General features: G+C 64.4%; 50 protein-coding genes and 1 tRNA gene (2 of these 51 cut by a window edge). 26 read left to right on the top strand and 25 right to left on the bottom strand.

All coding sequences use genetic code 11. The annotated features are described in order from the left end of the window. The 3 genes in view from L0B83_RS10635 to L0B83_RS10625 are tightly spaced (at most 18 nt apart) and all read left to right on the top strand, a layout consistent with a single transcriptional unit that may run on beyond the window. Positions 1–257: the final stretch of an NCS1 family nucleobase:cation symporter-1 gene (locus L0B83_RS10635; protein ID WP_234758378.1), read on the top strand. The gene continues 1312 nt to the left of window position 1, outside the view; the window shows 257 of its 1569 coding nt (coding positions 1313–1569); the start codon falls outside the window, past its left edge; its stop codon occupies positions 255–257. A gap of 15 nt (positions 258–272) precedes the next feature. Then, positions 273–1025 (top strand): aspartate/glutamate racemase family protein, encoded by a 753-nt coding sequence (locus L0B83_RS10630; RefSeq protein ID WP_234758377.1) that lies wholly within the window; start codon positions 273–275, stop codon positions 1023–1025. Positions 1026–1043: 18 nt separating this feature from the next. Further along, the gene (locus L0B83_RS10625) at positions 1044–1808 is read left to right on the top strand and encodes an SDR family oxidoreductase (protein ID WP_234758376.1); all 765 of its coding nucleotides are present in this window, start codon (positions 1044–1046) and stop codon (positions 1806–1808) included. 21 nt (positions 1809–1829) lie between these two features. Here the strand turns inward: L0B83_RS10625 and L0B83_RS10620 are convergent, their stop codons facing one another. Beyond that, positions 1830–2741: a glutaminase gene (locus L0B83_RS10620; protein WP_234758375.1), complete on the bottom strand. Its 912-nt coding sequence runs from the start codon at positions 2739–2741 to the stop codon at positions 1830–1832. Between the two features lie 216 nt (positions 2742–2957). On the opposite strand from L0B83_RS10620, the gene L0B83_RS10615 reads away from it, so the two are divergent. Continuing rightward, complete coding sequence (locus tag L0B83_RS10615; protein WP_234758374.1) at positions 2958–4448, top strand: cation:dicarboxylate symporter family transporter; 1491 nt, start codon at positions 2958–2960, stop codon at positions 4446–4448. 162 nt (positions 4449–4610) lie between these two features. On the opposite strand, the gene L0B83_RS10610 is transcribed toward L0B83_RS10615, so the two are convergent. The 5 genes from L0B83_RS10610 to L0B83_RS10590 all read right to left on the bottom strand — a co-directional run bounded on the left by L0B83_RS10610 (position 4611) and on the right by L0B83_RS10590 (position 9935). Then, on the bottom strand, positions 4611–5246 hold the full coding sequence (locus tag L0B83_RS10610; RefSeq protein ID WP_234758373.1) for a GntR family transcriptional regulator: 636 nt from the start codon (positions 5244–5246) through the stop codon (positions 4611–4613). A 37-nt stretch (positions 5247–5283) separates the two neighbouring features. Then, positions 5284–6750, bottom strand: coding sequence for an FAD-dependent tricarballylate dehydrogenase TcuA (gene tcuA, locus L0B83_RS10605; protein ID WP_234758372.1), 1467 nt, complete (start codon positions 6748–6750; stop codon positions 5284–5286). Between the two features lie 101 nt (positions 6751–6851). Further along, positions 6852–7271, bottom strand: a complete 420-nt coding sequence (locus L0B83_RS10600) for a sterol carrier family protein (RefSeq protein WP_234758371.1) — start codon at positions 7269–7271, stop codon at positions 6852–6854. Between the two features lie 33 nt (positions 7272–7304). Continuing rightward, on the bottom strand, positions 7305–8321 hold the full coding sequence (locus L0B83_RS10595) for an asparaginase (RefSeq protein WP_234758370.1): 1017 nt from the start codon (positions 8319–8321) through the stop codon (positions 7305–7307). A 36-nt stretch (positions 8322–8357) separates the two neighbouring features. Beyond that, entirely contained in the window at positions 8358–9935 is a 1578-nt protein-coding gene (locus tag L0B83_RS10590) for a molybdopterin-dependent oxidoreductase (RefSeq protein ID WP_234758384.1), read from the bottom strand. Positions 9936–11317: 1382 nt separating this feature from the next. Here L0B83_RS10590 and purD point away from each other — a divergent pair. After that, positions 11318–12628 (top strand): phosphoribosylamine--glycine ligase, encoded by a 1311-nt coding sequence (gene purD / locus L0B83_RS10585; protein ID WP_234758383.1) that lies wholly within the window; start codon positions 11318–11320, stop codon positions 12626–12628. Positions 12629–12631: 3 nt separating this feature from the next. Next, positions 12632–13570, top strand: a complete 939-nt coding sequence (locus L0B83_RS10580) for a phosphoribosylaminoimidazolesuccinocarboxamide synthase (protein ID WP_234758369.1) — start codon at positions 12632–12634, stop codon at positions 13568–13570. A gap of 6 nt (positions 13571–13576) precedes the next feature. Here L0B83_RS10580 and L0B83_RS10575 read toward each other — a convergent pair whose 3' ends face one another. Beyond that, positions 13577–14863, bottom strand: a complete 1287-nt coding sequence (locus tag L0B83_RS10575; protein WP_234758368.1) for a helix-turn-helix domain-containing protein — start codon at positions 14861–14863, stop codon at positions 13577–13579. 137 nt (positions 14864–15000) lie between these two features. Between L0B83_RS10575 and L0B83_RS10570 the strand changes: the two genes are divergently transcribed. Then, on the top strand, positions 15001–15261 hold the full coding sequence (locus tag L0B83_RS10570) for a hypothetical protein (RefSeq protein ID WP_234758367.1): 261 nt from the start codon (positions 15001–15003) through the stop codon (positions 15259–15261). Between the two features lie 287 nt (positions 15262–15548). On the opposite strand, the gene L0B83_RS10565 is transcribed toward L0B83_RS10570, so the two are convergent. From L0B83_RS10565 to L0B83_RS10545, 5 genes are all read right to left on the bottom strand, one after another. Further along, a tRNA-Pro gene (locus L0B83_RS10565) sits at positions 15549–15625 on the bottom strand. An 85-nt stretch (positions 15626–15710) separates the two neighbouring features. After that, positions 15711–17528, bottom strand: coding sequence for an ABC transporter ATP-binding protein (locus L0B83_RS10560; protein WP_234758366.1), 1818 nt, complete (start codon positions 17526–17528; stop codon positions 15711–15713). After that, positions 17525–19354: an ABC transporter ATP-binding protein gene (locus L0B83_RS10555; RefSeq protein ID WP_234758365.1), complete on the bottom strand. Its 1830-nt coding sequence runs from the start codon at positions 19352–19354 to the stop codon at positions 17525–17527. Before L0B83_RS10555 ends, L0B83_RS10560 begins: the two co-directional genes overlap by 4 nt. Positions 19355–19429: 75 nt before the next feature. Beyond that, positions 19430–20401, bottom strand: a complete 972-nt coding sequence (locus L0B83_RS10550) for a metallophosphoesterase (protein ID WP_234758364.1) — start codon at positions 20399–20401, stop codon at positions 19430–19432. After that, positions 20394–22733, bottom strand: a complete 2340-nt coding sequence (locus L0B83_RS10545) for a transglycosylase domain-containing protein (protein WP_234758363.1) — start codon at positions 22731–22733, stop codon at positions 20394–20396. Before L0B83_RS10545 ends, L0B83_RS10550 begins: the two co-directional genes overlap by 8 nt. Here L0B83_RS10545 and sp36 point away from each other — a divergent pair. Genes sp36 through L0B83_RS10530 form a run of 3 tightly spaced genes read left to right on the top strand, consistent with a single transcriptional unit; the run spans position 22732 to position 24355 of the window. Then, entirely contained in the window at positions 22732–22887 is a 156-nt protein-coding gene (gene sp36, locus L0B83_RS10540; RefSeq protein WP_009359196.1) for a Sp36 family protein, read from the top strand. The genes L0B83_RS10545 and sp36 overlap by 2 nt on opposite strands. 2 nt (positions 22888–22889) lie before the next feature. Continuing rightward, positions 22890–23426 (top strand): RidA family protein, encoded by a 537-nt coding sequence (locus L0B83_RS10535; protein ID WP_234758362.1) that lies wholly within the window; start codon positions 22890–22892, stop codon positions 23424–23426. 17 nt (positions 23427–23443) lie between these two features. After that, positions 23444–24355: an NUDIX hydrolase gene (locus tag L0B83_RS10530; protein ID WP_234758361.1), complete on the top strand. Its 912-nt coding sequence runs from the start codon at positions 23444–23446 to the stop codon at positions 24353–24355. Positions 24356–24527: 172 nt separating this feature from the next. Here L0B83_RS10530 and L0B83_RS10525 read toward each other — a convergent pair whose 3' ends face one another. After that, positions 24528–25205, bottom strand: coding sequence for a Crp/Fnr family transcriptional regulator (locus tag L0B83_RS10525; RefSeq protein ID WP_011775987.1), 678 nt, complete (start codon positions 25203–25205; stop codon positions 24528–24530). Positions 25206–25452: 247 nt separating this feature from the next. Here L0B83_RS10525 and L0B83_RS10520 point away from each other — a divergent pair, with 247 nt between their 5' ends. Both L0B83_RS10520 and aroQ read left to right on the top strand, forming a co-directional pair. Further along, positions 25453–26637, top strand: a complete 1185-nt coding sequence (locus tag L0B83_RS10520) for a MarP family serine protease (protein ID WP_234758360.1) — start codon at positions 25453–25455, stop codon at positions 26635–26637. A 64-nt stretch (positions 26638–26701) separates the two neighbouring features. Continuing rightward, positions 26702–27166: a type II 3-dehydroquinate dehydratase gene (gene aroQ / locus L0B83_RS10515; protein WP_234758359.1), complete on the top strand. Its 465-nt coding sequence runs from the start codon at positions 26702–26704 to the stop codon at positions 27164–27166. A gap of 30 nt (positions 27167–27196) precedes the next feature. Here the strand turns inward: aroQ and L0B83_RS10510 are convergent, their stop codons facing one another. From L0B83_RS10510 to acs, 7 genes are all read right to left on the bottom strand, one after another. Next, on the bottom strand, positions 27197–29374 hold the full coding sequence (locus L0B83_RS10510; RefSeq protein ID WP_234758358.1) for an alpha-galactosidase: 2178 nt from the start codon (positions 29372–29374) through the stop codon (positions 27197–27199). A gap of 8 nt (positions 29375–29382) precedes the next feature. Then, on the bottom strand, positions 29383–30171 hold the full coding sequence (locus tag L0B83_RS10505) for a DeoR/GlpR family DNA-binding transcription regulator (RefSeq protein ID WP_234758357.1): 789 nt from the start codon (positions 30169–30171) through the stop codon (positions 29383–29385). A gap of 31 nt (positions 30172–30202) precedes the next feature. Then, a complete protein-coding gene (locus L0B83_RS10500; protein ID WP_234758356.1) occupies positions 30203–32263 on the bottom strand; it encodes a beta-galactosidase in 2061 nt (686 codons plus the stop codon). Positions 32264–32268: 5 nt separating this feature from the next. Beyond that, complete coding sequence (locus L0B83_RS10495) at positions 32269–33177, bottom strand: carbohydrate ABC transporter permease (RefSeq protein WP_234758355.1); 909 nt, start codon at positions 33175–33177, stop codon at positions 32269–32271. Continuing rightward, on the bottom strand, positions 33174–34178 hold the full coding sequence (locus L0B83_RS10490) for a carbohydrate ABC transporter permease (RefSeq protein ID WP_234758354.1): 1005 nt from the start codon (positions 34176–34178) through the stop codon (positions 33174–33176). Before L0B83_RS10490 ends, L0B83_RS10495 begins: the two co-directional genes overlap by 4 nt. Before the next feature lie 14 nt (positions 34179–34192). Continuing rightward, complete coding sequence (locus L0B83_RS10485; protein ID WP_234758353.1) at positions 34193–35509, bottom strand: ABC transporter substrate-binding protein; 1317 nt, start codon at positions 35507–35509, stop codon at positions 34193–34195. Positions 35510–35706: 197 nt separating this feature from the next. After that, positions 35707–37713, bottom strand: a complete 2007-nt coding sequence (gene acs, locus L0B83_RS10480; protein WP_234758382.1) for an acetate--CoA ligase — start codon at positions 37711–37713, stop codon at positions 35707–35709. 299 nt (positions 37714–38012) lie between these two features. Here acs and L0B83_RS10475 point away from each other — a divergent pair, with 299 nt between their 5' ends. Genes L0B83_RS10475 through L0B83_RS10465 form a run of 3 tightly spaced genes read left to right on the top strand, consistent with a single transcriptional unit; the run spans position 38013 to position 40585 of the window. Next, positions 38013–39107 carry an MFS transporter gene (locus tag L0B83_RS10475; protein ID WP_234758352.1) on the top strand — a complete coding sequence of 365 codons (1095 nt, stop codon included), beginning with the start codon at positions 38013–38015 and terminating at the stop codon, positions 39105–39107. 9 nt (positions 39108–39116) lie between these two features. Further along, on the top strand, positions 39117–39908 hold the full coding sequence (nth, locus tag L0B83_RS10470) for an endonuclease III (protein ID WP_234758351.1): 792 nt from the start codon (positions 39117–39119) through the stop codon (positions 39906–39908). Further along, the gene (locus tag L0B83_RS10465; protein ID WP_234758350.1) at positions 39905–40585 is read left to right on the top strand and encodes an NUDIX hydrolase; all 681 of its coding nucleotides are present in this window, start codon (positions 39905–39907) and stop codon (positions 40583–40585) included. The genes nth and L0B83_RS10465 overlap by 4 nt, the downstream gene beginning before the upstream one ends. 55 nt (positions 40586–40640) lie before the next feature. Here the strand turns inward: L0B83_RS10465 and L0B83_RS10460 are convergent, their stop codons facing one another. Beyond that, on the bottom strand, positions 40641–40841 hold the full coding sequence (locus L0B83_RS10460; RefSeq protein ID WP_234758349.1) for a YegP family protein: 201 nt from the start codon (positions 40839–40841) through the stop codon (positions 40641–40643). 272 nt (positions 40842–41113) lie between these two features. Continuing rightward, entirely contained in the window at positions 41114–42808 is a 1695-nt protein-coding gene (locus L0B83_RS10455) for a bifunctional 3'-5' exonuclease/DNA polymerase (RefSeq protein ID WP_234758348.1), read from the bottom strand. 128 nt (positions 42809–42936) lie between these two features. On the opposite strand from L0B83_RS10455, the gene ssd reads away from it, so the two are divergent. The 7 genes from ssd (at position 42937) to L0B83_RS10420 (ending at position 48283) form a co-directional block, all read left to right on the top strand. Beyond that, entirely contained in the window at positions 42937–44082 is a 1146-nt protein-coding gene (gene ssd / locus L0B83_RS10450; protein WP_234758347.1) for a septum site-determining protein Ssd, read from the top strand. After that, positions 44079–45332: a TadA family conjugal transfer-associated ATPase gene (locus L0B83_RS10445; RefSeq protein ID WP_234758346.1), complete on the top strand. Its 1254-nt coding sequence runs from the start codon at positions 44079–44081 to the stop codon at positions 45330–45332. Before ssd ends, L0B83_RS10445 begins: the two co-directional genes overlap by 4 nt. Then, entirely contained in the window at positions 45329–46120 is a 792-nt protein-coding gene (locus L0B83_RS10440; protein WP_234758345.1) for a type II secretion system F family protein, read from the top strand. Before L0B83_RS10445 ends, L0B83_RS10440 begins: the two co-directional genes overlap by 4 nt. Beyond that, a complete protein-coding gene (locus L0B83_RS10435) occupies positions 46120–46824 on the top strand; it encodes a type II secretion system F family protein (RefSeq protein ID WP_234758344.1) in 705 nt (234 codons plus the stop codon). Before L0B83_RS10440 ends, L0B83_RS10435 begins: the two co-directional genes overlap by 1 nt. Positions 46825–47019: 195 nt before the next feature. Further along, positions 47020–47367: a DUF4244 domain-containing protein gene (locus L0B83_RS10430; RefSeq protein WP_234758343.1), complete on the top strand. Its 348-nt coding sequence runs from the start codon at positions 47020–47022 to the stop codon at positions 47365–47367. Beyond that, positions 47364–47852 (top strand): TadE family type IV pilus minor pilin, encoded by a 489-nt coding sequence (locus tag L0B83_RS10425; RefSeq protein WP_234758342.1) that lies wholly within the window; start codon positions 47364–47366, stop codon positions 47850–47852. The genes L0B83_RS10430 and L0B83_RS10425 overlap by 4 nt, the downstream gene beginning before the upstream one ends. After that, positions 47849–48283, top strand: a complete 435-nt coding sequence (locus L0B83_RS10420; protein WP_234758341.1) for an Rv3654c family TadE-like protein — start codon at positions 47849–47851, stop codon at positions 48281–48283. The genes L0B83_RS10425 and L0B83_RS10420 overlap by 4 nt, the downstream gene beginning before the upstream one ends. A gap of 21 nt (positions 48284–48304) precedes the next feature. Here the strand turns inward: L0B83_RS10420 and sftH are convergent, their stop codons facing one another. Then, positions 48305–50629, bottom strand: a complete 2325-nt coding sequence (sftH, locus tag L0B83_RS10415; protein ID WP_268820784.1) for a DEAD/DEAH box helicase — start codon at positions 50627–50629, stop codon at positions 48305–48307. A 94-nt stretch (positions 50630–50723) separates the two neighbouring features. Next, complete coding sequence (locus tag L0B83_RS10410) at positions 50724–51419, bottom strand: GNAT family N-acetyltransferase (protein ID WP_234758339.1); 696 nt, start codon at positions 51417–51419, stop codon at positions 50724–50726. A 125-nt stretch (positions 51420–51544) separates the two neighbouring features. Here L0B83_RS10410 and trhO point away from each other — a divergent pair, with 125 nt between their 5' ends. Then, on the top strand, positions 51545–52438 hold the full coding sequence (gene trhO / locus L0B83_RS10405) for an oxygen-dependent tRNA uridine(34) hydroxylase TrhO (RefSeq protein WP_234758338.1): 894 nt from the start codon (positions 51545–51547) through the stop codon (positions 52436–52438). 9 nt (positions 52439–52447) lie between these two features. On the opposite strand, the gene L0B83_RS10400 is transcribed toward trhO, so the two are convergent. Beyond that, positions 52448–52984 carry a DUF6023 family protein gene (locus L0B83_RS10400; RefSeq protein WP_234758337.1) on the bottom strand — a complete coding sequence of 179 codons (537 nt, stop codon included), beginning with the start codon at positions 52982–52984 and terminating at the stop codon, positions 52448–52450. A gap of 108 nt (positions 52985–53092) precedes the next feature. Between L0B83_RS10400 and L0B83_RS10395 the strand changes: the two genes are divergently transcribed. The 3 genes from L0B83_RS10395 to topA all read left to right on the top strand — a co-directional run. Then, on the top strand, positions 53093–54766 hold the full coding sequence (locus L0B83_RS10395; RefSeq protein ID WP_234758336.1) for a DUF7059 domain-containing protein: 1674 nt from the start codon (positions 53093–53095) through the stop codon (positions 54764–54766). A gap of 49 nt (positions 54767–54815) precedes the next feature. Further along, on the top strand, positions 54816–55457 hold the full coding sequence (locus tag L0B83_RS10390) for a winged helix-turn-helix domain-containing protein (RefSeq protein WP_234758335.1): 642 nt from the start codon (positions 54816–54818) through the stop codon (positions 55455–55457). Between the two features lie 141 nt (positions 55458–55598). Next, positions 55599–57462: the 5' portion of a type I DNA topoisomerase gene (gene topA / locus L0B83_RS10385; RefSeq protein WP_234758334.1), read on the top strand. 863 nt of this gene lie beyond the right edge of the window; only the first 1864 of its 2727 coding nucleotides appear in the window; its start codon is at positions 55599–55601; its stop codon lies beyond the right edge, outside the window.

Genomic DNA, 57462 nt, shown 5'->3' with positions numbered 1-57462 from the left:
TCGACCTCTACACGGACACCCCTTCCGGCGCGTACTTCTACAAGCGCGGAGTCAACCCGAGGGCGGTCGCCGCCATGGTTCCGGCCGCCGTCGTCGCCATCCTTATCGCCTTCATCCCGGCCCTGGAAGAAGTGGCCCCTTTCGCCTGGTTCTTCGGCGCCGGCATCGGGGCACTGTGCTACTACTTGCTTGCGGACAAGAAACAGCAGCACCAGGACATCTCCGGCGAGCCGATCGCCGTCGTCAGCAACCACTAGACCCGGGAAGAAGCCATGCGAATCCTCGTCGCAAACGTCAACACCACCCAATCCATGACCGATTCCATCGCGGCCCAGGCGCGCAGCATCGCGGCCCCCGGCACCGAGATCATCGGCATCACCCCGCGGTTCGGGGCCGATTCCTGCGAAGGGAATTTCGAAAGCTACCTCGCCGCCATCGCAGTGATGGACCGCGTGGTCAACTACCCGGAACCGTTCGACGCCGTGATCCAGGCCGGTTATGGCGAGCATGGCCGCGAGGGACTCCAGGAGCTCCTTGACGTGCCTGTGGTGGACATCACCGAGGCAGCTGCCAGCACCGCGATGTTCCTCGGCCACAAATACTCGGTGGTCACTACGCTCGACCGCGCTGTTCCGCTCATCGAAGACCGCCTTAAGCTTGCCGGTCTCGACGACCGTTGCGCCTCGGTCCGCGCCAGCGGCATGGCCGTGCTCGAACTGGAGGAACACCCGGACCGGGCCGTGGAAGCCATCGTGGAACAGGCTGAACGCGCCGTGCGTGACGACAAGGCCGAGGTCATCGTCCTGGGCTGCGGCGGCATGGCCGGGCTCGACGAGCAGATCCGCCAACGTTGCGGAGTGCCGGTAGTCGACGGCGTCGCCGCCGCCGTGACCATCGCCGAGTCGCTCGTCCGCCTGGGACTGTCCACGTCCAAGGTACGGACCTACGCCACTCCGCGACCGAAGACCGTCATAGGCTGGCCCCTGACTGTAACCGATACCGCCACGGCGCCCGCCGCGGGCTAGACAAAGCAGGAGAAGCAAGTGAGCGAAACCATCCCCGCCCGGCCCCGCGTCGCCGTCGTGACGGGGGCGGGGTCCGGGATCGGCCGGGCGGTCGCTCGGCTTTTCCTCGCGGAAGGCTACCGCGTTGCCCTCGCCGGGCGGCGGGAAGCGCAGCTTCTCGAGACGGCTGACGGCCACCCGGAAGCGCTGGCGGTGCCGTGCGATGTGACGGTGCCCGACGACGTCGCGCGGCTTTTCGACGCCGCCCGCCAACGCTGGGGGAGGGTGGACGTCCTCTTCAACAACGCCGGAATCTTCGGTCCGGCCGGCGGTGTGGACGAGATCAGCATGGCCGACTGGAACGCTACGCTCTCTGTGAATGTCACCGGCTCCATGCTGTGCGCGGCCGAGGCTGTGCGGACCATGAAGGCGCAGGAGCCGCAAGGCGGCCGCATCATCAACAATGGCTCCATCTCCGCCCATTCGCCCCGGCCCTTGTCGGTCGCTTACACCGTGAGCAAGCACGCGTTGAGCGGCTTGACCAAGAGCATCGAACTGGACGGACGCGCATTCGGCATCACATGCGGCCAGATCGACATCGGCAACACCCGCACCGAGATCATGGACACCATCGGGGTTGGTTCGGGGGCGCTACAGGCCGATGGAAGCAGGCGCGTGGAGCCGATGTTCCCGGTGGAGGATGCTGCCCGCGCGGTGCTCATGATGGCGGACATGCCGGCGTCGGCCAGTGTTGGCTCGGTGGTGGTCACTGCGGCCGGGATGCCGTTCGTGGGCCGCGGCTAGCGCCCGGGGCGTGGGCCGCGGCTAGAAAATCGACCAGCCTGTGCGTGTGGTGAACTCATCCAGGGCGGCAACGCCCGCCAACGAGTTTCCGGAGCGTCCCAGGCCCGGGCTCCAGACGCAGATGGTGCATTTATTGGGTACCACGGCCACAATCCCGCCACCCACCCCGCTCTTTCCAGGGAGTCCCACGCGATAGGCGAATTCACCGGCAGCGTCGTAGGTGCCGCACGTGAGCATGACGGCGTTGATTCTCTTGGTCTGCGAGGGGGACAGAAGGGCGCTTCCGTCCCCGCGGCGTCCGTTGTTGGCCAGGAACCTGCTCGCAAGGGCTAAATCAGTGCAGCTCATTTCCAGCGCGCACTGGTCAATGTAGGCATCGAGGACCGAGTCCACGGGGTTTTCGAGGTTTCCGTAGCTGGCGAGGAAGTGTGCCAGCGAGGCGTTGCGGTGACTGTTTGCGGCCTCTGAAGCGGCCACCACCGGGTCCGTGTCGATAGAGTTGTTGCCGCTTTCCCGCCGGAGCAACTCCCTGACGGGAGAGTCCAAGTTGCCCGCAATGCTGAGGAGCCTGTCGGTGACAACAAGTGCTCCGGCATTGATGAACGGATTCCGCGGAATGCCGTCCTCGTGTTCCAGCTGTACCAGGGAGTTGAACGGGTTGCCGGAGGGTTCGCGGAACACGCGCTTCCAGATGCCGTCGCCGTCTCCGGCCAGCACCAAGGCAAGGGCGTAGACCTTCGAAATGCTTTGGATCGAGAAAGGCACGTCAGAGTCTCCAGAGGAAAATACCTCGCCGTCCGAGGTCGCCACGGAAATGCCGAACTGCTTGGTATCCACCGCGGCGAGGCTCGGGATGTAATCTGCAGGCGTTCCTTGGCCGAGCAAAGGCTGAACCGTGCCGACGATGTCGTCGAGGAGATTCTGGAGGTCCATGTTTCTTAGTGCCGTCCTTCGGAGTGGCTGGTTGATTTCGATGCCGCTCCACTTTCGCACGCCGCGCTCAATGCCATGAACATTACGCTCACTCTGCGGAATCATTCCACAATACGAAATTTGAATTCCCCCTTGTGGAATGAAGTGATCGGGATTACATTGGAAAGACCCCGAAATCGGGGGCTGTTTGTTCCTCAAACTGATTGGTTCAGATCAATGAAGATCCCAGACTCTGCGGCGCTGAAGGCGAGTTCGGCGCCGCGGAAGAAGAAGCCATTGTACAGGTCGCTCTTCTTCCAAATTCTGATCGCCGTCGTCGCAGGTGTACTCATCGGCCATTTCTGGCCGAACATCGGGTCCGCCCTCCGGCCACTGGGCGATGGTTTCATTCAACTCATCAAGATGATCATCGCGCCGCTGATCTTCCTCGTGATCGTCACGGGCATCTCGGCAGTGGGCGACGTCAAGGCGGTCGGAAGGGTCGGGGTCAAGGCCCTCCTGTACTTCACCGGCGCCACGCTTTTCGCACTCGTTTTCGGGCTGATCGTGGGAAACCTCGTGCAGCCCGGTGCCGGACTGCACATCGATCCGAGCACGCTTTCCCAGGACGCACTTAACGCAAAGACGGGAACCGCGCCGCCCAAGGACGCGGCTTCTTTCCTCCTGGAGATCATCCCCACCTCCGTGATCGGCGCGTTTGCCAGCAACAGCCTCCTGCAGGTCCTGTTCTTCTCGGTCTTCTTCGGAGCGGCGATTGTCGTCATCGGCCGCGAGCGCTGCCTCCCGGTCATCAGCCTCATGGAAACCGTCCTGGAACTGATCTTCAAAATCATGTCCTGGATCATGAAAGTGGCGCCCATCGGTGCCTTCGGTGCCATGGCGTTCATCATCGGCCAGTACGGACTCGACACCCTGGGGACCTATGCGCTCCTGATCGCATCCTGCTACGGTGCGGCCATCGTGTTCATCGGCCTGCTGTTCCTCGTCGCCTGGAGCTTCGCCCGGGTACCCCTATGGCACTTCCTGAAGTACACGCGTGAGGAGTTCCTCCTCGCGCTGGGCACGGCATCCACCGAGGCCGTCATGCCGCGCATCATGACCAAGCTGACCAATGCTGGTTGCTCGCGGGCCACCACCGGCCTGGTGGTCCCGACGGGCTACTCTTTCAACCTCGACGGCGCCGCGATCTACCTTTCGATCTCGCTGTTGTTCCTGGCCCAGGCTTTCGGCCACCACCTTGACCTCGGGCAGCAATTGGCAGCCCTCGGCGTCCTGCTCCTGACCTCGAAGGGCATGGCCGGCGTACCGGGTTCCTCGTTCCTGGCACTCTCGGCCACCGCGGCCGCGCTCGGCATCTTTCCGGTTGCCGGCGTCGCGCTGCTCCTCGGCGCCGACCGCCTTATGGACTCCATGCGCGTCGTGGTGAACCTCCTCGGCAACTGCGTGGCCACATTCGTCGTCGCGAAGTGGGAGGGACAGTTCGACCGTTCCGTCATGGTCCGCGCTTTCAACGGTGAAATCACCAACGAGGATTCCGCCATCATGCTCGGGGCCGAAGACGTCTTCGAGGAACAGGAAATCGAACGCATCAGTGAAGGACGCGAGCCATCGCCGAAATTCCGCCGGGGCGGTCCGAACCCGGACGCCCCGCAGTTCGAGATGATCAAGCCGGGCCAACACCGGGGCCCCTCGGTCAGCCCCGACTGATATGAAATGCGAGGTGGGCCGGGTTCCTTGTGAGCCCGGCCCACCTCTTGCGCCGACCGATGTCCTGCGCCCGACTTTCGGGTTACCTGTTGCGATGGAGTAATGCAGGAACATCGGCCGGCGGGCCTGGTGTGGGGAACGTCCCCGGGTCGTGGGTGCGGGCTACAACGTCGTAGGGTCCGCGGCGTACATCTTCAACCTGATGGCCAAGGCCTCTGACATGTGGCGGGCGGCGACCTGGCCCGCCAACTCGGGGTTGTTCTCCCCAATGGCAGCGAGCAATTCGGCATAGTCAGCCAGAACCACGGGCCATCTGCCGGGGTAGGTCAAAGTGGTGAGGGTGTACCGGCGGACCTGCTGGTCCAGGCGCTCAAGCAGGCTGATAAGCGATGGGCTGTGGGTGGCGTGCCAGAGCTGCGTGTGGAAAGCACGGTTCGTTGCCGCAAGCGTTGGTCCATCATTGATGTCCAGTCCGCGCATCTTCAGCAGCAGCGCGTCGAGCGAGCTCTTGTCCAGGGCCGTTGCCTTGAGGGCAGCTTTGGAGGCGGCAGCCTGTTCAAGGATGATTCTCGACTCGTAGATATCGATGATTTCCTCGGCCGAATGCGTGCGGATCACCACCGCCTTGCCGCGCCTTTCAACGAGCCCGTCCTGTTCCAGCCGCTGCAAGGCTTCCCTTACGGGGGTTCTCGAAGCACCATAGCGCGCGGTGAGCTTGGCCTCCGTGAGCGGCTCGTCAGGGGCGAATACGCTCGCCAAAACGTCGTCGCGCAGCTGCTGATGGATGGGCGTGGTCAACTTCTTCCTCTTTCCGTGTGGTTTCGTCAGCTCGGGCTCAGGCGACGCTGCCGGCCCGTCGTCCGAAGACAGCTCCTGCGGCAAGCCCGGAGCCGCCGGGGTAGTTTCCGCTGAACAATCCGCCCAATGCTTCCCCGCACGCGAAGAGCCCCCCAATCGGCTCGGCGCTTTCGGTCAGCACACGGCCCCAGGTATCAGTCTTCAGGCCTCCGAAGGTGAAGGTGATGCCACAGGTAACGGGGAAGGCGTAGAACGGGCCGGTGGAGATGCTGCGGGCCCAGTTGCTTTTCGGCGGTTGGGTATCCGCCCGGCGGCCGTCCTTGACGTTTGGGTTGAAGGCGGCACCCTCGCTGATGGACCCATTAAAGTTCCTGACAGTCGCTTCGAGGCCCTCGGCACTTATGCCGGCTTTCTCGGCCAGTTCGGCCAAGGTTGGCGCAGTGACCACGGAGACCCCCGGCATGTCGTATTCCTCGCTCCGAAGCATGGGGCGGGACGCAGCATCGTAAATCTGGAAAGCAACCGATCCCGGCTGGGCAAGGATGTCCCGGCCATACCGCGCGTAGGTGTAGTTGCGGTAGTCGGCGCCTTCGTCGACAAACCGCTTGCCCTCGTTGTTCACCACGATCCCGAGCGGGTATCCGCCGCGGGTTAGCTGGTTGGTGAGCTCAAGGTTGCTCTCGTTCTCCGGATGCCACGCGTCCCAGGCCACGCTGTGGCAGCTGGACCAATCGCCGCCCTTGGCCGCGCCTGCGTCCAAGGCGGCAAGGATCATCTCACCGGTGTTGCCGGGGGTGCCGCGCACCTTCGCGTTTTGCCAGCCCTCGCCCAAGTATCGACGTCGGAGCCCAGGTGCGGCTTCAAAGCCGCCGGACGCCAAAATTACCGATTCGGCCCGGAACTCGCCTTCTTCGGAGGAGGTGCGGTAGCGGACTCCGCATACCCGGTTTCTTTCCACGATCAGTCCGGTTGCCGCGCAGCCATAGATAACTTCCACGCCCAGGCGCTTCGCGGCCGCCCGGTGGTCCGCCATGAGCCCTTTGCCGCCGCCGACGTTGCCGACGTGGAGTCCTCCCCAAAAAAGGTAGCCTCCGTCCTCGGTCCGGTATGCCTGCCGCTCGTACATCAAGCGGTATTTGAGGCCCATGCCCTGAAGCCAGCGCAAGGTCGGGTTGCTCTCGTTGACCAGGACCTCTGACAGTTCGGGGTCATTCCGCCCGCCAGAGACCTTCCGCAGATCGGCCAGATATTCGTGAGGGGAGTAGGCGGGAACTTCGCTGACGGCGTGGCGCTCATCAGGTTCTACGAAATCGGTGAGCTCCTCAAGCCCGTTGTGGGAGATGCGGGTGGCGCCGGCGGTGTAGAAGCTGTTGCCGCCCGAAGAGGCCTCCTCGGCCTTTTCAAGCAGCACAACTTTGCGCCCGCGTTCAGCGGCGGCCAGTGCCGCCGCGAATCCCGCGTTGCCGCCCCCAACTACCAAGACGTCGCTTTTGATCATCATCATTCTCCTCAGCTCCATCGCTGCATACGATTGTATACATAGATATGCAAGTGAAGGCAATGCAATATCGGACGTGCTTTATCGACTGCTCGGAGCCGGCTTTCCTAGAACAGCGGCAGTAGCTCCGACAAGTCCGCCCGCAGCCCCGAAGCGGCAACCCGGCCGGCGTCGACGGCGTCAGCCCACGGTAAACTGCCGGTCACCATTTCAAGCCAGGTGGCGGCGTCGCACTCTATGACGTTGGGCGGCGTGCCGCGCGTGTGCCGGGGACCCTCCACGCACTGGGTGACGCCGAAGGGCGGCACCCTGACTTCAACGGAGTTGCCGGGGGCGCGGGCGGTGAGTTCCTCCAGGGAGTAGCGGACGGCGGTAGCCAGCACAGTGCGTGACGGCGGTGGTCCAGTCACCGTCCCTTGTTCTGCACTGCCCCGCCGTTCTGCACTGCCCTGGCCGACGGCGGCCTGCCACGCGACGAGTGCCGCGCGGCCCTCCTCGAGGTCGATCCGGCGTCGTGCAATAGCCATGGTTCGCAATTCCAATCAGTCCAGCAACTACAATCAGTCCAGCAGAGCCGAAACAGCGTGGCCCAAGCGGATCCTTCCGACCGACTGGCCACCACCAAGGACCGGTTCCACCACTTTTTCCAGGACGCTTGCGACACCGGGAATGTCGACGGCGCCGGCAACCGCGAGGAGCGTGAGCCCAACCAGGGTGGCTGCCCGGGGGTTCCCGTCCAGGATCTTGACTGCTGCTGCCGCTCCCGTGGGGGTTGCCAGGACCAGGACGCCTTCAGCTCCGCCCTTGGCAAGCACTTCGAGTTCGTCCATGACGATGGTGTTCGCCTGGCCGCGGCCCTGCACCGCCCACGGGTAGTCCAACATGGACGTGGTGATGGTGGCCGCGCGGGCGTTGGAGTTCTGGTCCCACGGGGCCTGCGCCAGGCGCGAGTAGGCCCGGGCCAGCCCGGTCAGGGAAAGCGCGGCCACGGGTGCCCCGCAACCATCAATGCCAAGGTGGGCGATCTTCTCGGCGCTGTATTCCTCGATCACGGTCCGCACGCGATGTTGCAACGGATGGTTGGGCTCCAGGTAGCTGTGGGTGTCCCAGCCGTTCTCGGTGCAGGCCCAGAGGAACGCGGCGTGCTTGCCTGAACAGATGGACGCCAGCTTGGATTTGCCGTGCTCGGAGCGGACCAACCAATTGCGTGCAACTTCGTCCTGTGGCCATGCCGAGGGGCACTGCAGCTGTTCTTCGCGGACGCCGGCGGATTTCAGCATGCCCTCCACCACGTCCATGTGATCCAGCGAGCCCACATGGCTGGCACACGCCAAAGCTACCTGGGCGCCGCGCAGTGGCACGCCCGACTGCATTGCCGCGAGGGCTTGGAAAGGCTTGAGTGCGGAGCGGGCATAGATGGGCGAAGTGATGTCGCCGAGCTCGGTCACCACGGACCCGTCACCGGAAAGCACCACCGCAGAGCCGATGTGGCGCGATTCGATGAAGCCGCTGCGTTCGATCACTGCCAGTTCGACGGCGGACTCAACGCTAAAGGTTTCGTGCGAACTCAGGGGCATGATGCCAGTCTAGGGTGAAGGAACCGTCTTCCCGGGCTACTCCACGGTCACCATGACGGATTGCCAACCCGAGGCGCCGTCAGGCACCGGATCCGCCCGCTTTTCGGTCTGCAATTCGCCGGTTCCGTCCGTGGCACGGACCTTGATGTAGTGGGGTCCCGGAGTGGCGTCCCAGTCGAATGACCACTGCCGCCACGTGACAACAGATGCTTCCGCCGCAAGGGTGGCTTCGGACCAGGGGCCGTTGTCTATCTGGACCTCCACCTTCTTGATCCCGCGCGTCTGGGCCCACGCCGTGCCGCCCAAGGCAACCTTGCCGGCGGGCACCCTGGCGAACGACTTGGGAACTTCCAGCCGGGCCATGGTCTTGATGGGACCCCGCTCGGACCAGCCGCGGGTGGTCCAGTAGGCCTTCTTGTCGGCGAACCGCGTGACTTCGAGGTCCACCACCCATTTGGTCGCGGATACGAAGCCGTAAAGACCGGGAACCACCATGCGTACGGGGTAGCCGTGTTCCAGGGGGAGGGGCTCGTCGTTCATTCCGATGGCCAGGATGGCGTCCCTGCCGTCCTGGAGGACCTCCAACGGAGTGGAGGCGCTGAAGCCGTCGACCGATGTGGAGAGGACCATGTCCGCCCCGGGTTTGGGTCGGGCTTGTTTGAGAGCGTCACGGATGGGCATGCCCAACCATTTGGCGTTGCCGGCCAGGTTTCCGCCCACCGGGTTGGATACACAGGTGAGCGACACGTGCGTTTCGATCAGTTGGGCATCGAGCAGATCCTGGAAGGTCAGCCGGACCTCTTGTTCCACCAGCCCGTGGATCCGCAGTTCCCAGTCTTGGGCGTTGATTTCCGGCACGCTCAAGGCGGTGTCGATCCGGTAGAAATCCTTGGACGGGGTGAGCCAAGGTGTGACACCCGGCGTCGGGGACTGGACGCCTGCGGGAACGGGAGCCGCCGCCCGGGCGGGAGCGGGGAGTTTCAACGAATCCCGCGCCTTGGCCACACTGCTGCGCGCCGCGCTCAGGAAGCGACCGCCGCCGGCTGCGATGGCGGCCGCGGCCACAGCGATACCGGTGGCGGCGAAGAAAGTTCGGCGCGTTGTCGCCGGACGCTCGATGCCTTTGGCGGCGGTATCGGCAGGGGCGTCGGGGAAGGACTTCAGCTGCCAGAGCCTGGCCACCAGGAGGCGGAGGACCACGAGTCCGGCAAGAGTGCCAATCAGGCTTGGCACGGAATCCACGGGCTTCACGCTGGCGCGGGTCACTACGGATGCCACGATCACCGCACCCATGCCGAGGACACCCACCACGCCGAGCGCCCAATTGCGGAAGGCCACAACGCCCAGCACGCAAGCGAGAACGAAAATGGTCAGGCCCATGCCCACAAACAGCGCCGCTTTGTCATTCGTGCCGAACGTGGTCACGGCAAAGTCCTTCATCCACGGCGGCGTGAAATCGATAAACGTCGATCCCAGCGCAATGACAGGAGTCGCCCGGGCCGTAAAGAAAGCGCCGATCAGTTCCGCGACGGAAAGTACGACGGCGGCAGCGGCCACCCCGGCCAGTGCGGCCAATGCGGTGGGTCCCCCGAGCCAGTTCCTGAGCTTCTTCATGCAGGTTGTTCGTTGCCGGAGGCCCGGGAGATGGGTGGACATGCCCACTCCTGGAGCGCAGGGGTGGACATGCTCGCTGGTTGCGCCCCCGGTGTGGGGATTGGACATGCCCCGCGTTGGTGCTCAGGAGTGGGCATATCAGGGTTATGTCCAGTGCTCAGGCTCAGGGGTGGGCATTTCAGTGTTGTCCAGTGCTCATGCTCAGGGGTGGGCATGCTCAATGCTGGTGCGCGGAGTGGGGTTTGGACATGTCCTGCGTTGGTGCTCAGGAGTGGGCATATCAGTGTTATGTCCAGTGCTCAGGCTCAGGGGTGGGCATTTCCGTGTTGTCCAGTGCTCATGCTCAGGGGTGGGCATGCTCATTGCTGGTGCGCGGAGTGGGGTTTGGACATGCCCTGCGTTGGTGCTCAGGAGTGGCCATATCAGTGTTATGTCCAGTGCTCAGGCTCAGGGGTGGGCATGCTCAATGCTGGTGCGCGGAGTGGGGTTTGGACATGTCCTGCGGAGGTGCTCAGGAGTGGGCATATCAGTGTTATGTCCAGTGCTCAGGCTCAGGGGTGGGCATGCTCAATGCTGGTGCGCGGAGTGGGGTTTGGACATGTCCTGCGGAGGTGCTCAGGAGTGGGCATATCAGTGTTATGTCCAGTGCTCAGGCTCAGGTGTGGGCATGCTCACTGCTGGTGCGCGGTGTGGGGTTTGGACATGCCCCGCGTTGGTGCTCAGGAGTGGGCATATCAGTGTTATGTCCGTTGCTTGCGGCCAGGGCTGGGTATGCTCAATGCTGGCGCGCGGGCTCAGGGGTGGGCATGCTCAATGCTGGTGCTCGGAGTGGGGATCGGGCATGCTCTGTGTGGGTGCTCAGGAGTGGGCATATCAGAGTTATGTCCGTTGCTCTGGCTGAAAGCTGGGCATGCTCAATGCTGGTGCGCGGAGTGGGGTTTGGACCTGTCCTGCGTTGGTGCTCAGGAGTGGGCATATCAGGGTTATGTCCGTTGCTTGCGGCCAGGGCTGGGTATGCTCAAGGCTGGCGCGCGGGCTCAGGGGTGGGCATGCTCAATGCTGGTGCTCGGAGTGGGGATCGGGCATGCTCTGTGTGGGTGCTCAGGAGTGGGCATATCAGTGTTATGTCCGTTGCTCTGGCTGATAGCTGGGCATGCTCAATGCTGGTGCTCGGAGTGGGGATCGGGCATGCTCTGAGTGGGTGCTCAGGAGTGGGCATATCAGTGTTATGTCCGTTGCTCTGGCTGAAAGCTGGGCATGCTCAATGCTGGTGCGCGGGAAGAGTGGGCATGCTCGCTGCCGGCGCCTCGGGAAGGGCGGGCATGTCCAGTGGTGGAGACTTCTTAGGAGTCCTGCCCGCGCACAAAGTACCCTTGAAGACTGTGAAGGTACTCGTCATTGGCCCCGGCGGCCGCGAACACGCAATTGTCCGCTCCTTGCTCAAAGATCCCAACGTCTCCGAGGTCCACGCGGCTCCGGGGAATGCAGGCATCGCCAAGCTTGTCCCCACGTATGCAATCGACGGTAACAACCCGGGTGCGGTCGCCGCGCTTGCGACCAAGTTGGCAGTTGACCTGGTTGTGGTCGGCCCTGAAGCGCCACTGGCGGCCGGCGTTTCCGACGCCGTGCGGGAAACCGGTATTCCGGTCTTCGGGCCCAGCAAAGCCGCGGCGCAGCTCGAAGCCTCCAAAGCGTTCGCCAAGGAGGTCATGGCGGAGGCGGGCGTCCCCACCGCCATGGCCCGGGTGGCAACGAACGCCGCAGAGGCCGCTGACGCGCTGGACACTTTCGGCGCTCCCCATGTTGTCAAGGATGACGGACTGGCCGCCGGCAAGGGCGTCGTGGTCACCAATGACCGCGAGGAAGCGCTCGCCCATGCCCAGTCTTGTTTCGATGCCGGCGGAACCGTGGTGATCGAGGAGTTCTTGGACGGACCCGAGGTCTCACTCTTCGTGCTGTGCGACGGCCGCACCACCGTGCCGCTGTCGCCGGCACAGGACTTCAAGCGGATTTTTGACAACGACGAAGGTCCCAATACGGGCGGCATGGGCGCCTACTCCCCGCTCGACTGGGCGCCTGAAGGCCTGGTCCAGGAAGTCATCGACCGCGTGGCACAGCCCACCGTGGACGAGATGACCAGCCGCGGAACGCCGTTCGTCGGTGTCCTCTACTGCGGCTTGGCACTGACGTCCCGCGGCACGCGCGTCATCGAATTCAACGTCCGGTTCGGCGATCCCGAAACCCAAGCGGTCCTGGCCCGGCTCAAGACCCCGCTCGGCGCCCTCTTGCTGGCAGCCGCCAAGGGCGAACTTGACCAGGCCGAAGAGCTGCGCTGGGCTAGGGAGCCGGCGGTCGCCGTCGTCGTCGCCGCCGAAAACTACCCAGACACCCCCCGCACCGGGGACCGCATCCGCGGCCTCAACAAGGTTGACGCGCTGGAAGGGGTCCACGTTATCCACGCCGCCACCAAACTGGACGAAGAAGGCAAGCTTGTCTCCGCCGGGGGCCGCGTGCTGGCAGTTGTCGCACTGGGGACAGACCTCGTGGAGGCGCGCGAGCGGGCTTACGACGGCGTGGAACTGGTCCAGCTCGACGGCGGACAGTTCCGCACCGATATCGCCGGCAAGGCAGCCCGCGGCGAGATCCACGTGGTCTCCCCGGCCACCGGCTCCGTCCCGAATGTGAAGGCCTGAACCATGCCCGAAACCAACGCAAACGGCCTGCAGACCGAAACCCTCGACCTCCCGGGATGGAAGCACTTCTACTCGGGCAAGGTGCGCGACCTTTACGTTCCTGCGGATGATGACCTCGGCGGGGCCGAATCCCGCGAGAACCACGTCCTGGTGGTGGCCAGCGACCGCATTAGCGCCTACGACCACGTGTTAAGCAGCGAGATTCCGGACAAGGGACGGATCCTCACGCAGCTGAGCTTGTGGTGGTTCGAGCAGCTTGGCGTGGAGCACCACGTCCTCGCGTCCACTGCTGCTGAGGGTGTGCCCGCGGAAGTTGAGGGCCGCGCCATGATCTGCAAGCGCTTGGAGATGTTCCCCGTGGAATGCATCGCCCGCGGGTACCTCACAGGTTCCGGCTTGGCCGAGTACCGCCAGTCGGGCACTGTCTGCGACATTCCCTTGCCCGAAGGCCTCGTTGACGGCTCGCGCCTCGAACACGCCATCTTCACTCCTTCCGCCAAGGCTGAAGTCGGCGAGCATGACGAGAACATCACTTACGACGACGTCGTCGCGATCGTGGGCGACGACATCGCCGCCCGCCTGAGCGAACTCACGTTGAAGATCTACACCCGTGCGGAAGAGATCGCCCGTGGCCGCGGGATCATCCTGGCCGACACGAAGGTCGAATTCGGCATCGACGTCAATACCGGTGTCATCACCCTGGGCGATGAGGTGCTGACGCCGGATTCCTCGCGCTTCTGGGACGCTGCCACCTACGAGCCTGGCAAGGCGCAGCCGTCCTTCGACAAGCAGTTTGTGCGTGACTGGCTGACCTCCGCGGAGTCGGGCTGGGACCGCTCGGGTGACGCCCCGCCGCCCGCGCTGCCGGCCGACGTCGTCGAGAAGACGCGTGCCCGCTACGTCGAAGCCTACGAGAAGCTGACCGGGCGAACCTTCGCCTGAGGGCTGCTAGCTCGCGCGGGAAGACTGCGCGTTTCCGCCTTGGCCTGACGCGGCCCGGCGTTCCGCGAGCCTGATTTCCAGCACGGAGTCCATTGCCTGCTGGACGCGGTCGGCCGCTCCCGCGGCGGTGAAATCGCGTTGGGCCTCTTCCAGGTGGACCAGGGCGTCCGCGTTTTCACCGGCCACCTTGAGTGCCTTGCCAAGGAGGAAAGCGACTTCGCCCGCAGTGTGCCGTGCGAGCACATCGCGGTCCGCGTGGATTTCGCGCAACTTGGTGATGGCTGCCGGGATGTCGCCGGTCAGGTACAGCCAGCGGGCGCGGATAAAGGCGACTTCCAGCTGGTCCGTCTTGTTTCCGCCAACAATCGACAGGGCCAGTTCAGCGCGCTCGATGGCGGAGAGCGTCTCAGGCTCCACGATTCCCGAGGACAGCCGGACAGCAGCCGATGCCTTGTTGAAGCGGGCCCACAGCTCAATGTCGTTGGCGGGGGACAGCAGCTTGGCGGCGCGCTCGTGATGCTTGATGCCTTCAACGTAGTCGTGGCGCATGAAAGCCACGTTTCCCACTACCCAGGCCACTTCGCCGGCAAGCTGCGACATCGAATGGTCGTCCATCTGGTTGTTCATGGCTTGGCAATACGTCCAGGCCTCGTCCAACCTGCCACTCTCGGCCAATGCTCCGATCAGCGCGCGGTGCGCTCCGATGATCAACGTTGAGCCTTTGGGTAGCTGCTCGGAAAGCCTCACGGCTTCCTTGGCGTGCTCGACGGCGGTGGCCAGCTGCCCTTGTCCGTGGCAGACGGCGGCAAGCATCTGCCGGGCACGGACTCCCAGGCCCGCGGATTCCGTAGCCATGGGATGCTCCAGGAGATGCTGGATGATCTGCTGGCACTCCTTGAGCTGGCCCTGCTTCATGAGGCATTCGGCCTGCATGTAGGTCATGTTCCACCACGCGCTGGTGTTCTTTGCCTCGAGCGCGATTTGGGCGGCCGTTGATGCGTGGCTTGCGGCAAGCGGGTAGTCCCTGAGGTCCCACGCTTGCCGGGCATAGAGTCCCGCGAGCACGTACTCGGCGTCGCTGACGGATACGGGCTGGCTCCAGGCTTCCAAGGCTTTTGGCGCCAGCTCCAAACGGCGGGCGAGTTCTTCAATGACCTCGGCCGTGGGCTCCCGGCGGCCGGTTTCAAGAAGTGAAATGTAGCTGGGTGAGTAAAGATCCCTGCCCAATTCAGCCTGGGTCAGCCCACGTTCGAGCCGTTCGGCACGGAGCTTTTCTCCGAATCCGCTCCCCACAGGTTCCTCCTAGAGGCTTGTCTTTGCACTGTCTTTTCCTCTAAAGCTTGACAGGCGCTGTGGAAAACATTTTACAATGAATGTCAACAGGGACCGCGAAATTTCCGTAACGAATCCGACTCGCATTGAGGAAAAACATGTTGAAGAAGATTGCTGCAGCAGTGGCCATGGCCGGCGCTCTTGCATTCTCCGCCGCGGCGCCAGCCGTCGTTTCCGCAGCCCCTGTGGCACACACCGTCAGCACGGTGCTCAGCATTGGCAACTGGCCTGATCCGATGAGTGTTTCGCAGGCTATTGGCAACTGGCCCGACCCGATGAGCGCCCCGCAGGCAATCGGCAACTGGCCCGACCCGATGAGCGCCCCGCAGGCAATTGGTAACTGGCCCGATCCGATGTAACTGATGCCGGGCGGCTATCGGAGGTCCCGCAGCCGCTCAATAATTCAATTGAAGTGAAGAATCCCCGGCAGTCGGAAATCGACCCGCCGGGGATTTCTTTTTCGAAGAGCGGAGCTGGCTGTGATATCCTTCCGCTCTTTGTGTTTGGGGGTCGTTAACAACACTTGTCGCCAAATCCGGCAGAGGAGGAAACCGGACAGGGGAATGTTTTTAAGAGTTTTCCCTTGGCGCCGAAAAGCTCGTTAAATAACGTAGAAGACCTTCCGAGTGGAAGGCCTTCTACCAATTGGTCGGGATGACAGGATTTGAACCTGCGACCTCTTCGTCCCGAACGAAGCGCGCTACCAAGCTGCGCTACATCCCGATCCGCTGCGAAAGCAACTGTTCAAGAATAGCCGATCCCTCCCCGGATGCGAAATCGAAGGAAGCCCCGCCGAGGAGGAACAAGCTCAGACCAGCGAGTCCTTCCAGGCCCCGTGCAAGCGGGCGAAGCGCCCTCCTCCGCCGATGAGCTCGGCCGGCGTGCCGTCTTCCACGATGCGTCCCTCGTGCACCACCAGCACCCGGTCCGCGGTCTCTACGGTAGAGAGCCGGTGGGCGATGATGATCGCGGTACGCTCGGAGTCCGTTGCGGACAGCAGGCTCCCCAGGCCGGCCTGGACCAACCGTTCGGAGGGGATATCGAGCGAAGATGTCGCTTCGTCCAAGATGAGTACAGCAGGAGCGGCAATGAACGCCCGGGCAAAGCCGATCAGCTGCCGTTGCCCCGCGGACACGCGCCCGCCGCGTTTATTGACGTCCGTGTCATAACCGTCAGGCAAAGCGGAGATGAAGTCGTGCGCACCCACGGCCTTCGCGGCTTGTTCAATCTCCGCCCGGGTAGCCTCGGGCCGCCCCAAGGCGATGTTGTCCGCCACGGAACCACTGAAGAGGAAAGCTTCCTGGGTGACCATAACGACGGCGCGGCGCAGGTCCGCCGTCGAAAGGTCCCGGAGGTCGACGCCGTCGAGGGTCACGGAACCCTCGGTGACGTCGTAGAAGCGGGCGATCAGCTTGGCAAACGTCGATTTGCCGGCGCCTGTCTGCCCGACGAGCGCTATGGTCTGCCCTGCCGGAATGTGCAGATCCAGGCTGGGGACCACCACCTTGCCGTTGCCGTAGCCGAACTCCACGCCACGGAAGTCGATCTCGCCGCGGGCATGGGGCAACGGCACGGGGTTCTTGGGTGGCCGGACCGTGGGGACCTCTTCGAGCAGGCCGGATACCTTCTCGAGGGCGGCCTGGGCACTCTGGAAGGAGTTGTAGAACATGGCCATCTGGTCCACGGGCTGGAAGAAGCGCTTCGTCGAAAGGATCAGGGCCAGGAGCACACCCACTGCCAGGTCTCCGGAAAGCACCCGGAAGCCGCCGAACAGCAGGACGACGGCCACACACACGTTGCCGATCAGGACCAGGCCCGGCTGGAAGACGCCGTTGAGGTTGATGGAGCGGACCGTGGCCTTGCGGTAGTCCTCGGAAAGTTCTGCAAATCGTTCGGCGTTCTCCGGCTCTTTGCGGAAGGCCTTGATGGCCCGGATGCCGGTCATGGTCTCCACGAAATGCACAATCAGCCGGGCGGACACCACCCTTGATTCGCGGAAGGCGATCTGCGAGTGCTTCTGGTACCAGCGGGCCAGGAAATACGCAGGCGCGCCCGCTGCGAGCATGAGGAGTCCGCTGCGCCAGTCGAGGGCAAACACGGTAAATGCCGTGAACAGCATGAACAGGATCCCGGACGCCAGCGAGCTGACGCCCGAATCGAGCAATTCGCGCAGCGCCTCAAGGTCCGAGGTCTGACGCGCGATGATCCTGCCCGAGGTGTACTTCTCGTGGAACTCCAAGCTGAGCCGCTGGGTGTGCCGGAACACCCGCAGCCGCAGGTCGAGGAGCATGGCCTGGCTCAGCTTGGCCGTGGACGTCACGTAGAGGGCCGTCAGGATCGCGGTTGCGACGGCCGCGGTCAGGTACAAGACGCCGGCCAGGACCAAGGGCATGTTGTTCCCCGCGAGCAGCGACGGCAGGGCATGGTCGATGCCGAATGCGATGATCGCCGGACCCGCAACCCGGGTTGCCTGGGAGAGCACCACCGTCCCCAACGTCAGCCAGAACCGCATGCGCACGGGACGGATGAGTGACCCCAACAAGGCGACTGACCGCCGTCGCACTGCTTTGCTGTCGCTGCGGCTCAGGTGGGCGTTGTCTTCGTTGGCGGTTCCGAACGTGCTCATCGGCGGCCCTCCCCGGCTTGGTCCATGTGCTGTTCGGAGTCCAGTTCGTGCTCGAGTTCGTCCAGTTCGCTGTCCAGGTCCTTCGGACCGGTGTCCAGGCTGGCAATCACGTAGCGGTAGTGGGCGTTATGGGCCAACAGTTCCGTATGGGTCCCGACGGCGGTGATGGTTCCGTTTTCGAGCAGCGCCACGCGGTCCGCAAGGGCCACCGTCGAGGGCCTGTGGGCAACGATGAGCGTGGTGGTGTCCCGCAGGACTTCGCGGAGCCTGGCTTCGACGAGTTCCTCCGTGTTCACGTCCAAGGCCGATAGCGGATCATCCAGCACGAGGACCTTGGGCTTCGCTGCGATGGCGCGGGCGAGTGCGATCCGCTGCCGCTGGCCACCGGAGAGACTCAGGCCTTCCTCGCCGATGAGGGTCTCCACGCCCTCGGGCAGCGAATAAGCGAAGTGTGCCTGCGCGACGTCGAGAGCTTCCTCGAGGGCTTCCTCCGACGTGTCCGGCGCACCGAGAAGCACGTTGTCCCGGACTGAGCTGGAGAACAGCGTGGTGTCCTCGAAGGCGACCGCCACTACTGTCCTCAGCTGCTCGATGCTGAACTCCCGGACGTCCACGCCGTCGATGGTCACGGATCCTTCGCTCACGTCATAAAGCCGGGGGACAAGCTGGAGCAGGGCACTCTTTCCGCTGCCCGTAATGCCCACGAGAGCCATGGATTCGCCCGGGTTGATGTCCAGGGTGATGTCGCGCAGGAGCCGGGAGCCGTCGTCGAACGCGAATGCGGCGGCCTTGAAGCTCAATGCACCCCGCACTTCCTCGGGTGTCCTGGGGTTGGCCGGACTGGTGATGGTGTTGGGCGTGTCCATGACCTCGAAGTGGCGGTCGAGGGCGGTCTTGGCGGTCAGGGCCATGGCCAGGAGCATCCCGGAGAATTCCACGGGCGACGCTACAACGGCCGCGGTGGCGAAGAACGCGACGAGGGAACCGATCGTCAGTTGGCCCGCGGATACCAGCAGGATGCCGACCACAAGCCCGACGCCGAGCGCCAGCTCGGGAAGCAGCGTTACCACCAGCGTGAAGGTGGCTTGGTGCTTGGCTTTGGCGATCTCGGTCTGCCTCAGCTCCTCGGCTTGCTCGTTGAAGTTCTCCAGCGCCTCGCGGCTGCGACCGAATGCCTTGAGTACACGGATGCCGTGAACGGACTCCTCAACCGTGGTGGCGAGGTCGCCGGCCTGGTCCTGGCTCATCCGGGTCACCAGACTGAAGCGGCGGCGGAAGCGGAACGAATAGACCATGATGGGCACCGCGGCGGCGAGGAAGATCAACGCCAGCTGCCAGCTCATCGTGAACATCACCGCGACGCCGATCACCACAGTCAAGGTGGTCACCACCAGCATGATCGCGCCGAACGCCATCCAACGCCGCAGGAAGTTCAAGTCCGTCATCGCTCGGGACAGGAGCTGGCCTGAACCCCAACGGTCGTGGAAGGAGACGGTGAGATCCTGCAGATGCCCGTAGAGCGATACCCGCATCTTCGATTCCACCGTGGTCGCGGGATTGATCACAAACTGGCGCCGCAGTGCAACCAGTCCGGCTTCGGCGATGCCGAGTGCCAGGATTACGAACGCTGCCGTCCAGACAGCGTCAGTAGGACCGCCGGGGTGAAGGGAGCCGTTGATCAGGACCCGCAGGACCTGGGGGATGGCAAGTGCCATGACGCTGGCCAGCAATGCGCTGACAAGCCCCATGAAAAGCCGGGGGAGGATCGGTTTAACGTGCGGATAGAGACGTTTGACGGAGGTAAAAAATGAAGTCTGATTGGCCATGCCCGCTTCTCAACAGCTTTGTCCCGGCGTTCCTGGGGTTTTCGTTCGACGCACGGTGGTAGTTTCCTATAGCAACTACCCTATGCCATCGCGGGCCGTCAGCGTCAGCAGTACGGCTTCCGGTTTGCAGGCGATCCGGACCGGGGCGAAGCGCGAGGTGCCGATGCCGCCTGAGACGTTGACCGGCGTCGTGCGTCCGTCGTTTTCCCAGTCGTGCAGCCCTTTGGCACGCCACGTTGGGAGGTCGCAATTGGCAACCAAGGCGCCATAGCCCGGGATGCAGATCTGGCCGCCATGGGTATGTCCGGCGAGGATGAGGTCTGCGGCGTCATTCGTGAAATGGTCCAGGACCCGTTGGTACGGGGCATGGATGACGGCTACGCGAAGGTGCGGGCGGGAGTCCTGGCCAACGGTTCCGCGGGGCCAGCCAGTGTAGCGCTCCCGGTTCAGGTGGGGATCGTCCACTCCGGAGAAATCGAAGCGGATCCCGTTGATGGGCAGGGACTGGTGCCTGTTGGTGAGGTCGATCCAGCCGGACATCCCGAATCCCGATCGCAGGCGCGGCCAATCGAGCGCGACCGAATTGTTCTTGACGCGTGACGGTCCGAGGAAATACGAGGCCGGGTTCTTGAACCGCGGGGCATAGTAGTCGTTGGAGCCCGGGACAAAGACGCCCGGGAACTTCAACAGAGGCTGCAAGGCATCCAGCAGCGGAACGACGGCGTGGGGGTGACTGAGGTTGTCACCCGTGTTCACCACGAGGTCCGGCTCAAGCGCGGCGAGCGATCCCAGCCATTCGGCCTTCTTGCGTTGGCTCGGTACGAAGTGGATGTCGCTGATGTGCAGCACCCGGATGGGGTCCGAGCCTTCCGGAAGGACGGGAACGGTCTCCTCCCGGAGAACGAACTGGTTCTTTTCCCAAAGGCCGTAAGCGAAGCCTGCGACGCCGGCGGTTGCGCCCGCGCCTGCAGCTACGGCAAAGCCGCGTCCGATGCTTCGGACGCGGCTTGCCAGCGAATCAATGACGGGCTGGGCGCCATTAGCCATTGTTCTTCTTACCGTTGTCGTTCCCGTTTCCGCCCGGCTGGGTGCTCGGAGGGTTGTTGCCCGGGTTGTTGTTGCTCGGCGGGTTGTTGCTCGGCGTCGAAGGGCGGTACCCCGGCGGATCGACAAGGTTCGACGGCGGTGCCGGGAACGGATTGGTCCCATAGGCCGGCGCAATCTGGGCCATGTAGTTGGAGAACTGCGGACCGGCGATCATGTAACCGTCAACGTTCGGGTAGAACTTCCCGTTCACCGTGATGTTGCGGCCGAAGCGCGTTTGACCGCCCAAGGGATCGCCGAACCAGCTGGCCGTCGCGAGGCCGGAAGTGTAGCCCACCACCCACGTGGAGCCGTTGCTGTCGTTGGTTCCGGTCTTGGCAGCGATCGGGAAATTGGTCTTGGTGGAAATCCTGGGCTGGATCAGCGAACCCGAACCCTGGTTAAGGACCTCTTGCATGGCGTAAGCGACACCGTGGGCAACCTCGGGGCTGACGGCGTCCTTGCAGTTGGGAGACTGTGCCGGCAGCTTTGCGCCTGTCTGGTCCGTCACCGAAGTGATGGCGATGGCCTCGCAGTACTTGCCGTTATTGGAGAACGTTGCCATCGCCGTGGCCATGGTGAGCGGCGCGGTCTGGGTGGAACCGATCAGGTTGCCCAGCGTGGTCATGGGAACCTTCGGATTGGGGTCCGTGACCGCCCCGGACTGGTCCCGGGCAGGGTTTCCGCCGTGGATGCCCACCGCGTCGACGATCTTCTGGATACCGCAAAGGTCCAATTGCGACGCAGAAGCGAAGGTGGCGGTGTTAATTGAGTTCATCAGGCCGTACAGCACGGTCATGGAACGGTAGTGGGTCTCATCCGAGTTCTGGAGGTCATAGCTCTGTGGCACGTTGGCGTCGTAGAAGCCGCTTTCCGGGGTGGGGCACGTGTTACGCCACGGGAAGTTTTGCGGATACTTGCGGACGGCCGCATTGATGGTGGTGTTCATCGATTTGCCCTCGTTGAGCCATTCGGCAAACGTGAAGGGCTTCATCGTGGAGCCGGGCTGGAACCCTCCCAAACCGTTAAGGTCGTTGCCCTTTGAATCGACCACGTCCACGTTGAAATTCTGCGTCTGGTTGAACTTCCCCGGGGCCGGCAGCCACACGGTGTTCTGGGCCATGGAAACGATCTTTCCGCTGCCAGGCTGGACCGAGACGATAGTTGCGCCCCACTTGTCCGGATTGTCGCCTGTGGTGGCGTCTACCTGGGCCTGCGCTACGGCCTGGGCCTTCGGATCAAGCGTGGTCTGGATGGTCAGGCCACCGCGGGAGATGCGGTTGGCGCGCTCGTCGGGGGTGCCGCCGTAGGCCGGGTTGTTGAGGAGCAGGTGCAGCACGTAATCACAGAAGTACGGTGCCGTAGCGGCGTAGGCACAGCCTTGGCGAGGCTGCGTGACCTTCGTGGTCACCGGCGTCGCGACGGCGGCGTCGTAGTCGGCCTTCTTGATCTTCCCCTGGTCCAGCATCAGGCCGAGCACGAGGTCGCGGCGTTGCTTTGCGTGGTCCGGATTGACCACAGGGTCGTAGTAGGACGGGCTGTTCACGACGCCTGCGAGCAAGGCGGCCTGCGGCAACGTCAGGTCCTTGGCAGTGGTGCTGAAGAATAGCCTCGAGGCGGCCTCGATGCCGTAAGCATCCTTGTTGAAGAAGACAATGTTGAGGTAGCCCTCAAGGATCTGCTGCTTGGAGAACTTCTTCTCCAGCGCGATCGCCAGCTTCATTTCGCGGAGTTTGTCGCCGACGCCCTTGTTGACGCCGTTGAGCTTGACGTCTGAAGCCTTGTTTTGGGAAACGAGGGACTCGTTGATGACGTTGTTCACGTACTGCTGGGTGATGGTGGAGGCACCCTGCTGCTTTCCGCGCGCCGTGCTGACGATGGCACGCATAATGCCGGTGGCGTCGACGCCACCGTGCTCGTAGAAGCGGCTGTCCTCAACCGAGACGATCGCATCCTTGATGAAGGGGCTCATCTGGTCGAGCGAGACCCGCGTGCGGTTCTCCGAGTAGATCGAGGCGATCTGGCTGCCGTCAGCGGCCAGGATGGTGGTCGCCTGGCTGGGCGGGTTCACCTGAAGCTCCGCCGGCAGCGTGTCGAAGAACTGAATGGTCCCACTTGCCGCACTGCCGGAAACGGCGGCCGCGGGAACCAGCAAGCCCGCCACCAGGACACCACAAATAGCGCTCACACCGAGGAATCCGAGGATCTTTCCAAGAGTGGTGGCAGTGTCGAATAGAGGGTTCCTACGAGTCACCATGTTCACCACTTTACCGGCAAGGGCTAGTCTTTCTTTCATGACCAAATGGGAGTACGCCACGATTCCGCTCATCATTCACGCTACAAAGCAGATTCTGGACCAGTGGGGAGAGGACGGCTGGGAACTCGTCCAGGTTGTTCCCGGGCCCGATGGAAACGGACTTGTCGCATACTTGAAGAGGGAGAAGCAGTAACAATGACAACCCCCGCAGAAGCCACCGTTGGCGCGGATTCCACAGCTCCGGCATCCGCCGTCGAGCAGCGCCTTGCCGAACTGGGACTGACCCTTCCGGCTGTCGCAGCTCCGGTGGCCGCCTACGTTCCGGCAGTCGTCTCCGGCAGCCACGTCTACACGTCCGGACAGTTGCCCTTTATTAACGGCAAACTCGAAGCCACGGGCAAAGTCTCGAGCGGTGAAGAAGGCCTTTCCGAAGAGCCCACCGTGTCTCCGGAAGATGCCCAGAGGTATGCAGCCGTCTGCGCAGTCAATGCCTTGGCTGCCGTCAAGAGTGTGATTGGGGACCTCGACCGCATCACGCGCATCGTGAAGGTCGTCGGCTTCGTGGCCTCCGATCCGTCTTTCACCGGCCAGCCCGGTGTCATCAACGGCGCATCCGAACTCCTCGGGCGTGTCTTCGGCGACAAAGGGCAGCACGCGCGTTCCGCCGTCGGCGTGGCGGTCCTTCCGCTGGACTCTCCCGTCGAGGTTGAGTTGATCGCTGAATTCAGCTAAGGAACCGGTTCACTCAATTGCCACAGCTAGCCCGACGCCTGTTCGCGTTGCCCCCTGACTTGGAAGGGGCTGCACGGAATTGGCTTGAACTCGGCGAACCGACCCCCCGCGCCGCGCGTTTTGCATCATCGGTTGTCCTTCTTCGCGATTCGCCTACCGGCCTGGAAACCTGGATGGGATACCGTCCGGGTTCCTCGCCGTTGGGCGTCGTAGCGTTTCCCGGCGGCTCGCTGGAACCCAGCGACGACGACGCCCTCGGCTGGCTCGGCCCGTCGCCTCAGCATTGGGCAGAGATGCTGGGGACCGACGACGTCGGACTCGCCCGCCGCCATGTGGTGGGGGCCATCCGTGAATTGTTCGAGGAGACCGGCGTGCTCCTCGCCGGCCCGGACCTGTCCTCCACAGTGGAGGCGACATCTACCCCCGAGTGGATGAGGGCCCGCGAGGCCGTGGCGGACCAGGACAAGTCCTTCACGGATGTCCTGGCCAAGCGTGGCTTGTCCCTGCGGACGGACCTGCTCAAGCCGCTCGTCAACTGGCTTAGCCCGGACTTCGCGCACAGGCGCTTCAACACCCGCTACTTCGCAGCGACCCTTCCGGTCGGCCAGCAGCCCTCGCTGCTTGCGAGCAAGGGCGTGTGGGGGCGTTGGGTGTGCGTTTCCAAGCTCATGGCCGAGCGCGAGACCACCGCGCTCGGGGATGAAATCGGCCAGGAAAACACTGTGGGCTTGACCTTGGGCCAATTGCTGGTGCCGGGTTCGGAGATCATCCTCGAAAAGATGGCCGCCGCCCAGGGCTGCATCGCGTACCTCAGCTACAAACGGAAGCCGCACATGTACCAGCCGCGGCTCGTCCAAGAGGATGGCACGCTCATGCTCGAAGTCGAAGCGGCCCGCACGGTTTCAGGGGAGCCGCAGCGGGAGCGCTGACGACACACAAATCGACTGGNTGGCACGCTCATGCTCGAAGTCGAAGCGGCCCGCACGGTTTCAGGGGAGCCGCAGCGGGAGCGCTGACGACACACAAATCGACTGGCGACACGAAAAATGCCTGGCGACACCGGAATTCCGGTGTCGCCAGGCATTTTTCGTGTCGTAGAAATTACCGGGAGCGCTGGCGGAGGCGCTGCATGTCCAGAATGACCACTGCGCGGGCTTCCAGGCGGAGCCAGCCGCGCTGGACGAACTCGGCGAGGGCCTTGTTGACCGTCTCGCGGGAAGCTCCAACCAGCTGGGCCAGTTCTTCCTGCGTGAGTTCGTGGGCCACGAGGACGCCGTCGGTCGCGGGCCGGCCAAAGCGGTCCGCGAGGTCCAGCAGGGCCTTGGCGACACGGCCCGGGACGTCCGAGAAGACGAGGTCGGACAGGGAATCGTTGGTGCGGCGCAGGCGGCGGGCGAGTGCCTGGAGCAATTGCGCGGACACCTCGGGGCGGGTGCGCAGCAGGGCGTTGAGGCTCTCGTTCTTGAGGCCTGCCAGGCGCGTTTCGGAAACGGCCGTAGCCGTCGCTGTGCGGGGGCTGGGATCGAAAAGGGCCATTTCGCCGAAGAGCTCGCCCGGGCCAAGGATCGCCAAGAGGGATTCGCGCCCGTCCGGCGAAGTACGGCCGAGCTTAACCTTGCCGGAGACGATGAAGTAGAGCTGGTCACCCTGATCGCCCTCGCGGAAAACAGACGCTCCGCGTGAAAGGTCCACCTCTGTGAGTTCGTCCGTCAGCAGACGGAAAGCGTCGTCGTCAAGGGTGGCGAAGAGGGGTGCGCGGCGCAATACCTCGATGTCCATGAAATCTCCTGAGTAAAAGTTCGGCTATGGGCGCTTCAGCCATTGTTTCAGAATTTTGCCGCGTCTGTGACGTACTTGGCAGCTGAAACGCCCTAAATCACGCGGAAGAGGCCGAAACCACGGCGCAAACGGCCGGGAATGACTTGCCGGGCGGCGGCTTCCGGATCTGGTCGACGCTGTGCTTGCGAAAGGAAGCTGTCAGTCTGTGCAACTACAATTGGGGCTTACTCGGCTGTGAGGAGCTTTGGTGTTCGGCTTGACCATCCTGGACCTGGCGTTGGTTCTGACGCTGCTTTCCTACTTGATCTACGGGCTGCGCAACGGCTTCTTCGTGACGCTCGGAGGAATCGCAGGTTTCGCTGTGGGAGCGGCGGCCGCCTTCATCGCCGTCCCGCTCGTCGGCGACTGGGTGCCGGACAGTGGCTGGAGGCTGACCGCCATTATCGGCGCGGCGGTGTTGCTCATAGTCCTGGGGCACGGGCTCGGTACGTGGATCGGACAGATGGTTCGCAAAGCCGTGCGCATCCAGCCTTTGCACGCACTTGACCGCCTGTTGGGTGGCTTCGTCAGCTTGGTTGTCGCCGCACTCGTCATGTCGATGCTCGCTTTCAGCATCGGCTCCTTGGGTGTGCCCTTCGTTTCGCAGCAGCTGGCCGACTCGAAGGTCATCCGCTTCATCGACACCATGACGCCCACACCGGTCAAAGCCAGCGTGGCGCAACTGCGTTCCACGGTCATGGGCAACGGCATTCCGCACCTCATCGAGGGCATCGGCCCCGTTGCTCCCGTGCCCGTCCCGAACACCAGCACTGACACTCCCGCACTCAACAATGCCGCCCGCTCCGTGCTGAAGATTGCCGGTACGGCCTACCAGTGCGGCCAGAACCAGACGGGATCCGGATTCGTTGTCTCCTCGGGCCGGGTGGTGACCAACGCCCACGTGGTGGCCGGCGTGTCCCAGCCTGTAGTGGAAATCCCCGACGGCGGTGCGCTGCCCGGCCGCGTGGTCTACTTCGACAGCCAACGCGACTTGGCCGTCGTCGCCGTCGACGGTCTCCCGACGGCGCCACTGCCGTTGAGCCCGAATCTTCCGGCCGGGTCGCCCGCGGCCTTCGCCGGCTACCCGCATGGCGGCCCGTTCCAGTCCAAGCCGGCGGCGGTGGAGGGCATCTCGACCCTGCTGGTCCCGGACATTTACGGCGACAATCCGTCCCCCGAACAGGTCTACAAGCTGGCCGGAGACGTGCAACCGGGCAACTCGGGCGGTCCGCTGCTGACCACCCAAGGACAGGTTGCCGGTGTGGTCTTCGCCAGGACCACTTCGGATGTGGCAGTGGGCTACGCCCTCACGATGGACGAGCTCTCCCCGGTGGCCCAGCAAGCCCCTTCCCTGAGCCAGGCCGTCTCCTCGGGCCAGTGCACCAAGAAGTAGCCCTGCCCCGTAAGAAACGCGGGGGCAGACCCGTGGCCCCGTAGATCCCGATAGATTGGAAGTCATGACTGAAGCTCCAACTGCCAATGAAGCCGGCCGCGGCACCATCCTCGTCCTCAACGGACCCAACTTGAACCTCTTGGGTACGCGCGAGCCGGAGAAATACGGTACCTCCACTTTGGCCGACGTCGAACAGCTCGCCATCAACGCCGCCGAGGCGCACGGCTTCACGGTGGACTGCGTCCAGTCGAACCATGAAGGGGACTTGGTGGATGCCATCCACGGCGCACGCGGAACCGCCGCCGGGATCGTTATCAACGCGGGCGCGTACACCCACACCTCGGTGGCGTTGCGGGATGCCATCGCGGCAGTGCAGTTGCCCGCCGTCGAGGTCCACATCACCAACGTGCACCAGCGCGAAGAATTCCGCCACCACTCCTACCTCTCGCCCGTGTGCAAGGCAGTGATCGTCGGAGCGGGAGTCCTGGGCTACAAGTTGGCCATCGACTACCTGGCCAGCGCGGTCTAGCGGTTCGAAGCTCCCGCTCCGAGCCCGGAGCTACACCGCGGTAATGCTGAGCAGCAGGGCGTGTTCCGGGTTCAGGAGGGGCATTGGAAGCCCCACCTCGGCGAGGAAACGTCCGCCCGCCTCGGCCCCGGAGTCCAGCCACGCCGGGGGCCGCACTTGGGTGAAGGTGTGTGCGTAGTCGGCGTCGCCGGGTGTCGGGAAAAGAGCCTGCACCGTGTAGGAACGCCCGGGATCGAGGCCCGGAATGGCCACGCGGCCTGGCTGCTCGGCGAACGAGGTCCGGGTCCGGACGACGGCGAACAGCGCTGATGAGTCGTCGTCCGACACCACTCCATGCAGCATCAACGAGTCGTCGGGAACATCGGCCCGGACCATGCGGCCACTGTGGATGAGTCCCCGGTGCTCCTTGTAGAGGCTGATGAACCGCTTGAGTTCGGCACGCTCGGCGCCTTGGACTTCCCGGATGTCCCATTCCATGCCGAAGTGCCCGAACAGTGCGGTGATGGCCCGGAAGGAAAGATCGTGCGTGCGGGCGGTGGTGTGCGAGGTGGTGGGGCCGATGTGCGCGCCCACCAGTTCGGGCGGGACCACGACGCCGGTCCAGCGCTGGATGGTCTGCCTCTCGAGGGCGTCGTTGCAGTCCGATCCCCAGATCCTGTCGGTCCGCTCCAGGATGCCGAGGTCCACCCGGGCCCCGCCGGATGAGCAGCTTTCGATCTCGACGCCGGGGTGGGCCTTGCGGAGTTCGTCGAAGAGCTGGTATGCGGCGAGGGTCTGCTCGTGCACCGAGGGGTGCCCGGCGTGGCCGTGTTCGGTGAGGTCCCGGTTCTGGTCCCACTTGAGGTACTTGATGTTGTTCTCGCGCAGCAGGGCGTCGATACGCTCGTAGACGTACTGCCAGGCCTCAGGTTTGACGAGGTCGATGATGTGCTGGTGGCGCCATTCCAGGGGGAGGCGGCCGCCGTCCTTGTGGGAGCGGGCCGTGGGGCCCACGATCCAGTCGGGGTGTGCCCGGGCGATATCGGAATCCAGGTTGACCATTTCGGGCTCAACCCAGAGCCCGAATTCCATGCCATGGGAGTTGACGGCCTCGATGAGCGGCGTCAGGCCATCGGGCCACAAGGCTTCATCCACGAACCAGTCGCCCAGCCCGGCGTGGTCGTTGCGGCGCCCGCGGAACCACCCGTCGTCGAGCACGAAGCGCTCAACGCCCAGCTCGGCGGCGGACTCCGCGAGCTCGATCAGGGTGTCGAGTTTGTGGTCGAAGTACACGGCTTCCCAGGTGTTGAGGACCACGGGGCGCGGCTTGCCGGCGGGGAGTCCCGTGGAAGCTGCGGGAAGGACGTGGTGCGGGCGGGAACGGAACCAGCTGTAGAACGCTTCGCTGATTCCGTCGAGGCCGCGGTCCGAGAAGGCCGCAAACAGTGCGGGCGTGGTGTAGCTTTCACCGGGCTGGAGCACCACTTCGGCCGGTCCCAGGAGTTCGGAGCCGCCGATCATGGTCCGGCCATCGGCGACCGTGTCCGCGAATTGTTCGTGGTTGCCGCTCCAGGCCAGGTGCGTGGCCCAGACCTTCCCGTGGCGGTTGCCGAATCCGGCGGTACCCGCGGCGAAAAGCAGCGAGGAATCGTGCCCGGTGCGGCCGTGGCGTCCGGTTCGGACCCACGTTCCCTGTTGCACGGGCCGGCGCTGCGGGTGCCGTTCGCGGCACCAGCGCCCGGTGAGGTCAAGGAGTTCGACGGCGTCACGAGGCACCGGGAGCACAGTCGCCAGCTCGTCGAGCTGGAAGGGGGACGTGCCGTCGTTGACGGCGGTGTGGCGCATCTCAAGGAGGCCGCCGGGGTGCAGGGTGAGCTTGGAGGTCACGGTGATGCCGCCGTCGGGATCCTTCTGGATGACGACGGCGGAACGGGCGTCCCGTTGGACGTCCACCACACGGAGCCGGACCGAAAAGTCGAGCCCGGGGACGCCGTCGACGATCCTGTGGCCGCGGAAACCGGGGCGGCCCAGCCAGGCGGAGGAGCCCTGTGGGAGGAGCGCGGCGGGTACGGTGGCGTCGATAGCGGAGTGCGGGACGGCCTCGCCCAGGATGGCGAGGTCAGGGAGGGTGCTGCCGAGATCGGCTCCCCAGTGGATGACCTCGGCCTCTCCACTATGGAAAGCGACCACCAGGCTTGTGCCGGCGGAGCGGAGGTGGAGCGGGTCCATGGGCTGGTTCACTTTCGTCGGGTCGTGGCGATCCTGAGCTTGCCCACGCCGTCGGCGAGAATGCGCCGCGCATCCTCGCCGAGGTGGGAGTCCGTCACGAGAATGTCGGCTTCCTCCAACTGGGCAATCGATGCGATGCCCACGGTTCCCCACTTGCTGTGGTCAGCCAAAACCACCACGTTGCGGGCCGCGCTGATGAACGCCCGGTTGGTTTCGGCTTCCTGCAGGTTCGGTGTGGTGAATCCGGCGTCCGCATCCATGCCGTGGACGCCCAGGAAGAGCGTGTCCAAGTGCAGCTGCTTCAGCGCGGCCGTGGCGATGGGGCCCACCAAAGCGTCCGACGGCGTGCGTTCGCCTCCCGTGACGATCACCGGGAAGCCCTGGCGGGAGCCGGTGGCATTGTGGAACAGGTCCGCGATCCTAATCGAGTTCGTCACCACGGTGATCCGCGGGCCGTCCAGGAGCACCTTGGCGAGCTCGTAGGTGGTGGTTCCTGCGCTGAGGCCTACGGCCATGCCTTCGTGGACAAGGGCGGCAGCCTCGACTGCGATCGCGTGCTTTTCCTCGACCAGTTGGGTGGATTTCAGTTCAAAGCCAGGTTCGTGGGTCCGGGCGTCCCCGGGCAGCTTGGCGCCGCCATGGATGCGTTCCACGAGGCCCGATTCCTCAAGTGCCTCGATGTCCCGCCGCACAGTCATCGCGGAGACGCCCAGCTGTAGGGCGAGGTCCGAAACGCGGACTACCCGCTCGCGCTGGACGGCGTCGACAATAGCGGTGTGGCGGGCTGCCTGGAGCATCGGAGCCTTTCTGGAAGGACGGCGGGGTGGCTTAGCGGGAGGACTCGACGACGGCGACGCCGCCGGCAGTAAGGTTTAGCGTACCTCCGGTGGCGGAACCGCTGAGGAGATCGACGCCGTCGAGCGCCACGTCCACGTCCCGCATGCTGTGGTTGATGACGAAGGTCCAGTCCTTGCTGCCGTTGCTCCTGCGGACGATCTCCACGTCGTCGGGCGGCCGCACGCCCAGGACTGGTTCCACCCCGGCATCCGAGCACAGGAGCTGGACGAGTTCGGTAAGCCCCGCGGAACCCAAGGTCGTGGCGACATAGTAGGCAGCGCCGCGGCCGGAGGATCCCGCCCGGCGGGTCACCGCTGGCGACCCCCCGACAGCGGTGCCTCCTGCGCCGGGGCCGGTGCCGCCGTCGAACGTGGCAAGGACCTCCGCCCCGGTTACCTTGCCCAGCTCGCTCCAGACCGTGCCGGAGCCGAAGCGGCTCAAGCCCACGGCATCGCCGGAGCGCAGGGGAAAGAATTCCTCCATGCTCACGCCCAGCAGCTCGGAGAAGGCACCCGGGTAGCCGCCGCCGTTGACCGGATCCATGCGGATGTGGTCGTTCTCGTCCACGATGCCGGAGAAGTAGGTCAGCACGAGTGTCCCTCCGGACTCGACGAAGCGGTGGAGGTTTGCGGCGCCTTCGTCCGTGACGAGGTACAGCATTGGCGCGATCACGAGTTTGTAGCCGGAAAGATCGTCCGTGCTTTGCCGGATATCCGTGGTGACGCCGGCCCGGAAAAGGGCATCGTGCCAGCGCCGCGTTTCGGACAAGTTCCGTGCGTCTTCGCTGGGATGCGAGTCCAGTTCGGTGCCCCATCGGGCGTCGGTGTCGTGGATGATGCACGCTTCGGCCAGCACCGTGGAACCGGCAACTTCCGAGATGCTTTCCAAGGCGCGTCCGAGCTCCACTACTTCGCGCCACACTTTGCTGTCCCGGCCGGCGTGCGGGACAAGCCCGGAGTGATATTTTTCGGCGCCGGCGCGGGAGGCGCGCCATTGGAAGAACAACACGCCGTCGGTCCCGCGGGCAACGTGCTGCAGGGAATTGCGGAGCATTTCGCCGGGGGCTTTGGCGACGTTGCGGGGCTGCCAGTTGACTGCCGAGGTGGAGTGTTCCATGAGGAGCCATGGTTTGCCCTGTGCCCAGCCGCGGGTGAGGTCCGCGGTCATGGCCAGGTCCTGGAAGTTCCTCTCGTCGGCTGCGATCAGGTAGTGGTCGTTGGAGACCACGTCCATGTGCTCCGACCAGCGCCAATAGTCCACAGGGGCGTGCAAGCCCATGTTGAAGCCCATGAAGTTGGTGGTCACGGGGTGTTTCGAGTGCGCCCTGATGATTTCCGCTTCGGCGTTGAAGCATTCAAGGAGCGCATCGGAAGAGAACCTCGCGAAGTCCAGTTGCTGCGTGGGGTTCACCCACGTTCCCGAACGGCGCGGCGGCAGGATCTCGGCCCAGTCGTAGTAATGCTGGGACCAGAAAGCCGTGCCCCACGCCTCGTTGAGCGCGTCCAGGCTCCCGTAGCGCTCCTGGAGCCATTCCTGGAAGCCACGCTCCGCGTGCGGGCCGTAGTCAGGCTGGTTGTGGCAGCCGTACTCGTTGTGCACATGCCACATCACGACGGCGGGGTGCCCCGCGTAACGCTGCACGATCGCCGTCGTCAGGGCTGCGGCAGCCCGGCGATAGTCCGGCGAGCACGCAGCGAAGGCCTGCCGCGAACCGTAACTTTGCCGGACGCCGTCGGCATCCACTGGGAGCGAATCGGGGTACTTGCGGCTGAACCAGGGCGGGGGAGAAGCACTCGCGTTCGCGAGATCCACGCTGATCCCGTTGGTGTGGAGGAGATCAAGGGCCCTGTCGAGCCAGCCGAACTCGTAGCGGCCTTCTTCGGGCTCCAGGAGTGCCCAGCTGAAGATGCCGACACTGACCAGGTTCACCCCGGCTTCCTTCATGAGGGCGACGTCGTGTTTCCAGACCTCTTCAGGCCATTGTTCGGGGTTGTAGTCGCCGCCGAACGCGATCCGGCCGCCCAGCTTGTCCACGATGTAGTCCATTGCCATGCGTTTTATCCTTTGCTGGAACCGAGCGTGAGGCCGGCCACAAATTGGCGCTGCAACACGAGGTAGATGATCAAGGTGGGTATCACGGTGATGGTGGCGCCGGCCGCCAGGAGGTTGTAGTTGCTAAGGAACTCGCCCTGCAGGTTGTTGATGGCCGTTGTGATCGGCAGGCGGCTTCCGCTTTGGATGAAGAGCAGTGGCCAGAAGAAGTCGTTGTAGATGAAAATGACTTCCAAGGTACCGAGCGCTGCGAGGGCCGGGCGGCATAGCGGGAGGATGATGTTCCAGTACTGCCGCCAGATCCCGGCCCCGTCCACGAGGGCGGCCTCGGTCAGGTCGGACGAGAGGGCCTTCATGTAGTTGGACAGCACGAAGGTGCAAAATCCGATCTGGAACGCCGTGTCCACGGCGATCACCGAGATGTAGGTGTTGAGGAGGTTGCCTGAGTCGCTGAAGGAGTACGGCAGGCTGAGGTGCTTGAACATCTCGAACAGGGGTGCGGCGAGGACCTGCGGGGGCAGGAGGTTGCCGGCCGTGAACATGATGAGCAGCGTGATGTTGAATTTCCAGCTCACCCGCGACACAGCGAAGGCCATCATCGAGGCGAAGAGCAGGGTCCCCAGGACCGCGGGGACCGTGATGATCAGCGAGTTGAAGAGGTATTTGGAGAAACCGCCTTGCGTCCAGGCCGTGAGGAAATTGTCGAAGTTGAAAGTGCCGCCGAAGCTGAAGTAGCCGTACTTGTCGGTATCCGCTTTGGGCCGCAGCGCCGTGAAGAGGGCCCAGGCCAGGGGTATGAGCCACATGACGGCCATGACGGTCAGGAAAATATGGGTCCCGTAGTGGCGCTTACGGGAATTCTGTCCCACCACCGTGACGGTGGTGTTCGGAATGGGGTTGGCGAGCGTGCTCATGCTTTGCTCTCCTTGCCGAAGGTGCGGATGAGGTAGAAGACGATCGGGATCAGCGAGATGACCAGGAGGATGACGGCAAGGGCCGATCCCACGCCGATTACCTGGCCTTCGCCCACGAGGTTCTGGATGACCAGGGCGCTCAGCAATTCGAGGCCGTTGGTGCCGCGGTTGATGACATACACAATGTCGAAGGCCCGGAGCGATTCGATGATGGTGATCACCACGATCACGATGTTGACGGGCCGCATGGCGGGGAAGACCACCCGGAAGAAGGTTTGGACGGCGTTGGCACCGTCAATCGCCGCGGCTTCCTTGAGGGAGGGGTCCACCCCCTTGAGCCCGGCCAGGTACAGGATCATGACGTACCCGGCGTGACGCCACGTCGCGGCGACCATGGCAGCCCAGATATTGACGTTCGAATCGCCGAACCAATCCACGGCCTGCGGTTTGCCGGCGGTGCCGAGGAGGTAGTTCAGCAGCCCGCTGTCCCTGTTGTAGAAGAGCTGCCAAATGATGCCGATCAGGGCCAGGGACAGCATGACCGGCGTGAAGAAGATGCTTTGGTAGATCTTGCTGCCGCGGATCTTCTGGTCGAGGAGCACGGCAAGCAGCAGGCCCAGGGGAGTTGCGATGAGGGCCAGGAAGACGAGCCACAGGATGTTGTGCTGAACGGCTGGCCAGAACGGGGGATAGTCCTTGAAGACGAAGCTGTAGTTGTCCGTTCCGGCCGGCTTGATGTCCTTCAGGTCCAAGCCGTTCCAGCGGGTGAAGCTCAGCCCGATCGAGAAGAGCGTGGGCAGCCAGACCAGCAGCAACTGGATCAGGGTAGGCAGGCCCACCATGATCGCGAGGACGAGTCTGTCACGCCGGGTGAGCCTGCGGACCTTGCCTGTTTTGCCGGGCCGCCTCCCGGTGCTTGGCTGGCGCTTGCCGGCCGCGGTCGGCCCTGCTGCGCCGGGTTCGCTGTCCGGCGCGGCGGGCTTTTCGGCGGTAGTACTCATGGGGATTCCTTCAGCTACTGGGCTGCGTAAAGGGACTTGGCCTGCGCTTCAAGGTTCTTGACGTCCACGCTGCCGTCCTTGATGAAGGACTGCAACGCGGGGATCATCACGTTGTTTGCCATGGCCGGAAGGGCGTCACGGTCCAGGAACTGGCTGATGTACTTGGCGTTGGAGATGGTGTCTGCGCACTTCTTGTTCAGCGGAGTGAACTTTGAAGTGTCGGCGCCCTTGACGGTGGCGATGTTGGAGCCATCCACGGACGAGTAGGCGTTCTGGCCTTCGGCGGATCCGATGAATGCCAGGAAGTCGTGCGCCGCCTTGTTGTCGCCTCCCTTCTTGGAGAGGAGCAAGCCGTCGATGGGTGCCTCGACGGCGTCGGTGCCTTCCACTGCGATTTCCGGGAACGGGAAGAAATCGATGTCCGCCAGCACCGTGGGATCCGTAAACTGCTGGGTCACGAAGGATCCAAGGAGGTACATGCCGGTCTTCTTGGCCTCAAGCGCCTTCGCCGCGTCCTGCCAGGTCTGGCCGAGGGCGGCCGGGTCCTGGAACGGCAGGAGTGCCTTCCAGGTGTCGAACACATCGCTGACCTTCTTCTGGTCCCAGCTTTCCTTGTGTGCGGTCAGGTCGATGTGGAACTGGTAGCCGTTGAGGCGCATGTTGATGTAGTCGAACGTGCCCATGGCGGGCCAGCCGTCCTTGTCCGCGAAGCCGATGGGAATGATGCCATCGGACTTCATCTTGGCGGCCAAGGTCTTCAGTTCATCGAACGTCTTGGGGACCGCGTAGCCCTTTTCGGCCCAGAAGCTCTTCCGATAGAAGAAACCCCACGGGTAGTTGTAGTTGGGGACCAGGTACATCTTGCCGTCCGGTCCGGTGGATGCCTTCTTCATGGCGTCGGAGAAGTTGCTGCCGATCGATGCCCACACATCGTCCACGGGAGCCAGCAGCCCCTTGCCCGCGTAGTACTGCATGCGATAGCCGGCGAACCACGTGAAGGCGTCGTCCGGGCTCCCCTGGAGGTAGGAGTTGATCTTGTTCTGGAAGTCGTTGTGCGGGACGACGTTGGTGGCCACCGTGACACCGGTCTTCTTGGTGAAGGCGTCGGTCACGGCCTTGTAGGCGGCCTTGGGAACGTCGTCCGAGGAACCTGAACCGAAGGTCAGGCTGTTCGAGCCAGTTCCGCCGGCTGGTGCGGATCCGCCCGTGCAAGCCGACAGCAGCGGAATGCCGGCGAGCCCCGCGGCGCCGATTCCGAGGGTTTTCAGGATGGTGCGGCGTCCAGGGCCGGTGTTGTGGGCCGACTGGAACGGGTCGCGATTCGCTGCCATGTTCTCTCCCTTGAAAGCGTGGTGCTTGTGAGTTATCTCACGTAGAACTCGACTATAACCGCTCAAAAGAGAACATGAAAGAACTAAATATAACATTCTGGCGAAAGTGGGTTTTAAGACAAAAACGGCGGTCCTCCTGGGAGAGGACCGCCGCCCTTGCGTCGTGGCGTGGTGCTTTTTGTCTGTCCGGGCAGAGGCTATTTCCGCAGCGACTCAGCGATCTGGGCCATGATCGTCGGATCGGACAGGGTGGTGGCATCGCCCACTTCGCGGCCTTCCGCGACGTCCTTGAGGAGGCGGCGCATGATCTTCCCGGACCGGGTCTTGGGAAGCTCGGGAACCACGAGGATGTGCTTCGGTTTGGCAATGGGACCGATTTCCTTGCCGACGTGGTTGCGCAACTCCCCGACGGTGGCGTCGCCGTCGTTGACGGCGTCACCGCGGAGGATCACGAACGCGACGACGGCCTGGCCGGTGGTTTCGTCGTTGGCGCCGACGACGGCGGCCTCCGCCACGGCGGGGTGGGACACGAGCGCGGACTCGATTTCGGTCGTGGAGAGCCGGTGTCCGGAGACGTTCATGACATCATCCACCCGGCCGAGGAGCCAGATGTCGCCGTCGTCGTCCTTCTTGGCCCCGTCCCCGGCGAAGTACATGCCTTCGAAGCGGGACCAGTAGGTGTCCTTGAAGCGTTCGGGATCGCCCCAGATGCCGCGAAGCATGGAAGGCCAGGGCTCACGGACTACGAGGTAACCGCCGTGCCCGTCGGGCACGGACTGGCCGGCCTCGTCCACGACGTCGATCGCGATGCCCGGCAGCGGGACCTGCGCCGAGCCCGGCTTGGTCGCCGTCACGCCCGGCAGCGGCGCGATCATCTGGGCTCCGGTCTCGGTCTGCCACCAGGTATCCACGATCGGGGCCTTGTTGCCGCCGATGACCTCGCGGTACCACATCCATGCCTCGGGGTTGATGGGTTCGCCCACCGAACCCAGGACCCGGATGGAGGACAGATCGTACTTCCCCGGGATGTCCCGGCCCCACTTCATGAAGGTCCGGATCGCCGTGGGGGCCGTGTACAGGATGGAGACCTTGTACTTCTCCACGATTTCCCACCAGCGTCCCTGGTGCGGCGAGTCCGGGGTGCCTTCATACATGACCTGGGTGGCGCCGTTGACGAGCGGGGCGTAGGCGACGTAGGAGTGGCCGGTGACCCATCCGACGTCGGCGGTGCACCAGTACACATCGGTCTCCGGGTGCAGGTCAAAGACCGCCTTGTGCGTGTATGCGGTCTGGGTGAGGTAGCCGCCGGTGGTGTGCAGGATGCCCTTGGGCTTTCCCGTGGTTCCGGAGGTGTAGAGGATGAACAGCGGGTGCTCGGCGTCATGCCCGACGGCGGTGTGCTCGCCGGAGGCGGCGCCGACAGTGTCCTCCCACCATTGGTCCCGGCCTTCGTGCCAGTCCACCGCTTCGCCGTTGCGCTTCACTACCACGACATTCCGGACGGTGTGGCCCGGCTTGGTGAGGGCTTCGTCCACCGCGGGCTTGAGCGGGCTGGGCTTGCCGCGCCGGTAGGTGCCGTCGGCAGTGACCACGAGCTTCGCCTCCGCGTCATCGATGCGCGAGCGCAGGGCGTCTGCGGAGAATCCGCCGAACACCACCGAATGCACCGCCCCGATCCGGGCGCACGCCAACATGGTGATCACGGCTTCGGGGATCATCGGCAGGTACACGGCCACGCGGTCACCCTTGGCCACACCCAGGGACTCGAAGGCGTTTGCCGCTTTCTTCACCTCTTCGGTGAGCTGGGCGTAGGTGTAGGAGCGGGTGTCCCCGGGCTCGCCTTCGAAGTGGATGGCCACCCGGTCGCCGAGCCCGTTCTCCACGTGCCGGTCCAAGGCGTTATATGCGGCATTGACCTCGCCGCCGACGAACCATTTCGCGAACGGCGGGTTGGACCAGTCGAGCGCCTCGGTGAAGTCCTTATCCCAACTCAGCAGTTCACGGGCCTGCTCCGCCCAGAACGCGGGACGGTCAGCGGCGGCCTTTTCGTATTCCGCCGCTCCGACCACAGCGGTGGCCGCGAACTCAGGGCTGGGCGCGAACTTCCGGTTTTCGTGGAGAAGGTTTTCGAGGGCATCGCCGTTGCCTTCCCCGGCGGATCCGGTTGCAGCGGCGGTCGTCGATCCATTGGCGTCCTGGGACATGTGAACCTCATCATTCATCAATCTCTGCCACGCGGCAGTCCCGCAGTGCGTTTCCGAACCCACCTTAGCGTTTTGAGCCGACAACCAGTGTCCGCGGTCACAATCTGGACCGTGAGCGGCTGATGATTCGCGCCGAACGGCGTCCACTCCCGCGCCAACTAGTGGACAGTCAGACGGGTGGCATAGGCTGAAGAGGTCTCGAGACGCGAGAACCTGCCGCGCGGTCCGGCCCGGAAATTGCTGGGTGCAGTCATGGGCGGCGGCGTCCGGAACACCGCCGTACTAAGGAGATTTTGCACATGAACCAGACGAGCCTAGGTCCGAAGAACGGCGCGCAGTCGCCAGGAACCGCCCCCGAAGCAGGAGCTGGATCCGGAGCGCCGGAGCCCGGCAGCATCACCTCCCCGAAATACCAAGCCGTCTTGGGCCCGTTCACAATCCGGGACACGACAGTTTTCGGCTCCATCTTGTTGATGTTCGTGGGGTCCCTCCTGCCGATGTTCGGCGGCCGCTACAACCTGTGGAACGTCAACAACCTTTTCTTCCTGGCACTGGGCATACTGCTTCCCTTGGTCGTTGCCGCTTTGTTCGTTGCCCGGCGCCTGCAGCCGGGCAACGTCGTGAGGATCGGTTCCCTCTCGACTGACCAATTCGCATCCGTCGTGGCATCTTTCGCCCTGGCCCTGTTCTTCCTCTCCGCTGCGGGCGCGTTTAGCGCCTTCGTGTTCGTCGGACTAATTGGCTCGGCAGGCCTCCTGGCCGCGACGGTCCTGGCTCCGCACTTGCCGCTCCTCCGCGACGATTTCAAGGACCGGGCCGAACAGCCGGCTCACGTTGTGGCGCGGGAATCGGCCATTCCTACGCGCAAGCCTGCAGCTCCGAAGCAGGCCAAGCCCAAGCCGGCCCCTGCCGCGACGGCGGCGGCCGAACCCGCCGTCGTAGCGTCCGTTCCCGCAGAGACTTCGGTCGCCGCAGCGACTCCGGTTGCCGACGGCGGGCGGGTCGCGAACGGGCCCACCCCCGCGGAACCCAAGCACTTGCCAGCTGCCACCGTGGCTACGCCCATCGTCGGTGGCCCGGACGCCGGCCCGGGTCCCGCCACCCAACACATGGGCATGGTCGATCAGGCCCGGGTTCACGAGCCCATCGGTGCAACGGTCGATCCGGTCACGCGAACGGACCAATCCGGGCACGACTCCGGATACCAGGCATTCTGGTTTGCTGTGGCCCATCCCCGGGTCGTCGTGGACGAGCACACGGGCGTGCCCGCTTTCACGATCGAGCCGGGCGCGTGGGTCCTGGCCCTCGAAGACCGCGGCGAGGAATTCCTCGTTCAGGATACGGACGGCAAGGTGGGCGTCCTGCGCGATCTCAGCCACATCGAACGCGGCTAGCCGGCCCACGTGGACACCGTCGTCGAAACCCCGCTGGCTTTGAAGCGGCGTGCGCGCAAAATCAACAAAGTGCTCGCCGAGCTCTATCCCTACGCCCACGCCGAGCTTGATTTCCGGAACCCGTTCGAGCTGATCGTGGCCACTGTGCTGTCCGCCCAGACCACGGACGTCCTGGTAAACCAGGTCACCAAGGTCCTGTTCGCGCGCTATCCGGATGCCCGGAGCATGGCCGAGGCCGAGCTTGCCGAGCTGGAGGCGATCCTCCAGCCCACCGGTTTCTTCCGTGCCAAGGCAAAGAACGTCCTGGCACTCAGCACGCGCTTGGTGGACGAGTTCGACGGCGAGGTCCCAGGCCGGCTTGAAGATCTGGTGACACTTCCCGGCGTCGGGCGGAAAACGGCGAATGTGGTGCTCGGCAACGCATTCGGTATCCCGGGAATTACCGTGGACACTCACTTCGGCAGGCTCGCGCGAAGGTTTGGGTGGACGACGTCCGAGGACCCGGTGAAGATCGAGTTCGACGTCGCCGAGCTGTTCGAGCCGAAGGATTGGACCATGCTGTCCCACCGCGTGGTTTTCCACGGGCGCAGGGTTTGCCATGCCCGCCGGCCGGCTTGCGGAGCTTGCGCGGTGGCCACGTGGTGCCCGAGTTACGGTGAGGGCGAAAAGGACCCGGTCAAGGCGGCAAAGTTGCTCAAATACGAACTGGCCCCGGGCAACGAAGCGCTCCTCGAAAAATTGCTTGCAGAGACCCATCGGGCGGCGGAGATCCGGATGGAATCGCAAAGGAGACCGGCATGACCGCGCTTGAGGATCTCGTCAGCCTCATCACCAGGGTCGATTCGGGCCTGCATCCCGGCCCGGATCCGCGGATCGCCGCGGCAGCCGTCGATCCGGACAAGGCGCGGAAAGCGGCCGTGCTCATGCTCTTCGGGGTCCTGGACGATGTCCCTGCGCAATCCGGGAAACCGGTGGCACCGGCGGATTTGGACGTGTTGCTTCTGGAACGCGCCCACACCCTGGACGACCATCCCGGGCAGGTGGCGTTCCCCGGCGGCAGCGTCGATCCCGGGGACGAATCAGCTGTCGCCGCAGCCCTCAGGGAAGCGGTGGAGGAGACAGGCCTGGACATCGATGGTGTCCAAGTGCTGGGTGTCATGCCGGAACTGGGCCTGGTCCGCAGCAATTTTGTGGTCACGCCGGTCTTGGCGTGGTGGGCGTCGCCGTCGCCCGTGAGGGTGGTGGACTACGCCGAGTCAGCGCAGGTTTTCCGCGTGCCGGTGCGTGATCTCCTCGATCCAGACAATCGCTACACCGGGACGCTCACGCGGATGGGCCGGACCTTCTCGAGTCCGGTCTTCCGGGTCAACGGGCTGGTGGTCTGGGGTTTCACCGGGATGGTGCTCAGTGGTTTGTTCGACGCTTTGGGCTGGACCGTTCCTTGGGACCAGGACCGCCTGATTGAGATCGAGATCTAGCCTCTGGCTGTAGGCGTGCCGCCCGCGGGAGCTCCGCCCGCTGCGCCGGTCAATGCTATGCGGCGCAACGGACTGTTTTTGACTGATCCACGACGATTCCCGTGGCGGCGTTTTCACGTACGGCGTTGATGCCCGCAACTACCGCCTTCAGGTCTTTGAACCGCGGCGATTCCGCCACCGGGGTTCCATCGGCTGCCGTCAACCGAAAGCGGTAGCCATCTTCGCCGTCCTTGAGAATTTCGAATCGTCCAGCCATCGTCGCTGTTCCCCCTTGAATGCTGCGTTGCACAGTGACTTCCAGTGAGTGCATCTCTGCACTGTGGCGTTCCTCCCGTCGAACACCACATGGCGAGACTATTCAGACTGAACCGGAGAATTGAAGTTACTTTGGGGTACATGACCTGACTTTGGGGTACATGACCTGCCCGGGTCATTCCGGGTTCGTTTCCGCCATATGACTCGCTTTCGGGCCCGCCCGCGGTTAGGGTTCCGGGCTTCAAAAGATCAGTGCGCGGGCAATCTCGCTGTTTACTTCGCCTGGTCGTAAGAATCGACGACGGCGACACTCACCGGAAATTCCACCGGAATCCGCCCGAACAGGAGTTCCTTTGCCGCGGACGCGGCCTCTTCGATGGCATTGATGCAAGCGTCAACCGACTCCGTTGGTGCGTGGACCATGACTTCGTCGTGAAGGAAGAAGACGAGTTCCCCGGAGGGCCGGCCGTCGGCACGTGCCGTGCGCAGCCGCCGTCGGAGTTCGGCAAGCCAGCACGACGCCCAGTCCGCCGCGGAACCTTGCACCACAAAGTTCCGCGTGAAACGGCCGCGCGAGCGGGCGATGCTGTCCGCGCGCCGCTGTTCTTCCGCCGTCGTGGATTGTTGGCTGCGGATCCAGCGTTCGGACGGCGGCGGGCTGCTGCGTCCCAGCCTTGAGGTCACGGTGCGGCCGCTTTCGCCGGCGCGGGCCGCCTCTTCGACGAAGCCGACCGCACGGGGATAGGTCCGGGTCAGCTGTGGCATGAGGCGGCCGGATTCGCCCGTGGTGGCGCCGTAGATCGCGCCGAGCAAGGCGATCTTGGCCTTGGAACGGTCGCCGCCGAAGCCTTGCGCGGCGATGCCGGCATACAAGTCCTTGTCCCGGGCAGCTTCGGCCATCTTCGAGTCCTGCGCCAGCGCCACCAGCACCCGGGGCTCGAGTTGGGAAGCGTCCGCAACGATCAGTTTGTGCCCCGGGTCGGCATGTACCGCGCCGCGGACCTGGCGCGGGATCTGCAACGCACCGCCTCCCCGGGACGCCCAACGTCCGGAAACCACACCCCCCACCACGTATTCGGGGCGGAAGCGCCCTTCACTCACCCAAGCGTCCAGCCAGGACCAGCCGTTCGCAGCGAACAAACGGGAGAGCTTCTTGTACTCCAGCAGCGGCCCGATGGCCGGATGCTTCGATTCCTTGAGTTCCCACTGGCGGGTGGTTTTCACCTCGATCCCGTTCCGATGCAGTGCGCGCATGAGGTCCTGGGGCGAATCCGGATTCAACTTTGGAGAGTGGAGAATCGCCCGGAGCTCGGTACAGAGCGCTTCGAGCCTGGGTGGCCGGTGGCCGGCGGGTGGCCTGGGGCCCAGGTGGCCCTCCAGGATTTCTTCATGCAGCGCCTCCTGCCATGGCACCCCGGTGAACTGCATTTCGGCGGCGATCATGGCGCCGGCGGATTCCGCGGCCAGCAGCAGCTTCAGCCGGTGCTGCCGGCCTTCTTCCTTGGAAGCCTGGCCGAGCGCATTTTGCTGGGCTGCGAACTCGGCCCGGATCTCGTCCAGCCCGGGCTGTATGCTGCGGGGCAGCACGTCGTCGAACAGCGCACCCTGCTCGGCCGGTGGCGGGGGCGGCTGGAGCACCCGCGGCGGAGCCTGGATTTCGTCATCTTGCGTGAGCTTCTCCGCGTTGCGGGCATAGTCAGTGTGGGCCGTGAACTCGGAATGGACCAGGATGGCGCGGCAGAGAGTGAGGTCGTGGCAACGCTCGAGTTCCACTCCGGCCTGAAGCATCTCCGGGTACCAGTCCTGCGTCCGGTTCCAGACCCAGCGCGGACGGCTCTTCTCCAACACGCTTACGACGCCGGTGAGATCCGCCGCCCGTACGACGCGAGGCTCCGCCACGGCTGCTCCGGCGGCGTTGACTTCCTGAATGGCTGCGCCGTCGGGATGGGCGGCGAGCAGCAGGTACATGCTGTCAATTCTGCCCTGAGATTCCGTGGAGCCCTGCACTCATCCTCCACAGGGATGGTTGTGCTGCTTTGTCCACATACGCCGATGCGGGCCTTCAATGCTCGCGGTGAAAGGGAAAGAGTGGGTTCATGAGCGGGCAACATCTCGAGCGGAACCACCAACCTGCCGGAAGATCCGGTCGACGGCCCGCGACGGCGGGCGGCAGGGACTCCGGCGAACCGTGGCTTCCTTCCAGTTCAAGCGAAGTCCTTCTCGTGACGGGGAACGCCACGTTGCAAGCCGAAACCGAACGGATCGCGGCCGCCGTGGGGGCCAGTCTCCGGACGGTCGTGGACCTGTCGGCTGCGCTTCCCGTGTGGGAGACCGCCGGGACGGTGTTGCTTGGGAGCGATATCCGCGAGCGTCCGCCCCGCCGTCGTGCGCCTTCCGTCTTGCTGGGCCTCAGCGGTTCAGGAGACTCGTTGTGGCATTTGGGAGCGGCGCTCGGGGCCGAACGTGTGGCCGTCTTGCCGGAAGCGGCGGCTTGGCTGGCTGAATACCTCGGTGCCTCGCGTGATCCGGACACCGGAGGGCTTGTGCTCGGCGTGACAGGAGGATGCGGCGGTGCAGGGGCGTCCACGGCTGCGGTCTGGCTGGCGCAGGAAGCGGCCGCCCGCGGAGTCCGGACCCTGCTTGTCGATGGCGATCCGCGCGGCGGTGGCCTTGAGCTTTGCCTGGCGGCTGAAGATACTCCAGGGCTGCGCTGGCCCGATCTTGCGGGCGCCAGCGGCAGCATCGGCACCGGGCAGCTCAGTGACTCGTTGCCCGCAGCCGGAGGATTCACCTTCCTGTCTTGGCCGGGCAGCCGCGACCGCCCCAGGGACGTGGAGCCTGGGGCCATCGCTGCCGTCCTTGACGCCGCGAGGCGGGGATTTGAGTTGATCATCATCGACATCGGCCGCGGAACCGAATCGCTGACCAGCTTCGCCTGGGACTGTGACCGGATCCTTCTCTTGGCACCGGCGCAACTCCGTGCCGCCGTCGCGGCCGCCAGGCTTCTCCAGGAGCTGCCGCCCGTGGACACAGCCTTGGTGGTCCGCGGAAATGCCGGTTCTGCCCTGGACGGACCGCTCATCGCGGAATCGCTGGGACTGCCCCTTCATGGCTTGTTTCCCGAACTCCGCGGCACCGCCGCGGCGGCTGAGCTCGGACGCCTTTTGGAATTCGGCAAGCGCAAGGCCGTGCGTCGCTTCGCGGAATCGGTACTTCAACTATTCGATGATGGCGCAGTATGAGTACCTCTGGACTCCCAAGCAGCGAACGTCGACAAAACACGCGGCTCTTGGACGCCGCGCTCCTTGAAAATGTGCGGGAAAGGGTCTTGGCCGAGGCTGTACCGGTCACTCCTTCGCGCGTGGCGGCGGCTGTCCATGCCACCGGCAGGCTGCTCGGAACCGCGGGGGCGCTTGCCGCCGTCGAATCCATCAGCGCCGAATTGAGCGGACTTGGACCTCTCCAGCAGCTCGCCCGGGATGCCTCCGTGACGGACATCTTCGTGAATGGCCCGGACTCGGTGTGGTTCGACCGCGGCAACGGGCTGGAACGGGCGCACGTGCACTTCGACGGCGAAACCCAAGTCCGCGCCTTGGCCTCCCGGCTTGTGGCGGCGGGTGGGCGCCGTTTGGACGACGGTTCGCCGTGCGTCGATGTCCGCCTCGACGGCGGATACCGTGTGCACGCGGTCCTGCCCCCGATTTCCACCGCCGGAACCTTGTTGTCCGTCCGGATTCGGCGCGAAGAGGTCTTTTCGATGGTCGAGCTCAGTGCTGGCGGCATGTTCGGGGCACCCGTCCAGCAAGTGCTGCATGCCATCGTTGACCACAGGTTGAGCTTCTTGATCAGCGGTGCCACCGGTTCCGGAAAGACCACATTGCTCTCCACGATGCTTGGCCTGAGCAGCCCGCACGACCGGCTTGTCCTCATCGAAGACGCCTCGGAGCTGAAGCCCGTGCACCCGCACGTGGTTTCCCTGGAATCCCGGCACGGAAACCTTGAAGGCGGTGGCGTGCTCGATCTTGGCGAACTCGTCCGGCAGGCCTTGCGGATGCGGCCGGACCGGTTGATTGTGGGCGAGTGCCGTGGTGCAGAAGTCCGTGAGCTGCTGACTGCACTCAATACCGGACATACGGGTGGCGGCGGAACCATCCACGCGAACGCTGCATCGGCCGTCCCGGCCAGGCTCGTGGCCTTGGGGGCGCTCGCCGGCTTAAGCAGGGAAGCCGTTCAACTTCAGCTTTCAACGGCATTGGACGCGGTAGTCCACGTCGAGCGGACGCAGGCAGGCAGGAGAGTGTCCTGCATCGGATTGTTGGCGGGGGACGCGTCCGCCCAAACGATCATTCCTGCCATCGAACTGCGGGCGGGTGCCGCCGTCGCCGGTCCCGCGTGGACGGACCTCGCGGCTCGCCTTGAACTGGACCCCGCGCTGCTTCCCGGCCCTCACGGACTGGGCTCCAGCCCGGATCGCCTTGGCGCGGTCGCATGATCGGGTTCCTCATTCTCGTCTTGGCGGCCGCGGCGTGGGTGGTCTTCCAACCGTCCCGGCTCCTTGGAAAACGGCTCACGCGCACCCTGCCCCGTGCTCCTGCGGCTGGCGCCGGGGCGCGCTGGCCCCGGCGACGCACGCGCTCGGACGCATTGCCGCTCACCGTACTCGCACAGCAGTTGGCCGCCCTCCTCCGGGGCGGCCGTTCGACGTCGCGGCTCTGGGAAGAACTCTGGATGGTGCATGGAAGCAGGGATGACCGCCCTGCCTCGCTCGACGCCGGGCACCGCAAGGCGCGGAGCGAGGCGCCGGGATTACCTACGCTGTCGGATGGGTCCCTTCAGGTTCTCGCAGCGGCCCGGGCGGCATCGATGATGGGGACGTCAGTCGCCGAAGCCATCAGGACCTCGTCAGCGAAGAGCCTTCGGGGACGGAATCCCGTGGAACATCGAATCTGGGGAGAACTTTCCGCCTGTCTGGATGTTGCGGAGGCTAGCGGCTGTCCGCTGGCGGATGTACTCACGAGGTTCGCCGCCCAGCTTGAGGCCGAGGACGACGCCGGCGATGCCCGGCAGACTGCCCTGGCCGGTCCGAAAGCCACCACGCGCCTTCTGACGTGGCTGCCGGTGTTCGGCTTAGGGCTGGGCATGATGCTTGGGGTGGATCCGTTCGGAGTCCTGTTGGCGAATGGCCTGGGATGGGCGGCGCTCGCGGCTGGGTGCCTCCTGACCGTCGCCGGCAGAATCTGGTCAGCCCGGTTGGTGCACGCCGCGGTGGGCATTGACTGATGGGCCCGGCATTCCCGGCCATCGCGGTGACGCTGGTCTTGCTCGTCGCAGCGATCTTCGGACTGGCTTGCCAAGGGCGAAGCCGGCGGCGCTCAATCCTGCGGACGGTCCGCATCCCGCCGGGAATCAACGACCCGCTGGGAAGCAGCACCTCGTTGGGAAGAAACGACCCACTGGGAAGCAGCGCCTCGTTGGGAAGACACGGCCCACGGAACAACACCGGCCGGGACGAGGCGGCCGGCATTCTCGCCGAGCCCGATAAGCAGGAAGGCCTGCGTAATGTGCCCATGATCCTCGAGCTGGTAGCCGCCATGCTCGACTCCGGGGCGGGACTCGGACGGTCCCTTGAGTTGATCGCCGGGTGCGCGTCCCCGCAGCTTAGCCGCTCCCTGCGAACGGTGGTTGCTGCCCTCGATATCGGAACGGACTGGGAGACGGCATGGCGAAGCTCAGGCCGGAAATGCGCCGAAGCCCACACACTCAAGGATTCGCTCGCCTTTGCTGCACTGACTGGAGCGCCCTCCTCGGCGATCCTCTATGCCCAGGCAGCCCGCTTGCGGCGTGAACAATTCAGGAAGGCGGAAAAGCGCGCTGCCGCGCTCGGGGTGAAACTCGTGATTCCACTGGGTCTGTGCTCCTTGCCGGCCTTCATCTGCCTTGGCGTGGTCCCCGTGCTGTTGGCCATGCTTCCGCCCGGCGGATAGCTGGCGGTCCCGCGGCGTCCCGGGTGTCCGCCGACTCAAGCGAGTCACCCTCCACGCAAGCCAGTTTCCCTCCACAGGACCGCCCGGCAGCGCGTTTTCCACTTAGGAGAGTTGGGGCCTTTCGAAGCGCACACGCCGACGGAAGAGTCGGACTACAGCCGGCAGCCGAGCCGGCCCCCGCAGAAAGGAACTGACATGAGCGCAACCGTCCATACCGCCCCGACCCCTCTGGCCCCCGTCCAGGCAGACCCTCCCAAACCGGTGGCCAGGGTCCTCGAGTTGTTCCCGGGCAACAAGTCCGCGCGGCTACCGGCCCACCTGCATTACGGTGCACGCCGCGGCCGGCCGGGCGACGATTCTGCAGCTCCGAAACAGTCGAAGATGCGGCTCATGGGGTCCGAACTCGGGATGGCAACGGCCGAGTATGCCATCGCCACGCTTGCCGCAGTGGGCTTCGCCGGACTCTTAGTGGTCATCCTTCGCAGCGAGGAAGTACGTGGATTCCTCCTCAACCTCATTCGCAGCGCTCTCTCCCTGCCATGACGAGGCAGCGGGGTTCAAAGCCAGGGACCTTCCTTGCGCGGGATAAAGGTGCAGTCACCGCCGAATTCGCCGTCGCGCTACCTGCCGTCCTGCTCCTTTTGGCCCTCCTTCTGGCAGGAGCGGCCGCAGGAATCACCCAGCTTCGCGTGGAGGGGGCGGCCAAGGCGGGAGCAAGGGCCCTCGCCCGAGGAGATGCCCCTTCAACGGTCGACGGCATCGTCCGGATGCTGGCAGGCGACGCGGCTTCGGCTGCGGTTGACGAAGACGGAGAGTGGATCAACGTCACGGTCTCCGCCCGGGTCGTCGGCCCCTTGGGTTCTTTGATCCCGTGGAGGCTTTCTGCGTCGGCATCGGCAAGGGTCGAGACCCCGACGTCGACGGCCGCCACCGCGTCCTTCCCCGCTGTCGGGGATGGGGTTGTGGATTTCAAAGGTGCTATGCCGGTGGCAGCGCTCCAAGCCGCTGTGGAAGAGGTCGCGGCGTGAGGGCGGGTACTGTCCGCACCGGCCAACGCTGCTCTCGGGTTGCGGAGCGCAACACGGCGGTACGTGGCGGCCGCGCCGGTGATCCGGGGCGGTTTGCGGAACTCGGCTCGGGAACCATCCTGGCTGTAGCCCTCGGTTTCGTTGTCATGGCCTGCCTGGCTGCGGCGTTGACCCTGGCCCAAGCCATGGCGATGGCCCACCGCGCAGCGGCCGCCGCAGATCTCGCCGCGCTCGCAGGAGCCGACGCGGCCCGCGGCCTGGCTACCGGAGATCCGTGCGTGGTCGCAAGCGAGACGGCCGCTCGACACGGAGCTTCCCTGTCGGCTTGCACGGTGCGCGCCGGAGGGATCGTGGAAGTCCGCACAGAGCTGGACCGCGGCGCAGTTTTCGGAACGGCGACCGGCCGGTCCCGGGCAGGCCCGCCACCCTAGGAAAGGTTCAAGACCAGGGTTCTAAGTCGCGTCCCGCAGGAGTACGTCGATCAGCGTGACCGCGGCGTCCTTGTCCAGCGGATTGTTCTTGTTGCCGCATTTGGGGGACTGGACGCAGGAAGGGCAGCCGGTGTCACACTCGCACGCTTTGATGGCGTCCCGTGTTGCGGTCAACCACACTTTGGCTTTGTCGAAGCCGCGCTCGGCAAATCCGGCACCGCCCGGATGGCCGTCGTGCACGAAGATCGTGGGAACTCCCGTGTCGGCGTGGAGCGCGGTTGAGACTCCGCCGATATCCCAACGGTCACTGGAAGCGACCAACGGGAGAAGACCGATTGCGGCGTGCTCGGCAGCGTGAAGCGCACCCGGGAACTGCGCCTCGATAAGGCCAGCCCCAGTCAGCGAACGGTTGTGAACCTCAAACCACACGGCCTTGGTGAAGAGATCCCTGGCCCCGAGTTCCAGCGGTTCTTCCCCCAAAACCTCATTCGAAATCAGCGCCTTGCGCTGGAAGGAGACCACCTGCGTTGTTACCTTTACTTCACCGAAGTGGACCGCGATGTCCCCCCATTCCATGGTCCGGAGTGTCTGCAGGACCTCGATCTGCGTCACATCCCGTGCCGTGGTGTAGTAGTCCGGATTCGCTCGGCGAACCACCACGCAATGCTCCTCCTCGTTCAGTTCCTCCACCAGGTAACTGTCGCCTTGGTGCACGTAGATCGCGCCCGTATGCGCCTGATAGTGGGTCTGTGGAGAGTCCATGGTGCCCAAGAGGGAGCCGGTCTCGGAGTCCACGATGCTTACAGGTCCGCCGCCATCTGCGCGGAGGTTTACCATGGCCGCGGCGCTTTCGGGGTGGGTCCAGAACCAGCCTGCAGGCCGTTTCCTCAGGTAGCCCCGATCCACCAATTGATTCAGCAGGGACTCGGATGTTGGTCCGAACAGCTCGAGTTCCGCCACACCGATCGGGAGCTCGGCGGCCGCCGCGCACAGATGGGGTCCGAGCACATACGGGTTCCCGGGATCGAAGACGGTGGCCTCGACCGACACGTCGAAGATCGCCTCCGGATGGTTGACGAGGTACGTGTCCAGGGGGTCGTCGCTGGCCACGAATGCGGCAACGGCGTTTTGTCCTGCCCGGCCGGCCCGTCCAATCTGTTGGAACAAGGACGCCCTTGTCCCGGGCCAGCCGGCTACCAGCACGGCATCCAACCCGGAAATGTCGATACCCAATTCCAATGCCGACGTGCTTGAGACTCCAAGCAGCTCACCGGAACGCAAAGCCTTTTCCAAGGCCCGCCTCTCCTCGGGCAGATAGCCGGAGCGGTAGGCAGCAACCCGCCGGGGCAGGCTGGGATCCACTTCGTCGAGGAGGCGTTTGGTGATGGACGAAATTGTTTCTGCGCCGCGCCTCGACTTGATGAAGGCGATGGTCCGCACACGGGAGGACACCAGGTTGGCCAGCAAGTCCGCCGTCTCGGCCACGGCGGTCCTCCGGGATTTTGCCCCGTTTTCGCCCTTCAGCTCGGTCAGCGCAGGTTCCCAAAATGCCACCGTCGTGGAGCCATGCGGTGAGCAGTCCTCGGAAATTTCGCGGACGGGGGTGCCGATGAGCCGGGCAAAGGACGTGCCGGGGTCCGACGCAGTCGCTGACGCCGCAATGAACACCGGTTCAGGGAAGGAGGTTCCGGCACCGTAGTAGGCGCAGATTCGCCGGAGCCTCCGCATGAGGTTGGCGACGTGGGAACCGAACACCCCCCGGTAGCTGTGGGCTTCGTCCACGATCACAAAGCGCAGCCTGCGGAAGAAGCGGGCCCACCATGCGTGGTTGGGCAGGATCCCGAAGTGCAGCATGTCGGGGTTGGCGAGGATGAAGTTGGCATGATCACGGATCCACCGGCGCTGGGATTGATCGGTGTCGCCGTCGTAGGTCTCCGCCCGGACTGTCGGCAGTTTGAGAGCGCGGATCGCCGCCAGCTGGTCCGCCGCGAGAGCTTTGGTGGGGGAGAGGTACAGGGTGACCGCACCGTCGTCGTGGATCTTGCCCGGCTCGGACAGCACCCGCAGCTCTGAACGATGGATCGCATCGAGGGCAGGCAACTGGTAGGCGAGCGACTTCCCGGACGCGGTCCCGGTGGCAATGACGACGTTTCGGCCGGAATGCGCGAGCTCCGCTGCTTCGATCTGGTGCCGGTACGGTTCGTGGATGCCCACGGATCCGTAAGCGGCAACAACATCCGGATGAACCCAGCCGGGCCACGCCTTGTGGACTGCTTCGCGGGCCGGAATAGTGCGGACATGTCGCAACTGCTCCGGGTCCGGGCTCCTGCCCAGAAGGGAGATCATCGATTCAGTTGCGTTCACATGAACATTCTGTCATCGCGCCGGAAGCCGACGACGCCGGTAGCCGCCGGCGGCCCGCTGCGGAGGCCCAGTACCGCTACGCGACAGACAGGTCCGTCTCGTCGACAGGCTTGGTGGACATCATGAGCACCTGGCACACATGCTTCCAGCCGAGGTGGGAATAGAGATGCTGTCCGTCCAAGGAAGCCAGGAGGAGTCCGCTTTCGACATCGTATTGGAACGCCTGCGCGGCGAGGGCTTTCATGATGAAGCTGCCCAGTCCCCGGCGCTGGTAGTTGGGCTCGGTGACGATTTTGTCGAACACCGCGGTCTGCTTGACCACGAATACCTGACCGCTGGCGGCTACCTCTTCGCCGGCATGGACCACGGCGTAGTGGACGCCCTTGCTTTCGGAAGTCGTGAGCTTGAGGTCGTCATCGGAGAGCCACGGATCTTCGGCGTCCTGGGTCCCCATGTCCACAATCATCATCGTCTGGGAGTCGGAGGTGACGTTCAATCCGTTCTGGCGAGCCAGTTGCGTGTAGCGTCCTGCGTCGTTCGTGAGGATCGTCAAGATCCGGGTGTCCGCCTCGGCGGTCTTGGCAGCCAGCGCTGCGAATTCGGCGCCCGACGGGTCGTGCGCGAAGAATTCCCAGTCGCCGGTCTTGTCCGCACGCAGGGCTGCCGGGAACCGGCCCTCCTTGTGCGTTTCGTAGCTCCGGGACCCAGACCAGCCAGCCACCCAGATTTCGAGCAGCTCAGCGATGTCTTCAACCAAGGCGTCGTGACTCATGTAGAGAGACTATGCCAGAGGTCTGGGAATCAACAGGGGCGGCCAGTAACAGCTCCATTAACACTTAGAGCGGTCCAACGGCGGCCCGACACGTCGGTTTGGGGCCACCAAGTACCCTTAAATACGTGGCTTTAAACAGAATTGTGCTCTTCTATGGCTTTACACCGATCGCGGACCCGGACGCCGTCCGGCTCTGGCAGCGCGCGCTGTGCGAGAAGCTCGGACTGACCGGGCGCATCCTCATTTCCAAAGACGGCATCAACGCCACGGTCGGCGGGGAACTGAACAACGTCAAGCAGTATGTGAAAACCACCAAGGAATACCAGGGATTCCGCAATATCGATTTCAAATGGTCCGAAGGCGGAGCCGACGACTTCCCGAGACTCAGCGTCAAGGTTCGCGACGAGATCGTGTCCTTCGGGGCCCCCGGCGAACTGAAGGTGGATGAGAACGGCGTCGTCGGCGGCGGGACCCATCTTCAACCTGAACAGCTCCATGCACTTCTGGAGGAAAAGAAGGCAGCCGGGCAGGACGTGAAGTTCTTCGACGGAAGGAACGCCTTCGAAGCCCAGATCGGCAAATTCAAGGATGCGATCGTTCCCGACGTTGCCACCACCCACGACTTCATCAAGGAACTCGACTCGGGAAAGTACGACGACCTCAAAGACCAGCCCGTCGTCACGTACTGCACCGGCGGGATCCGGTGCGAGGTCCTTTCGAGCCTCATGGTGAACCGCGGCTTCAAGGAGGTTTACCAGCTCGACGGCGGGATTGTCCGCTACGGCGAGGCCTACAAGGACCAGGGTCTGTGGGAAGGTTCCCTCTACGTTTTCGACAAGCGCATGCACATGGAATTCAGCGACGACGCCAAGACCATTGGCCAATGCGTCCGCTGCCAGGCGCCCACCAACAAATTTGAAAACTGCTCCAACCCGAGTTGCCGCAACCTCACCCTGTATTGCGCCGAATGCGCCTCGAACCCGGAAACGCTGCGTTGCCCGGAGGGCTGCGCGGCCTAGTACCGGTGGTCAGATCCGGCTCACCCGGTACGCAAAGTTTGCTTGCGCACTTGCGGTGACCGTGATGCCCAGGACGGCATCGGTCACCAATTGCAGGACCTTGACCCGTGTGGTGCCGCACTGGACCATTGCCTCGATGAGGATGTCGTTCCCGTTCCGCACAGTGAACTCGGCGTTGCGGGTGCCTCGGCACGCCAGCGTCACTGCATACGTTCCCCCGGGAAGCTGTGTTGTCTCTTCGGCCCGTGACTCCCCGGCGGACAACACGCCGAAGCTGCTGTCAAAGGACAGTCCATTCTGGTCTGGAAGCACGTCCTGCGCCCAAGCCTTCAGCGCATCGCCCGTGACGGTCTGTCCAAGGGCCGGGTCACGGGTGAGCACCGGATCCGTGATGACCGCCGACGTCGGACTGCTCGACGCCGTGCGGCCGTCGCCGTAGGTGTATTCGCACGACGTCAATGTGCCGCATGCGAGCACACAGCAAAGCACGACGGCGGGAATCGCCGGCGGCGTCGTTGCTAGCTTCAGGGCGCGTGCCCACGCCATAGTCCGACTCTACGCCCGGCCGCAACCGGGAACGAAGCGGCAGTTACGAAGCCCGCGGAAGCAGGTGCCACGGCGAAGGCCAGCGGCAAGCCCCAATAGACTTGCACAGTGACTGATCCCGCAACGCCCGCCATCTTTGGGACTGCTCCCTCCACACTCGACGCACCCCGCAGCGACCTTCCCGTGCTGTTGACGGCGCTCCGCGACGACCTGCGAAGCGTTGGCTACACCCTGAACGGAGTGGCGGCACTGCTGGGAGAGTCTGCGCAGGCGGCCCTTGCCAGGGACCAGCTCATCCCCGCGCTTATCGTCACCGAAGCGGCCGGCTCGTCCGCAGACCCGGCGACGGACCCCGCGAAAGCCGCGCTCGCCGTCGTCGTGCGCTTGTGGCTTCTCGCCGTCCCGCAAACTGAACGCGACCTCGACGCCGCCCTGCCGCACGTGCGCACCGAGGGCCTGGTGGAGCTCGGCCTCGTGGTGAAGAACGACGACGGTGCTGTGGCCGCGAAGGTGGATTTGCGGCCGTACGGCTGGGAAGGTGACTCCGGAACAGGCGGCAGCGGAAACGGCGGTGCCGAATTGTGGGTTGCCAGCGACCTCGCCGCACATCAACAGCCGGGCGTACTCCGTCACGACCACGTGCTGGGCATCGGACAGGCCTCCACCACTCTTGTCCAGACCACCATCCGGCGGCCCGCGAAACGCGCCCTCGACCTGGGCACGGGCTGCGGAATCCAGACCTTCCACCTGCTGCACCACTGCGAGCACGTCACCGCGACTGACATCTCCGAACGCGCCCTCGCGTTCACGCGCTTCAACCTGCTGCTCAATGCGGAGGCCCTGCGCCTTGATCCTGCCGATCTTGAGTCGCGCGTGAGCCTGCGGCTGGGATCCCTGCTGGAACCCGTGGCCGGCGAAGCCTTCGACCTGGTGGTATCGAACCCACCGTTCGTGATTACCCCGCGAAACGCCGGCGAGCATGCCTCGGATCAGTTCACATACCGCGACGGCGGGCTGCCGGGCGACGACATCGTCGCCAACCTGGTCCGCACGCTGCCCGATTTTCTCGCGCCCGGCGGCACGGCGCAGATGCTCGGCAACTGGGAAATCCCCGCGGGCAGCGGCTGGAGCGATCGGCCCGCGTCGTGGCTGGAAGGGTCCGGCACGGAGGCCTGGTTCATCCAGCGGGAACAGGTTAGTCCGGAGCTGTATGCGGAGACCTGGCTGCAGGACGCCTCCGAGGGCCGTGACCGCGAGCTCTACAGGAAGGCCTACGCCGCGTACCTGGACGATTTCGCCTCCCGCGACGTGGAGGCGATTGGCTTTGGAATGATCTGGCTGCGCCGGCCGCAGGAGCCGCGTACCGGAACCGCCCTGAGCCGGTTCGAGGAGATCACGTACCCCATCGAGCAGCCGATCGGTCCACACCTTGCCGCGGCCGTCGAACGCGCCGATTGGCTTGACGCCCACGAACTCGCCGACGCCCACTTGGTGGTGGCCGATGACGTCACCGAGGAACGGCACCAGCGCCCCGGCGCCGAGCACCCCGGCGTCATCTTGCTGCGCCAAGGAGCGGGACTGCGCCGGACAAACCTGTTGAGCACCGAGCTGGCTGGCTTCGTGTCGGCATGTGACGGCGAGTTGTCGGTCCGCCAGCTGATCGGCGCCTTGGCCGCACTGCTGGGTGGAGGGGACGACTTCGACGACGACGCTTTCCGCGCAGGGTTGCTCTCCGACGTCGCGAACCTGGTCCGCGACGGCTTCCTGCTTCCCGCGGCATAGGACTGCCGCATAGGACTAGTGCGGCGGAACCGGCGGCTAAACTGTTCCGGTGAATGAAGACAATGGGGTATCGGCCGGCCCGGCATCCCCGAAACGCCGGAAACGGCCCGGCAAGACGGTGGAGATCACCGACCCCAAAGCGATCCGCGCGCTTGCGCACGCCGCCCGGCTTGAGGTCATCACGGAACTGTATTCCACGCAACTGAGCCGCACGGCCACGGAGCTCGCTGCACAGACCGGACTCACGCCGAGCGCCATGAGCTACCACTTGAGGGCCCTCCAGAAATGGGGGATCGTGACTGCCGCGGACAACGCGGGTGACGCACGCGAACGCCGTTGGAAGGCGGCAGGTTCGGACTTCACCATCAAATCCGGCGGCAACGCACCGAGCCCGGAGATCGCCGTCGTCGAACTCGAACTGGACGCTTTCCGACGCCGGGCCACCGCTTTCACCCGTGCCCGCGGTGAGCGGCGCCAGCGCGGAGAGGCCGCCAACGAGGCAGCCGCCATGGTGCTGTCCAGCGACCTGCTGTACTTGACCCCGGACCAGCGCGCGGAGCTCAAGGCGAAATTCCAGGAGCTCATCCGGTCATATGAGCTCGAAGATCCCACCCGGATTCCCGAAGGAGCGGTGCGAATAGCTACGATGTGGTCGATGATTCCGGACGACCGGACGCCGTCCGCAGGCTGATCCCCACCACCCCCCTAACCTCGCAAGCTCGGCCAGGGAACCCTGGCGTCGTGGGCCCACCAAACGCACGATTCTGCAAAATATGGTGAACTAGGCCAATATGGGCACGAGCCCAAGCAATTCATTTTCTGTAGGAGAACCGTGCCCAGCAAGGCAAAAACCGGCAAGAAACTCGTGATCGTGGAGTCTCCGGCCAAGAGCAAGACCATCGCCAAGTACCTGGGCGAGGGCTTCATTGTCGAGGCCTCGATCGGCCACATCCGCGACCTGCCGCAGCCCTCGGACCTCCCTGCAGAACTAAAGAAGACCTCGGTTGGCAAGTTCGCCGTCGACATCGAACACGACTTCAAACCGTATTACGTGGTGTCTCCGGACAAGAAGAAAAAGGTCGCCGAACTCAAGGCCCAGCTGAAAGACGCCGACGCGCTCTATCTCGCAACCGATGGGGACCGCGAGGGCGAGGCCATCGCGTGGCACCTTTTGGAGGTCCTGAAGCCCAAGGTTCCCGTCTACCGGATGACCTTCGGTGAAATCACCAAGGAAGCCATCCACCGCGCTATGGACAACCTGCGCGACGTCGACAGCGCGCTCGTGGACGCCCAGGAAACGCGCCGCATCCTTGACCGCCTGTACGGTTACGAAATCTCCCCGGTCCTGTGGCGCAAGGTTGCCCGCGGCCTGTCGGCAGGCCGTGTTCAGTCGGTTGTCACCCGCATGGTGGTGGACCGTGAACGCGAACGGATGGCGTTCAAGGCCGCGTCGTATTGGGACCTGACCGGCCAGTTCGGTACGGGCTCCGCGACCTTCAAAGCGAAGCTTGCCGCCGTTGACGGGGCGAAGGTGGCCAGCGGCCGTGACTTCAACGACGACGGCGTCCTCATCTCTGCGAACGCGGTGCACCTCAACGAGGAACTGGCGACGTCGTTGGCAGCCGGGCTGGAGAACTCGGACTTCCGCGTCCGCTCGGTGGACACCAAGCCGTACACGCGCCGCCCGGCGGCGCCGTTCACGACGTCGACCCTCCAGCAGGAGGCTGGCCGAAAGCTGCGCTTCTCCTCCAAGAGCACCATGCAGATCGCCCAGCGCCTGTATGAGAACGGCTACATCACCTATATGCGTACGGACTCGTCCGCGTTGAGCGACGAGGCAGTCTCGGCGGCCCGCCGCCAGGCCGCCGAGCTGTACGGTCCCGAGTACGTGCCGCAGTCTCCCCGCGTCTACGCCAACAAGGCGGCGAACGCACAGGAAGCCCACGAAGCCATCCGCCCCGCGGGTGACTCTTTCCGTACCCCGGCCCAGGTGGCCAACCAGCTGAGCGGTGACGCGTTCCGGCTCTACGAACTCATCTGGAAGCGCACCATCGCCTCCCAAATGGGCGACGCGAAGGGCTCCACCGCCACCATCCGGCTCGGAGCCGTGGCTGCCGATGGCCGGGACGCCGAGTTCTCGGCCTCCGGTACGGTCATCACCTTCCCTGGCTTCCTCGCTGCTTACGAAGAAGGCAAGGACGAGAGCCGCGGCGATGACGACTCCGACGAAGCCCGGCGTCTGCCCAACGTGGCCAAGGACGATTCGCTGACCGCTTCGGACATCGTTGCTGTTGGCCACGAGACCTCGCCGCCGCCGCGGTACACGGAAGCATCGCTGACAGCGGAGCTGGAAAAGCGCGGCATCGGCCGCCCGTCCACCTACGCGTCCACGATCTCCACCATTCAGGACCGCGGCTACGTCCGGAAGCAAGGGTCCGCGCTGGTTCCCAGTTGGATCGCCTTCTCCGTGATCCGCCTGTTGGAGCAGCACTTCACCGACTACGTGGACTACGAATTCACGGCGGACATGGAAGGCGACCTGGACAAGATCGCGAACGGCCAGGAAGCCGGCGCCGCTTGGCTCAAGCACTTCTACTACGGTGAAGACGCCGATCCCGGGCTGCTGAGCATCGTCAACAACCTGGGCGAAATCGATGCACGCGAGATCAACTCGGTGCCTATTGCCGAGGGCATCA

The organism is Arthrobacter alkaliphilus (assembly GCF_021483235.1).
Classification (GTDB): Bacteria; Actinomycetota; Actinomycetes; order Actinomycetales; family Micrococcaceae; genus Arthrobacter; species Arthrobacter alkaliphilus.
This window is presented reverse-complemented; position numbering and strand designations above follow the sequence as displayed.

What these genes read in the sequence shown, in the direction of transcription:
- L0B83_RS10630 (WP_234758377.1), top strand. Translation starts at nt 273, where the DNA reads ATGCGAATCCTCGTCGCAAACGTCAACACCACCCAATCCATGACCGAT.
- L0B83_RS10620 (WP_234758375.1), bottom strand. Translation starts at nt 2,741, where the DNA reads ATGGACCTCCAGAATCTCCTCGACGACATCGTCGGCACGGTTCAGCCT.
- L0B83_RS10615 (WP_234758374.1), top strand. Translation starts at nt 2,958, where the DNA reads ATGAAGATCCCAGACTCTGCGGCGCTGAAGGCGAGTTCGGCGCCGCGG.
- tcuA (WP_234758372.1), bottom strand. Translation starts at nt 6,750, where the DNA reads ATGATGATGATCAAAAGCGACGTCTTGGTAGTTGGGGGCGGCAACGCG.
- L0B83_RS10600 (WP_234758371.1), bottom strand. Translation starts at nt 7,271, where the DNA reads ATGGCTATTGCACGACGCCGGATCGACCTCGAGGAGGGCCGCGCGGCA.
- L0B83_RS10595 (WP_234758370.1), bottom strand. Translation starts at nt 8,321, where the DNA reads ATGCCCCTGAGTTCGCACGAAACCTTTAGCGTTGAGTCCGCCGTCGAA.
- L0B83_RS10590 (WP_234758384.1), bottom strand. Translation starts at nt 9,935, where the DNA reads ATGAAGAAGCTCAGGAACTGGCTCGGGGGACCCACCGCATTGGCCGCA.
- L0B83_RS10580 (WP_234758369.1), top strand. Translation starts at nt 12,632, where the DNA reads ATGCCCGAAACCAACGCAAACGGCCTGCAGACCGAAACCCTCGACCTC.
- L0B83_RS10570 (WP_234758367.1), top strand. Translation starts at nt 15,001, where the DNA reads ATGTTGAAGAAGATTGCTGCAGCAGTGGCCATGGCCGGCGCTCTTGCA.
- L0B83_RS10560 (WP_234758366.1), bottom strand. Translation starts at nt 17,528, where the DNA reads ATGAGCACGTTCGGAACCGCCAACGAAGACAACGCCCACCTGAGCCGC.
- L0B83_RS10555 (WP_234758365.1), bottom strand. Translation starts at nt 19,354, where the DNA reads ATGGCCAATCAGACTTCATTTTTTACCTCCGTCAAACGTCTCTATCCG.
- L0B83_RS10550 (WP_234758364.1), bottom strand. Translation starts at nt 20,401, where the DNA reads ATGGCTAATGGCGCCCAGCCCGTCATTGATTCGCTGGCAAGCCGCGTC.
- sp36 (WP_009359196.1), top strand. Translation starts at nt 22,732, where the DNA reads ATGACCAAATGGGAGTACGCCACGATTCCGCTCATCATTCACGCTACA.
- L0B83_RS10545 (WP_234758363.1), bottom strand. Translation starts at nt 22,733, where the DNA reads ATGAAAGAAAGACTAGCCCTTGCCGGTAAAGTGGTGAACATGGTGACT.
- L0B83_RS10535 (WP_234758362.1), top strand. Translation starts at nt 22,890, where the DNA reads ATGACAACCCCCGCAGAAGCCACCGTTGGCGCGGATTCCACAGCTCCG.
- L0B83_RS10525 (WP_011775987.1), bottom strand. Translation starts at nt 25,205, where the DNA reads ATGGACATCGAGGTATTGCGCCGCGCACCCCTCTTCGCCACCCTTGAC.
- aroQ (WP_234758359.1), top strand. Translation starts at nt 26,702, where the DNA reads ATGACTGAAGCTCCAACTGCCAATGAAGCCGGCCGCGGCACCATCCTC.
- L0B83_RS10510 (WP_234758358.1), bottom strand. Translation starts at nt 29,374, where the DNA reads ATGGACCCGCTCCACCTCCGCTCCGCCGGCACAAGCCTGGTGGTCGCT.
- L0B83_RS10505 (WP_234758357.1), bottom strand. Translation starts at nt 30,171, where the DNA reads ATGCTCCAGGCAGCCCGCCACACCGCTATTGTCGACGCCGTCCAGCGC.
- L0B83_RS10500 (WP_234758356.1), bottom strand. Translation starts at nt 32,263, where the DNA reads ATGGCAATGGACTACATCGTGGACAAGCTGGGCGGCCGGATCGCGTTC.
- L0B83_RS10495 (WP_234758355.1), bottom strand. Translation starts at nt 33,177, where the DNA reads ATGAGCACGCTCGCCAACCCCATTCCGAACACCACCGTCACGGTGGTG.
- L0B83_RS10490 (WP_234758354.1), bottom strand. Translation starts at nt 34,178, where the DNA reads ATGAGTACTACCGCCGAAAAGCCCGCCGCGCCGGACAGCGAACCCGGC.
- L0B83_RS10485 (WP_234758353.1), bottom strand. Translation starts at nt 35,509, where the DNA reads ATGGCAGCGAATCGCGACCCGTTCCAGTCGGCCCACAACACCGGCCCT.
- acs (WP_234758382.1), bottom strand. Translation starts at nt 37,713, where the DNA reads ATGTCCCAGGACGCCAATGGATCGACGACCGCCGCTGCAACCGGATCC.
- L0B83_RS10475 (WP_234758352.1), top strand. Translation starts at nt 38,013, where the DNA reads ATGAACCAGACGAGCCTAGGTCCGAAGAACGGCGCGCAGTCGCCAGGA.
- L0B83_RS10465 (WP_234758350.1), top strand. Translation starts at nt 39,905, where the DNA reads ATGACCGCGCTTGAGGATCTCGTCAGCCTCATCACCAGGGTCGATTCG.
- L0B83_RS10460 (WP_234758349.1), bottom strand. Translation starts at nt 40,841, where the DNA reads ATGGCTGGACGATTCGAAATTCTCAAGGACGGCGAAGATGGCTACCGC.
- L0B83_RS10455 (WP_234758348.1), bottom strand. Translation starts at nt 42,808, where the DNA reads ATGTACCTGCTGCTCGCCGCCCATCCCGACGGCGCAGCCATTCAGGAA.
- ssd (WP_234758347.1), top strand. Translation starts at nt 42,937, where the DNA reads ATGAGCGGGCAACATCTCGAGCGGAACCACCAACCTGCCGGAAGATCC.
- L0B83_RS10445 (WP_234758346.1), top strand. Translation starts at nt 44,079, where the DNA reads ATGAGTACCTCTGGACTCCCAAGCAGCGAACGTCGACAAAACACGCGG.
- L0B83_RS10440 (WP_234758345.1), top strand. Translation starts at nt 45,329, where the DNA reads ATGATCGGGTTCCTCATTCTCGTCTTGGCGGCCGCGGCGTGGGTGGTC.
- L0B83_RS10435 (WP_234758344.1), top strand. Translation starts at nt 46,120, where the DNA reads ATGGGCCCGGCATTCCCGGCCATCGCGGTGACGCTGGTCTTGCTCGTC.
- L0B83_RS10430 (WP_234758343.1), top strand. Translation starts at nt 47,020, where the DNA reads ATGAGCGCAACCGTCCATACCGCCCCGACCCCTCTGGCCCCCGTCCAG.
- L0B83_RS10425 (WP_234758342.1), top strand. Translation starts at nt 47,364, where the DNA reads ATGACGAGGCAGCGGGGTTCAAAGCCAGGGACCTTCCTTGCGCGGGAT.
- sftH (WP_268820784.1), bottom strand. Translation starts at nt 50,629, where the DNA reads ATGATCTCCCTTCTGGGCAGGAGCCCGGACCCGGAGCAGTTGCGACAT.
- L0B83_RS10410 (WP_234758339.1), bottom strand. Translation starts at nt 51,419, where the DNA reads ATGAGTCACGACGCCTTGGTTGAAGACATCGCTGAGCTGCTCGAAATC.
- L0B83_RS10400 (WP_234758337.1), bottom strand. Translation starts at nt 52,984, where the DNA reads ATGGCGTGGGCACGCGCCCTGAAGCTAGCAACGACGCCGCCGGCGATT.